This is a genomic window from Longispora urticae (assembly GCF_053902585.1).
Window position 1 is genome coordinate 169,836 of sequence record NZ_JAQZSH010000002.1, and the last position, 57,671, is coordinate 227,506.

Sequence of the window (57,671 nt, forward strand, 5' to 3'; positions counted from 1 at the left end):
CTTCAGCCTGGTCATGCTCGCGCTGTCCGTCTTCGGCAGCCATCTGCATCTCGGGCACGGCGACATCGACAGTTCCATCACCCTGCCCGGCCTCGCCGGCTTCGTCGGGGCGTTCGGCTTCGCCGGGGCCATCGCGGCCGAACTGACCCCCGGGCGCTCGCTCGACGGCCTGGTCGGCGCGGGCGTCGGCATCCTCGCGGCCGTGCCCGTCGGCTACGGTGCGACCCGACTCACCCGCGCGGCGCAGCGGATGGGCACCGACTCCACCCCGACCTCGGACGCCCTGGTCGGGTCCGTGGGCGTCATCCTCACCGCAACCCGTTCAGGGGGGTACGGAGAGGTCCGGCTGACCATGGCCGGTCAGTCGATGAAGTTCAACGCCCGGTCGGAGGAGCCGCTCGCCGCCGGCACGTCGGTGCTCGTCATCGGCACCGTCAGCCCGAGCTGCGTGCTCGTCCAGCCCACTCCCCAGTTCTTCCAGAAGGACGGTCAATGAGCTCCATCCTGATCGCCGTCATCGGCGGCGCCGCACTACTACTGCTGATCGTGTTGTTCATCCTGTCCCGGATCAAGGTGGCGGGCCCCAACGAGGCGTTCATCGTCACCGGCCGCAAGGGCAAGGCGACCACCGCCGCCGACGGTACGGTCGTGACGGACATGTCCGGCCAGAAGGTCGTGATGGGCGCCTCGGTGTTCGTCATGCCGGTCGTCCAGCAGCTGTACAAGCTCGACCTGTCCAGCCGCGAGATCCCGGTATCGATCACGGGCGCGGTCAGCAAGCAGGGCATCCGGTGTGACGCGGACGCCGTGGCCATCGTGAAGGTGGGCGGCACCGCCGAGGCCATCCGGCCGGCCGCCCAGCGGTTCCTGCACCAGCAGGAGAAGATCGCCGACTTCACGGCCCAGGTGCTGGCGGGCGCGCTGCGTTCCATCGTCGGCCGGCTCACGGTCGAGGAGATCATCCGGGACCGGGCGGCGTTCGCGGCCGAGGTCGCCGAGGAGGTCGAGAACACGCTGTCGCACCAGGGGCTGGTGCTCGACGCGTTCCAGTTGGAGGACATCCGCACCGCCGGGTCGTACCTGGAGGACCTGGGCCGACCCGAGGCTGCCCGGCTGCAGCAGACCGCCGCGATCGCCGAGGCGCAGGCCCGGCAGGCCTCCGAGCAGGCCCGGATGCGCGCCGAGGAACTGATCGCCGAGGCGAATCGGAACCTGGAGCTCAAGCAGGCCGAGGTGCAGGCCGAGATCGACGCGGCCCGGGCCAGGTCCGCCGCCGCCGGTCCGCTGGCCGAGGCGGAGCGCCAGCAGGCCATCCTCATGGAGCAGCAGAAGGTCGCCGAGCGCAACGCCGAACTCAAGGAGCGCGAGCTCAACACCGAGGTGCGCAAGCCGGCCGACGCGGCGCGGTACAAGCTGGAGCAGGAGGCCGAGGCCGCCCGCAACGCCGCGGTGTTCGAGGCCGACGCCCAGCGCCAGGCGGCCGTCGCGCGCGCCCAGGCCCAGGCGGAGACCGCCCGGCTGAGCGGTGAGGGCGAGAAGTCCCGGCGTACGGCGCTGGCGGAGGCCAACGCGATCGAGGGCGCCAAGGAGGGTGAGGCCGAGAAGCTCCGTCGGCAGGCCATCGCCGACGCCGTCGAGCGCGAGGGTGCCGCCGAGGCGTCCGCGATCCTCGCCAGGGGTCAGGCCGAGGCCGAGGCGATGCAGAAGAAGGCCGAGGCGTTCGCCCGGTACGGCGAGGCCGCGATCCTCGACCTCCTCGTCACGGTGCTGCCGCAGGTCGTCAAGGAGGCGTCCGCGCCGATGGCCTCGATCGACAAGCTGACCGTGATCTCCACGGACGGGGCGTCCTCGCTGACCAAGTCGGTCGCGTCGAACGTGGCGCAGGGCCTCCAGCTGGGTACGGACCTGACCGGGATCGACCTCGCCGGGCTGCTCGCGCGCCTGGGCGGGGCGGCGGCCGACACCAAGGTCGACGCGAAGGTGCTCGACGCCGAGTAGGCGAGAAACGCCAGTTCGCGCGCCGTGACCGGTGCGACACGCACGGAAAGGGCCCCGGGTTCACCGGGGCCCTTTTTGTTGGAACCGCATCTTCTGACGCAAGCCGTACACTCGGGCGGTGGTTGCCACTCGGGAGTTGCGCGCGGTGCTGTCCCGGCGAGGGTTCCGCCGGCTGCTCGGCGTCCGGTTGTCGAGCCAGTTCGCCGACGGGCTGTTCCAGGCGGGCATCGGCGGCAGCGTCCTGTTCAACCCGCAGAACGAGACGAGCCCCGTGGCGATCGCGATGGGCTTCGCGATCCTGCTCCTGCCGTACTCGATGATCGGCCCTTATGTCGGGGTCTTCCTGGACCGGTGGAGCCGGCGCAACATCCTGGCGATGGCCAACCTGAGCCGCGCCCTCCTGATCATCCCGGCGGCGGGGCTGCTGTGGTTCGGCCACTCGGACCTGCCGTTCGCGCTGGTCGCGCTCCTGATTCTCGCGGTCAACCGGTTCTTCCTCGCCTGTCTGTCCGCGTCGCTGCGGCACGTCGTGGAGGACGAGCGGCTGGCGACGGCCAACGCGGTGGCGAACACGATGGGCACGATGGCGTTCACGAGCGGGCTGGCCACGGCGGTCGGGCTGCTCACGCTGGTCGGGGCCAAGTTCCACGGGTACGCGATCATCGTGCTCACCGCCCTCCTCGGCTACGGCGCGTCCTCCCTGCTGGCGAAGCTGCTCTTCCACTGGGAGGCCCTGGGGCCCGACGCCGCCGACCGGCTGCGGCACAGCCACCTGTCCGTCCCGCAGGCCCTGGTCGTCGCCGCCCGGGGCATGGTCGACGGCGCGCGGCACCTGTCCTCCCGGAAGAACGCGTACTACGCCCTGCTCGCCCAGGGCGCCGCGCGCGGCCTGTACGGCCTGCTGACCATCGCGACGCTGCTGTTCGCGAAGACGATGGGCCACGGCAAGGAGTTCCTCGGGCTGGTCTTCGCGTGCGGGGCGATCGGCGCGCTGGTCGCGGCCCTGATCACCCCGGCGGCGACCCGGCGCTGGGGTGGCGCGCGCTGGCTGCTGGCGCTGCTGGTCGTCGACGCGGTGGCGATCGGCACGATGACCCCGAGCTTCGAGCCGTTGCTGCTGCTCGCCGGGGTGTTCGTCCTGAACATCGCCTCGATGGGCATGAAGATCGTGGTCGACACGTCGATCCAGCACGAGTGCGACGACGAGTACCAGGGCCGGGTGTTCAGCGTGAACGACACCGCCTTCAACTCGCTCAACGTGGTGGGGCTGTTCATCGGCGCGTACCTGCTGCCGGCCAACGGCAAGTCGGTGATCACGATGTTCTGCATCGCCGTGGGGTACGCGGCGCTCGCGACCTGGTACTTCTCGGTGCAGCGGCGGGGGACGCTGATCCGGGCCTGAGTCCGGTGCCGGTCCACGCCCGGGCCCGGGGAGGGCGCGTGGGACTGTCGGCGGTCCGCGGGTGCCACCGGTGGCGCCGGTCGGCGACAATCTGGCCATGACGATGCCGCCACCACCCCCGCCGCGTAGATCCGTCTCGACCCTGGTGATCGTGCTGGTGGTCGCGTGCTCCCTGCTGATCTGCGCCGGGCTGACCGCCGGCGGGTTCGCGCTCTACTTCGTGCTGGGGTCGAAGTCCTCGACGTCGACCGCCTCCGAGCCCGTGCCCTCCGCAGTGCCGACGGCGACGGGCGGCGGCTCCACCGACGGCTGCGTCTGGACCCCGGCCGACTCCGGCGGCGCGCCCCGCAAGGCCACCGCCCCCACGACCGTCGAGCGCCGGAAGATGACGGCCGCGATCGTCACGAACCTCGGCACGATCACCGTGGAGCTGTACGGGGACAAGGCGCCCTGCTCGGTGGCCTCCCTGCGGAGCCTCGCCGGCCAGGGCTTCTTCGACAACGTGGGCTGCCACCGGGTCACCACCGCCGCCGACGGCCTCGTGGTGCTCCAGTGCGGGGACCCGTCGGGGGCGGGCACGGGCGGGCCGGGGTACCAGTTCGCGGAGGAGAACCTGCCGACCGGCCAGGCGAAGCCGTACCCGCGGGGGACCGTGGCCATGGCGAGGACCGCGACGCCGGGTACCAACGGCAGCCAGTTCTTCATCGTGGGCGCCGACGCGGACCTGGCACCGGACTACTCGGTGATCGGCACCGTGACCGGCGGGATGGAGTTCGTCGACCAGGTGATCGCCGGCGGCCACGGCACCGAGGACCAGAAGCCCAAGGTGCCGGTGACCATGACCAGGGTGACCGTCAGCTAGTCAGGCCCTGCTCGCGCGCCCAGTCCTTCAGGGCCGCGACGGCGTCGTCGTGCTCCAGGGGGCCGCGTTCCAGGCGCAGCTCCTTGAGGAACCGCCACGCCTGCCCGACCAGCGGCCCCGGCGGCAGCCCGAGCAGCTCCATGATTGCGTTGCCGTCGAGGTCGGGCCGCACCCGGGCCAGGTCCTCGGCGGCGGCGATCCGGGCGATCCGCTCCTCCAGCATGTCGTACGTGCTGGACAGGGCGGCTGCCTTGCGCTTGTTCCGGGTCGTGCAGTCCGACCGGACGAGTTTGTGCAGCTGGGGGAGCAGTTCCCCGGCGTCGGTGACGTAGCGGCGCACCGCCGAGTCGGTCCACTCGCCCCGGCCGTAGCCGTAGAACCGCAGGTGCAGGAACACCAACTGGTTGACGGCGTTGATGACGTCCTTCGGGTACTTCATCGCCTTCAGCCGCGACCGCGTCATCCGCGCGCCCACGACCTCGTGGTGGTGGAACGACACCCGGCCGTCGCCCTCGATGGCCTTCGTGTCGGGCTTGCCGATGTCGTGCAGGAGGGCGGCGAGCCGGAGCACGAGGTCCGCGCCGTCGTCCTCCAGCGCCACGGCGTTGCTGACCACGGTCAGGGTGTGCTCGTAGACGTCCTTGTGCTGGGCGTGCTCGTCGATGGACATCCGCAGGTCCGGCAGCTCCGGCAGGAACCGCTCGGCCAGCCCGCTGTCCACCAGCAGCCGGAGCCCCGTGATCGGGTCCGCGCCGCAGAGCAGCTTGTTGAACTCGTCGCGGATCCGCTCGGCGGTGATCCGGTCCAGGTCGGCGGCCATGTCCGTCATCGCCTGGCGCACCTCGGGGGCCACCGTGAACTCCAGCTGCGCGGCGAACCGGGCGGCCCGCAGCATCCGGAGCGGGTCGTCGCCGAACGAGTCCTGGGGCGCGCCGGGGGTGCGGATCACCTTGCGGGCCAGGTCCCCGAGCCCGTCGAACAGGTCGGTGAAGGCGTGCCCGGGCAGCGAGACGGCCATCGCGTTGATCGTGAAGTCGCGGCGGACCAGGTCGTCGGCGAGCGAGGTGCCGTACTGCACGACCGGGTTGCGGGACAGCCCGTCGTACGCCTCGGCACGGTATGTGGTGATCTCGACGCGGAAGCCGTGTTTGGTGGCCCCGATCGTGCCGAACTCCCGGCCGGTCTCCCAGATCGCCTCGGCCCAGTTCTTCAACAGGTCGAGGGTCTGCTCGGGATGCGCGTCGGTGGCGAAGTCCAGGTCGTCCTGCAACCGGCCCAGCAGGGCGTCGCGGACGGAGCCTCCGACGAGGTGCAGCTCGTGACCGGCGGCCGCGAAACGCCTACCCAACTCGTCGGCGACGGGGGAGATGCGCAACAGCTCGGCGACGCCCCGCTGCTGGGCGGCCGTCAACGCTCGGTGATCGTTCTCAGACATGGTTGATCCAGGGTAGTCGGCGCGGTTCGCCGTGTTCCGGGCGGCTACTGTCAGCCGTATGAGGCAGCCGGACCCAGACGCGACCGTGATGCTCCCGATCGTGCCCGAGGCCGACCCGGACGCCACCCAGTTGTTGTCGGCGATACCGGCGGAAAACCCTCAGGGGGGTACTGGGCCGGGAACGGCCGCCGCGGGCGCGGCCGGGGCTTCCGGTGCCCCGGAGAAGAGCATCGGCCGCAGCAGCGCCGGCATGGCCCTGGGCAGCCTGGTCAGCCGCGCCACGGGCTTCCTGCGCACCCTCCTGATCACCGCCGCCCTCGGCTCCCTGGTCGGCGACGCCTACACGAACGCCACCCTCTTCCCCGGGATGGTCTACGAGCTGCTCCTCGGCGGGGTGCTGTCCAGCGTGCTGGTACCCCTGCTGGTCCGGGCCCGGGACTCCGACGACGACCGGGGCGAGAAGTACACCCAGAGGCTGTTGACCGCCGCGGTGATCTTCCTGGGGTTGGCAACCGTCGTGGCCGTGGCCGCCGCGCCGCTGCTCGCCCGGATCGTCGCCAACGAGTCGCAGCTGGGGCTGACCACCACCTGGGCGTACATGGTGCTGCCCACGATCTTCTTCTACGGCCTGGCCGCGCTGTTCGCCGCCGTGCTGAACACCCGGGGTCACTTCGCCGCCCCGATGTGGGCCCCGATCCTGAACAACCTGGTGCTGTGCGCCTCGGCCGGCATGGTCCTGTTGATCACGACCGGCAAGCCCACCCTCGCGGACACCCCGACCAGCACGGTGTGGATCATCGGCATCGGGACGGCCTCCGGGATCGTCCTCCAGGCCGTCTCGTTGATCCCGGCACTGCGCAGGGTCGGCTTCCGGTGGGGCTGGCGGTTCGACTTCCGCGCCCTGCGGCTCCGGGAGATCGCCCGGCTCGGCGGCTGGATGATCTGCTACGTGGCGGTCAGCCAGGTCGCGGTGTTCGCCATCGCCAAGCTGGCCAGCTACGCGGCGGACAAGAACGAGCCCGGCATCCTGATCTACAACAACGTGTACCTGCTGATGATGATGGCGCACGGCATCGTCGCGGTCTCGATCCTCACGGCCCTGATGCCCCGGCTGAGCGCGGCGGCTGCCGCTGGGCGCAACCACGAGGTGGTCGACTATCTCGCCAAGGGCACCCGCCTGGTGATCGTGCTGCTGGCCCCGATCTCGGTGATCTACATGGTGCTCAACGTGCCGATCGGCGTCACGCTGTTCAAGGCCGGCAACTTCGAGCAGGCCGACGCGTTGTCGACCGGCATCGTGACGGCGGCGGCGGCGTTCGCGCTGATCCCGTTCGCGGTGAGCCAGTTGCAGACCTTCGCGTTCTACTCGCTGCCCGACACCCGGACCCCGGCACTGATCAACATCCCGGTGGTCGCGGTCCGGATCGGCGTGGACGTCGCCTGGCTGGGGCTGTTCTCGCTGAGTTCGCTGGCGGCCGGCCTCATGTTCGGCAACGCCGTGTCGTTCCTGGCGGCGGTCGGGCTGTCCGGTTGGCTGCTCCGCCGCCGGCTCGGCCCGATGGGGCTGCGGCCGATCGCGGTGACCGTGGCGAAGGTGGCGGGCGCGGGGCTGGCGGCGGCAGTCGCCGGGTACGCGGTGATGCTGCCGTTCGACCCGGAGACCGGCGGCAAGCTGTACAACGCGCTGATCCTGGTGCTCGGGTCGGCCGTGATCGGGCTGGTCTACCTCGGCGTCGCGCACCTGTTGCGGATCACCGAGGTGACCGAGGCGATCGGCATGGTCCGGCGCAAGCTCGGCCGCTGACCGCCCGGGGCCGGGGGCCTCTGGGCCGGCCGGCTCCCCGGAGCGGTCACACCACTGGTCGGAGGGGCTACGCCCCCAGGCAGTCGTCGGAGCTCGTCGGGTCCCAGGTATCCCCGTCACCGGGTCCGTATGTGTTCATATCCCCTCCAACGAGTCAGCGCCGTTTGCGTGCCGTACCAAAAATGGATCGGGTGATTTCCCGACCGATCGAGGTCGCCGCCGAGCGCAGGAAGCTCTTCACGGCGCTGGACTCCATGACCTGCTGGACCATGCCGGGCTCCTCCTTCGGCGCGCGGGCCTGCTTCGGCGCGGGAGCGGCCGGCGCGGGGGCCTCGGGGGCGGGCGCGGCGGCCACCTTCGCCATCAGGATCTCGTACGCGGACTCCCGATCCACCATTTCCGCATATTTTGGGTACAGCGGGGATGCCTTCACGGCCGCCTCCAGCACCTCGGCCGGCGCGGGGGCCATCAGCGACTGGGGCGCCCGGAGCTTCGTCCACGCCACTGGGGTGGGCGCGCCCTTCTCGGACAGCACGGTCACGATGGCCTCGCCGATCCCGAGCGACGTGAGCACCTGGGCGAGGTCGTAGTCGGAGTGCGGGTACGTCGACACGGTCGCCTTGAGCGCCTTGGCGTCCTCCGGCGTGTACGCCCGCAGCGCGTGCTGCACCCGGTTGCCGAGCTGCGCCAGCACGTCCCCGGGCACGTCCTTCGGGGTCTGGGTGACGAAGAAGATGCCGACGCCCTTGGAGCGGATCAGCCGGACGGTCTGCGTGATCGACTCCTGGAACGCCTTGGACGCGTCCTTGAACAGCAGGTGCGCCTCGTCGAAGAAGAACACCAGCTTGGGCTTGTCCAGGTCGCCGACCTCGGGCAGGTCGTTGAACAGGTCCGCGAGCAGCCACATCAGGAACGTGGAGAACAGCGCGGGCTGGGCCACCACGCCGGGCAGTTCCATGATCGAGACGAGCCCGCGGCCGTCGGGCGCGGTCCGGAGCAGGTCGGTGGTCACGAACTCCGGCTCGCCGAAGAACTGGTCGGCCCCCTTGTCCGCGAAGCCGATCAGCTCTCGGAGCAGGACGCCGGCCGTCTGCTTGGACAGCCCGCCGAGGTCCTTGAGCGCGTCGGCGCCCTCGTCGCTGGTCAGGTGCTGGATGACGGCGCGCAGGTCCTTGAGGTCGAGCAGCGGCAGGCCGTTCTTGTCCGCGAAGTGGAAGATCAGGTTCAGCGAGGATTCCTGCACGTCGGTCAGCCCGAGCACCTTCGACAGCAGGGTCGGCCCGAACGAGGTGATCGTCGCCCGGACCGGGATCCCGGTGCCCTTGCCACCGAGCGCGTAGAACTCGCACGGGAACGCGGTCGGCTGCCAGCTCTGGCCGATCTCCGCGGCGCGCGCGACGAGTTTCTCGTTCGACTCGCCCGGCACCGCCATGCCGGAGACGTCGCCCTTGATGTCGGCGAGGAAGACCGGCACGCCGGCCGTGGACAGCTGTTCGGCCATGACCTGCAGGGTCTTCGTCTTTCCGGTACCGGTCGCGCCGGCCACCAGCCCGTGCCTGTTCAGGACGGCCAACGGGATCCGGACCTGCGCTGTCGGCACCCCGACTCCGTCCACCACGAGCGCGCCAAGGTCGAGGGTGGGCGAATTGAACGTGTATCCGGCCGTGACCTTGTCCACCAACTCCGAAGTCATGGCATAAATCGTAGTTCTTTGTCCGCAATGTCATGAGCGTTAGGCCACATAGACGGCGATCTCCAGGAACAGGGCACCACACGGGTAAGGTCTCTTGGGGGCGTACGCCTAGGCTGTCCCTACGGCCAAAAGCGGAAGGAGCACGGGGTGACCAAGGTCGACGAGGGTCACGAGAGCTCGTCCAGCGACAGCACGGGTGCGCTCACGGTGGATCCAGAGACGACCGAGTCTCAGCCCGTTCCGAAAGAGCACAGCGAGGTCGGCGAGGTGCTGGCCGACCGCTACCGCCTCGAGGAGCACATCAACGACGACCCCGCCGGCCGTCAGGTCTGGCGCGGCACCGACGTCATCCTCCGCCGCCCCGTCGCGATGGTGCTCCGGCACCCGGGTGGCGACGCCGCCCTGGAGATGCTCCAGGCCGCCGTGACGGCGAGCCGGGTCGTGCACCCCAACCTGGCCGGCGTCTACGACGCGGTCGACGAGGGCGACCGGGCGTATGTGGTCCGCGAGTGGGTCGAGGGCCAGTCCCTCCGCCAGATCCTGCTGGAGTCTCCGCTGGAGCCCCGCCGGGCGGCCCTGGTCACGCACGCCATCGCCGACGCCTGCGCCGCCGTGCACGAGACCGGCGTGGCGCACGGCAACGTGCACCCGGGCACCGTGCTGATCGGCGACGAGGGCCGCGTGGTGCTCGCCGACGCCCGGGTCACCGACGCCACCTCCCAGGAGGCCGACGTCCGCGCGATCGGCGCCGTGCTCTACTCGGCGCTGACCGGCCACTGGCCGCACGAGATCGAGGGCTCAAAGGCCCTCCCGAACGCGCTGCGGGTCGACGGCGGCAAGATCGCCTCCCCGCGGCAGATCCGGGCCGGCGTGCCGGCCGACCTCGACGAGCTCTGCATGCTGCTCCTCGACCCCGAGGGCGATGCGCCGACCGCCGCCGAGGTGGCCACCGACCTGAGCCGGTTCGGCCCGGCCCCGCTCGACTCGCTGCTCGGCCCCGACACCCCCGTCCGGCTGCCCCGGGCCACGCCCGCCGCGATGCACACGCGCCGGATGCGGATCCGGTGGGCGCTGGCCGTCGCCGGGTTCGTGATCGTGGCCCTCACCGCCAGCCTGGTCGCCATCACGTGGCCGGCGGGCGACAAGACCACGGACCAGACCGCCCCGGGGACGACCTCACCCCGCCCCGGGCCGAGTACGGCGCCGAGCCCGTTGGTGCTCACCGGCAGCCAGGTGCGGATCGTCGCGCCGGCCGGTGACCGCGACGACGAGCTGACCGGCGCGGACAAGGCGCTCGACGGGAAGCTGGACACGGGCTGGCAGACCCAGCAGTACTGGGACCACCCGGAGTTCGGCAGGATCAAGCCCGGGATGGGGCTGCTGATCAACCTGGGGAAGTCGTACAACGTGAGCTCGGTCGAGGTGCAGTTCGACCGGCCCGGCGCGACCGTCGAGCTCAAGGCGGGCACCGAGGATCCGGGGAACAACAGCCAGGGCGACGGCAAGATCCTCTCGTCGTACACGACGGTGGAGGGCCCGGTCGACAACATCAGCAACCGGAAGCTGTTCAACGGCAAGGACGGCGTGCAGTACCTCCTGGTGTGGATCACCAAGCTCCCGCCCGTCAGCGAGGGCAGGTATCAGGTCGGAATTCAGGAGGTCACGGTCCGGGTCCAGTGACCCCGGGAAGCCGTGTGGATCGGTAGTGTGACGCCGTGCGGGACGATGCGGAGCTTCTGAGCGCCCACGCCGCCGGTGACCGGGGCGCCTTCGAGGAGCTGATCCGCCGGCACCAGAGCCGGCTGTGGGCTGTCGCGCTGCGCACCCTCGGCGACCGCGAGGAGGCGGCCGACGCCCTCCAGGACGCCCTGCTGTCGGCGCACCGGAGCGCGGCCCGGTTCCGGGGCGAGTCCGCCGTCACCACCTGGCTGCACCGGATCGTCGTCAACGCCTGCCTGGACCGGGTGCGCCGCCGCCAGGCCCGCCCCACGGTCCCGCTGCCCGAGTCTGGTCCCGACGAACCGGCCACGGACACCGACCGCGACACGCCGATGCTGGTCCGCGACGCGCTGGCCGAACTGCCCCCCGACCAGCGGGCCGCCCTGGTCCTGGTCGAGGTCCAGGGGTACCCCGTGGCCGAAGCCGCCCGGATCCTGGGCGTCGCCGAGGGCACGATCAAGAGCCGGTGTGCCCGGGGTCGCGCCCGGCTGGCTGTGCTTCTCGGCCACCTGCGGAACCCATCGCTCCTGGATGACGTCTCATGAACATGTACGACGCACTGGCCGACTACCTCGGTGGCGCCCTGGAGGGCACCCCGGAGGAGCAGGTCGTCGCGGCCCGGATCGCCTCGGACCCCGTCTGGCGCGCCGCGTACGAGGAGCTTCTCGTCGCCGATGTGGTCGTTCGTTCTGATCTGTCCGCCTTCGCCGCCGAACCGGTGGCCCTGCCCGCGGACGTGGCCGCCCGGATCTCCACGGCACTGGCCCGCGAGCTGGGCCCGTCCTGGGCCGGCACCGCGTGGGCCGACGAGGGCACGCCCGCCCCCGTCATCCCTCCGGCGGCCCGCAAGCGCTCCCGGTGGGCCCTGGCCGGCGGCGCGTTCGCCGTGACCGCGCTCGCGCTCGGCGGGGTCGGCATGCTTCTCAACGCCACGGGCCCCAGCTCCCTCACCGCGACCACCGACAAGGCGGACGCGCCGAAGTCCGAGCAGCGCGCGGCGGGCTCCGGCCAGCCGTCGGGCCCCGCCGCGGTGGCCGCCTCCCCGGAGGGCGCGCAGTCCGACTACGGCCCGCCCGACACCGGCGTGGAGACCCTCGCCAGCGGCCGCAACTACAGCGCCGCCCAGGTCAAGGGCTTCCTGGTCCCCGGGGCCGACGCCCAGGCCACCGCGCAGCACCCGCCGAGGAAGCTCGACCCGCTGCGCCAGCGGCCCCTGTTCGACGCGTGCATGAAGGCCGTGAAGGACCTGCACGGCGGCAAGCCGACCCGCGCCGACTACGCCCGGTACGAGGGCTCCCCCGCCCTGGTGATCACCCTGGACGGCGGAAACGCGGTGACAGTGATCGTCGGCCCGAACTGCGGGACCAGCGGCGCGGACGAGATCTACCCGACACCGTCCCGTTAGCGGGAATCCCCCTCCGTACGATGGCGTTGCGCCGACTGGACGCCGATCGAGGAGACTTTCCGTGGACGTACGCAAGCTGATCATCGTCGGTTCCGGACCGGCCGGCTACACCGCCGCCGTGTACGCGAGCCGCGCCAGCCTGAGCCCGCTGGTCATCGAGGGCGCGCAGTCCGGCGGCGCGCTGATGACGACGACCGAGGTGGAGAACTTCCCGGGCTTCCCCGAGGGCATCATGGGCCCGGAGCTCATGGAGGACATGCGCAAGCAGGCCGAGCGGTTCGGCGCGGAGTTCGTCACGGACGACGCGACCCGGGTCGACCTGTCGGGCGACATCAAGAAGGTCTGGATCGGCGACACCGAGTACCAGGCGCACGCCGTGATCCTGGCGACCGGCTCGGCGTGGCGGCACCTGGGTGTCGAGGGCGAGGACCGGCTCCTCGGCCACGGCGTGTCGAGCTGTGCCACCTGTGACGGCTTCTTCTTCCGGGGCCAGCACATCGTGGTCGTGGGTGGCGGCGACACCGCGATGGAGGAGGCGACCTTCCTGACGAAGTTCGCCGACACCGTGACGATCGTGCACCGGCGCAACGAGTTCCGCGCCAGCAAGGTCATGGTCGAGCGGGCGTTGTCGAACCCGAAGATCAAGGTCGAGTGGAACAGCGTCGTCACCGAGATCCTCGGCGAGGACAAGGTCAGCGGCGTCGTGCTGAGCGACACGGTCACCGGCGAGGAGCGCAAGCTCGACGTCACGGGCCTGTTCGTCGCGATCGGCCACGACCCGCGCAACGAGTTGTTCGTCGGACAGGTCGACCTGGACGACGAGGGGTACGTGAAGGTCGACGCCCCGAGTACCCGTACCAATCTCACCGGGGTCTTCGCGGCCGGTGACCTGGTGGACCACACGTACCGCCAGGCCATCACCGCCGCGGGCACCGGTTGCGCCGCCGCGCTCGACGCCGAGCGGTTCCTCGCACACGTGACAGGAGAGTAGATACACATGAAGGCTGTGACCGACGCGAGTTTCGTCGCCGATGTCCTCCAGTCCGACAAGCCGGTGCTGGTGGACTTCTGGGCGGAGTGGTGCGCGCCCTGCAAGAAGGTCAGCCCCGTGCTGGCCGAGCTCTCCGAGGAGTTCGGGGACCAGCTCACGATCGTCAAGGTCGACGGCGACGCGAACCCGGGCGTGATGCGCGACTACAAGGTCATGTCGCTGCCGACGCTGACCATCTTCAAGGGTGGCCAGCCGGTGCAGTCGATGATCGGCGCACACCCGAAGAGCAAGATCAAGACCTTCATCGAGAGCTCGATCTAGTTTTCACACTTTCTGGCGGGGAACCTCGAAGTCGTGGGTTCCCCGCCAGAATTGTGTGTATAGGACCACAGCAGGCGGGTACAGACAGAGGAACGTGGGTGGGCTGCGTATTTTGTCTGGATCAACAGCCGCTAGCCTCGTGACAGCGGTCGAACTAGGCTGCGGACACCGCGACAGGAGGAGAACGCGTGCGCTCATTCCGGCGAGGAGCCACCGGCCCGGCCGTCGTGGAGATCCGTGCGACGCTGCACAAGCTCGGGGTGCTCGACGCCCCCGACGGTGAGGAGTTCGACGCCGCCACCGAGCTGGCCGTCCGGACCTTCCAGCAGTCCCGGGGCCTGAGTGCCGACGGCGCGGTGGGCGACGAGACGTGGCGCGCGCTGGTCGCGGCCCGCTGGCAGCTCGGCGACCGCCTGCTCTACCAGACCCTGCCCGACCCGCTGGTCGGCGACGACGTGCGCCAGTTGCAGGAGCGGCTGCTGGAGATGGGCTACGACCCGTCCCGCCCCGACGGCATCTTCGGCCCGGCCACGGCCCGCGCGTTGGCCCAGTTCCAGCGCGAGGTCGGCCTCGTGCCGGACGGCTCGTTCGGGCCCTCGACGATGGCCGCACTGCGCCGGCTGGGCCGCAAGGTCGTCGGCGGCCGGCCGCAGTTCCTCCGCGAGTCGGCGAACCTCTTCCACTCCGGCCCGGTGCTCGCCGGCAAGCGGATCATCATCGACCCCGGGCACGGCGGCGCGGACCCGGGCGTGACCGGCGGCGGGTACACCGAGTCGGAGCTGATGTTCGACCTGGCCAGCCGCCTGGAGGGCCGGCTCGCGGCCGCCGGGGTGGCAGTGCACCTGACCCGGGGCCCCGACAACGGCTTCAGCGACGCCGAGCGGGCCGCCCTGGCCAACGACCTCGGCGGCGACCTGCTGATCTCCCTGCACTCCGACGGGCACCACAACCCGCTGGCCGGCGGCGTGGCGACGTACCACTACGGCGGCGACAACGCCGTGACCTCGACGGCGGGGGAGCGGTTCGCCGGCCTCGTGCAGCGCGAGATCGTGGTGCGGACCGGGATGATCGACTGCCGGGTGCACGCGAAGACCTGGGAGCTGCTGCGCCGCAGCCGGATGCCCGCCGTGCGGGTCGAGGTGGGCTACCTGACCTCGCCGAACGACCGGTCCCGGCTCGCGGACCCAGGGTTCCGGGACACCGTCGTCGACGCGCTGCTCGCCGCGATCCAGCGGATGTTCTTCTCCGTCGAGACCGACGTGCCGACCGGGACGTTCGACGTGTCCAGCCTGCGGGCGATGCTGGCCGGTCGATGATCGTCCTGCTGCCGCCGAGCGAAACCAAGAATCCGACGGGTACGGGGGAGCCGCTCGCCCTCACCGCCCTGTCGTTCCCCGAGCTGAACGCCGTCCGCCAGCGCCTCGTGACCGTCCTGACCGGACTGTCCCCGGAGGAGGGCCGCGCCGCCCTGGGCCTGAGCGAGAAGCAGGACCAGGAACTCAAGCACAACGGGGTACTGCGCGAGGCCGCCACCCTGCCCGCCCTCGACCGCTACACGGGCGTGCTGTTCGACGCCCTCGACGCGGGCACGCTCGCCCCGGCGGCGCGGGCCCGGCTGCGGATCGGTTCGGCGCTGTTCGGGCTGCTGGGCCCGGAGGACGCCATCCCGGCGTACCGGCTGTCGGGCGGCTCCCGGCTCCCGGGCGTCGGCGGCCTGCCGGCCCTGTGGAAGCCCGTGCTCGGCCCGGTGCTCCGGGGGCTGGACGGACTCGTGATCGACCTGCGTTCGGGCGCGTACGGGGCCCTGGCGCCCCTGCCCGGGGCCGTGGCGGTCCGGGTGGTCACCGCCGAGGGCAAGGTCGTCTCGCACTTCAACAAGGCCACCAAGGGGCTACTGGCCCGGGCGCTGGCCGTTCAGCCCGCCGAGACCGTGGACGAACTGGTCGACGTGGCCCTGGCCGCGGGGCTGTCCGCGACGGCCACCGGGCGTTCCACTGTGGAGATCGTGCACGCGTGACCTACCGCACCGGGTGGCGGGCGGGCTCTGGCCGTACCCGTCAAGGGATCTAGGGTTTTGCCCATGCCCCTGAGACTCTTCCGGTTCGCCGCACTCGCCGAGGCCTGCTCGTGGATCGGGCTGCTGGTCGGGATGTTCTTCAAGTACGTCGTCGTGCACAACGAGATCGGCGTGAAGGTGTTCGGGCCGATCCACGGCGCGCTGTTCGTGCTGTACGGGGTGTCCGTGCTGCTGTGCGCCCGGAACTACCGGTGGGACGCGAAGACGGTGCTGCTGGGGCTGTTCGCGGCGATTCCGCCGTTGGCGACGTTGTGGTTCGAGCGCAGGGTGGGTCGGCGGGACCTCGTCAGCGACTGAGGTGGCGCCCCGGGCCTGACGCGGCCTGCCCGGGCTTCCCTGTCCGCACCGGGTCTGTCGCGGGCGCGGAGCCGGGCCGACGCCGCCGGCCCGGTTGTGGCGGCCTCAGCGGCGCGGTGCCGCCTCCGACCGGAACTGGGACGGCCGCAGCGCCTGCTCCGGGCTCATCGTGCCCAGCAGCTTCTCCAGCGCGTACTCCACGTCGCTCTTCCAGCCCAGCGCCGTGCGCAGCTCCAGCCGCAGCCTCGGGTACCTCGGATGCGGACGAACCGTCTTGAAACCGACGGACAGGAAGAAGTCCACCGGGGCCACGCACTCCGGCTGCTCCCACTTCGCGTCCCCGAACGCCTCGATCGCCTTCACGCCCCGCTTCGTCAGCTCCCGGGCCACGCCCTGCACCAGCATCCGCCCCAGGCCGGCCCCCGCGAACGACGGCACCACGTGCGCGGTCGTCAGCAGCACGGCGTCGGGGGAGACCGGACTCGTCGGGAAGGCCATCGAGCGCGGGACGTAGGCCGGGGGCGCGTACATCACGTAGCCGGCGGGCAGGCCGTCCACGTACGCGAGCTTGCCGCACGAGCCCCACTCCAGCAGGGTCTGCGAGACCCAGGACTCCTTCGCCAGGTCGGCGGTGCCGTTCGCGCACGAGCGTTCACCCGCGATCGGGTCCAGCTCCCAATGCACGCAGGAACGACACTTCCTCGGCAGCTCCTCGAGCGTGTCCAAGGTCAAACTGACCAGACGGCGCGACACGTGCACCCCCAAAAACCTCAACGGGCCCACATCTGCACAGGTCAGCGAACCTAGCGTAATGCCCAGGGGTACAAGTCTAAGGTGCCTCTCCTCCGAACAGCCGAGAGTTGACACGTTTCGGCCCGGTAGAATCAGACGATCCGTGCGCCCCGCGCTGGGTCACCGTCGCCCCAGCCTTGGTGCCCTCCTGCGCGAACGGTTCGGAGGACCCTCAGTGACCGGCACGACGCTTGACGACTACACCGATAGGTACGCCCAGCGGGTCAAAGGCATGACCGCCTCCGAGATCCGGGCTCTCTTCGCAGTCGCAAGTCGGCCGGAGGTGGTCAGCCTCGCCGGCGGATCGCCATTCGTCTCCGCACTCCCGCTCGACGCCGTGGGGGAGATGCTCGGCGAGCTGATCGCCAAGAGCGGCGCCTCCGCCCTCCAGTACTGCATCGGCCAAGGTGACCCCGCGCTGCGCGAGGTCATCTGCGAGATCATGGCGCTCGAGGGCATCGACGCGCGGTGTGGAGCGTCGCCCGACGACGTCGTGGTCACCACGGGAGCCCAGCAGGCCCTCGACCTCGTCGCCCGGGTGTTCCTCGACCCGGGCGACGTCGTGCTCGCCGAGGGCCCGTCGTACGTCGGCGCGCTCGGGGTGTTCCAGGCGGCCCAGGCGGACGTGGTGCACGTACCCATGGATGATCTCGGTCTGATCCCTGAGGCTCTGTCAGCGGCCCTGGAGGACATGGCCAAGGCCGGCCGGCGGGTCAAGTTCCTCTACACCGTGCCGACCTACCACAACCCCGGCGGCGTCACCCTGCCCAACGAGCGCCGCGACGAGATCATCGAGATCTGCGCCCGCGCCGGGCTGCTCATCCTGGAGGACAACCCCTACGGCCTCCTCGGCTTCGACACCGAGCCGCTGCCCGCGCTGCGGTCCCGGGTCCGCGAGGGCATCATATACCTCGGCACCTTCTCCAAGACCTTCGCCTCCGGGGTCCGGGTCGGCTGGATCCTCGCCCCGCACGCCGTCCGCGACAAGCTCGTCATGGCCTCCGAGGCGCAGATCCTCTGCCCCAGCATGCTGTCCCAGTCGGCCGTCACGACCTACTTCACGACCATGCCGTGGCAGGAGCAACTCAAGAAATTCCAAGGGGTGTACGCGGAACGCCGCGACGCCGTCCTGTCCGCCCTCGACGACTTCATGCCCGCCGGCACCCAGTGGACCAAGCCGGCCGGCGGTTTCTACGTCTGGCTGACCCTGCCCGAAGGGCTCGACTCCAAGGCCATGGTCCCGCGCGCCATCAACAACCGCGTCGCGTACGTGCCCGGCACCGGGTTCTACGCCGACGGTACGGGCCGCCAGAACCTCCGCCTGTCGTACTGCTTCCCGCCCCCCGAGCGGATCCGCGAAGGAGTCCGCCGACTGGCCACCACCATCGAGGAAGAGCAGGCCCTGCGCGCTACCTTCGGAGTAGCGTCATGACCATGAGCTTCGCCCACGTTCTCGTCCTCGCCGGAGGACTGTCCTACGAGCGCGACGTCTCGCTGCGCTCCGGTCGCCGGGTCCTCGACGCTCTCCGTCTCGCCGGCCTCGACGCCGAACAGCGCGACGCCGACGTCACCCTGCTGCCGCTCCTCACCAGCACCCCGCCCGACGCGGTGCTCATCTCGCTGCACGGCGCGACCGGGGAGGACGGCGCACTCCGCGGCGTCCTCGAACTGACGGGCGTGCCCTACGTCGGCCCCGACGCCCGCGCCGCCCGGCTCGCCTGGGACAAGCCCACGGCCAAGGCGGTCCTCCGGGACAACCACCTGCCCACCCCGGACTGGATCACCCTCCCGCAGGAGACCTTCTCCGAACTCGGGGCCGGGGCGCTCATGACCGAGATCATCGAACGGCTCGGGCTGCCCCTGATGGTCAAGCCCACCCAGGGCGGGTCGGGCCTCGGCGCGCACGTCGTCCGGGAGGCGTCCGAACTGCCCGCCGCGATGGTCGGCTGCTTCGCGTACGGCGGGACCGCCCTCATCGAACGCTTCGTCACCGGCACCGACATCGCGGTCACCGTCCTCGACCTCGGGGACGGCCCCGTCGCCCTCCCCGCCGTCGAGATCGTCCCCGCCAACGGGGTGTACGACTACACGGCCCGCTACACCGCCGGCGTCACCACCTGGCACGCGCCGGCGCGGCTGTCCGAGGAGGTCACCGCGAAGGTGGCCGAGATCGCCGTCGCGACGTACAAGGCGCTCGGGTTGCGGGACCTGTCCCGGGTGGACCTGATCGTCGACGCGGGCGGGGACGCGCACATCCTGGAGGCGAACGTGTCGCCGGGGCTGACGGAGACCTCGCTGGTGCCGATGGCCATCGAGGCCGCCGGGCTGGACTTCGGCGAGGTGCTGGGGAAGCTCGTCCAGGTGGCGATCGACCGTAAGTCCTGAGCTGTTCGGCTCTCGTAGCTGAGCCCGGTTCCTCTGGGGAGGGACCGGGCTCCTTCGTGCCTGGGCTCGGGGCTCGGCGCTCGGGGCTCGGGGCTCGGGGCTCGGGGCTCGGGGCTGGGAGCTGGGCTCGGGGCTCCGGCGGGTGGCCGCAAGATCTGGTCTCCCGGACCCGGCAACCCTTTGATCCGAGGGCGACGTCTAGCCCAGTGTCCGACGCTGAACCCCTCTCCCCGGAGCGACCACGTGCCATCCATCGCCGACGAGTTCGACAGTTTCGTGCGAACTCGAACCCCGGCACTCCTCCGCTCGGCGTACCTTCTCACCGGCGATCAGCACCTCGCCGAGGACCTCGTCCAGAGCGCCCTGGCCCGTACCCACCGGTCCTGGAAGCGGCTGCACGAGGTGGGCAACGCCGAGGCGTACACCCGCAAGGTGATGTACCACCTCCAGGTCAGCTGGTGGCGCAAGCGCCGGGTCGCCGAGTCCATGCCCGGCGACCTGCCCGACCGGGGCGGCGCCGACACCACGACGGCCGCGACGCTCAAGATCACGCTCCAGCAGGCGCTGCTCAAGCTCACGGACAAGCAGCGTGCCGTCCTCGTCCTGCGGTTCTTCGAGGACCACACCGAGGCCGAGACCGCCGAACTCCTCGGCGTCGCCCTCGGCACCGTCAAGTCACAGACCGCCAAGGCCCTCGCCCGGCTCCGGACGGTCGCACCCGAGCTCGCCCTCGCCAACGGAGACGTCCGATGAACGACGACCTGCCCGCCCGACTCACCGCCCTCGCCGAAGACGTCACCCCGGTCGACCTGCACAGCCGGGTACTCGCCACCTCCCGCAAGCTCGCCTGGCAGCGAAGCGCCCTCGCCGGCAGCGTCGCCCTGACCGTCGTCGGCGTGATCGCCGGCTCCGCGCTGGCCCTGACCCCGACCTCCCAGACCGTCACCCCCGCCGACAGCCCGAGCCCGGCGGCACCGCAGACCACGGACACCCCCACGCCGGCCGCATCCCTGTCGGCGCGCCCCAGCCCGACCGGCACCGCGATCGACCTCGCGAACTCCACCCTGGACATCCCGGCCTGGCCCGGCGACACGTCCCCACACTGCCAGGGCACGAAGACCCTGACCGACGGCGTGGCCCCCGGCGCGGCCAGCGGCCCGACCCGGCACATCGTCCTGGGCAAGGTCGTCACCGGCGACGTCAACCACGACGGCACACTGGACACCGTCGCGGTGATCCGGTGCCGCACCGGGCAGAACCCCATGTCACAACTCGTCGCGTTCGAGGCCGGCCCGTCCGGTGGGGTGCGCACCATCGGGCGGATCGTCGGCCCGGCGCGGCTCCAGACGACAACCGAACTCTCCACGATCTTCGACCTGAAAGTCAGCGACGAGGGCGACATCCAGGCCGAGGTCGGAGACTTCACCGGCCTCACGGACCAGGACTCGGCGCAGTACTCCCAGCACCAGTTCCGCACCTACCGCTGGGACGGCCAGAAGTTCGCCCAGCACGCCGGCCCGACCAGCTTCGCCAAGAACCCGAACTTCTCCCGGCTGACCGTCACGACGACCGACCTCCAGTTCGGACCCCTGACCGGCGGGCAGCGGACCGGCACCCTGAAGGTCACCGTGCACAACGACGGGGCAGGGCCGGCCTGGGGGACCACGCTGTCCATCTGGGCCCCGGGATTCGTCCTCCGGTCCGGAAGCGGCTGGGACGGGTGCACCCCCTACCCGAGCGGGCCGGACCGGGTCGGCGCGAAGTGCGTCATCGGCAAGCTCCAGCCGGGGGAGACCCGGACGTTCACCTACGGGTTCAGCACCGGCAGCGGGAGCGTGGATCCGGCGGGGGCCGAGACGTATGTCCACGGGGTGGCGGAGGACGGGGAGGATCCGGAGGGGCCGCGGCCGGGGAGTACCTCGGAAGCGAAGTTCAAAGTCACGGCCAGCTAGGGGTACCCCTTGGGTGGCTGGGCGGCTGGGCGGCCGACTCGTCCGGGCGTGGCTGGCCCGGCCAGTCGGTCGCCCGGGCGGGCCTGGTTCGGCCAGCCGGTCGCCCTGGGCCGGCGGGTCTGGCTCGGACAACCAGCCGCCCAAGCGGGTCTGACTTGACCAGCCGGTGGCCCCGAGCGAGCGGGCCTGACTCGGACAGCCCCTCCCATGCGAACCGCCGGTCCGCCCTTCCGGGTGGGCCGGCGGTTCCGATCGGCGGCTGTTCCGCAAGGGCGGGTCCAGCGGGTCGGGCGATCTCGGCCTGGGCGGCGAGCCTTCACGGGCCGCAGTCCAGGGGTGACGCTCCCAGGGGATTCTCGCGAGTCGACAGACCCGCACGGGCCGACATTCCCGCAGGGACCGGCGGACCTGTTGGGCCGACGCCCCTACGACCGACCGTCACTCTGGTTCCCCGCAGAGTCCAGGGGCTAGCGCTGCCGCACCAGCCAGCGCAGGCGGGGGATCGCGAACGCCATGTGCAGAACGTTCAGCCCGACGAGTACCCAGCCGACCAGCGGCGCGCCCGCGAGCACGAAGGCCACCGCCCCGCCGAACAGGACGAGCAGTTCAATCAAGAGCCGCACGATTCCGGGTACCGGCACCGGCGCCTTCCCACTCCGACTCGGATCCCCGGGTACCGCGAAGACGCCCCACAACGTCGCCCCTGCCAGTGGCCCGACGATCGCGAGGACCAGGGCGAGGGCGCCGTCCGCGAGATGCCAGCCCGCCCAACCGAACCCGACGAGGGCGGCGAGTTCCAGGCACAGGCGGAGCGCCAGGTTCCACGCGGGAGTCGACGCCCCGGCAACCGAAGAGTTGATCATCAGCCGGACTGTAGCCGACGTACACCCCCAACGGGACCGCCTGGAATGGCTGACCAATCGTCCGCCCCCCACAGCCGCCCGCCCTCCTGCAATCGAGGTCGGTGTTTCACGTGAAACATCAAGTCAGCATCTGCAGATGGCTCACCTCAGATGCTCGACTCGGACTGCCTGCCCGGCCCGACCTGCTCGACCCGGCCCTGCCCTACCCGGCCTTCTCACCTCAGCTCGGCTTGGTCCGACTCTCGGCTTGGTCCGGCCCGGCTTGGTCCGGCTCGGCTTGGCCCGGCTCGGCCTGCTCACTCGGCTCGGCTCGGCTGAACTCGAATGGCCCGGCGCGGATATTGGGCCGAAGGGGGAGGGGGTAACGGAACCAACGTCTTGGTGGAGTGTTCGGCCCCAGGCGTCGACGCCGGCTCGGACCTCGGGGATTCATCTGAAGGTCGCGGTGCGGGTCCGTATCGCGGCGACCAGCTGACGCGGGTGCGTTCGAGCATCTCCTGGAAGCCGGGCTGGTCCCCAGTTCGGTGGCGATGTTCGGACGAGGCCGCCGATGATCGTGCCGACGGCCTAACGGGGATTCGACGAGGAACAGATCCACACCCGGCGCCCGACACGATGTTTCACGTGAAACACGCCTCGTCCTCGCCCGTCGCACGGGGGAGTCCGATCGACAGGGGCGGGCTACCCAGTGCGCACCACCCCAGGGCGCACCCCGCCAGTGCCGTGCGCCGCCAGGTCATCCCGCCGCACCATCGCACCCAGCGCAAGGCATGTACTTCACCACAGAACTCACCGCCGACATCACCGCGGCCTTTCGCGGTGGAATTGAGGCTGCGCCCCATGGCAGCCGACCTGTCCGCATGGCTCCTCCCAGCATCCCGCCGCCGTGCCACCACAACCGCGAAGACCAGACCGTAAGCGCGCCGCTGAGGACGGGCCGCGCACCGGACGACCTCCATCAAGCAACCCACCCAGACGACCTCGTCGGCTGAACCACTGCCGCTGGTGCACTGCACGACACCGGCAATCGCGTTGGCGTTGGCGTTGGCGTTGGCGTTGGCGTTGGCGTTGGCGTTGGCGTTGGCGCCGAGGATGCCACTGGCGCGGGCGGCTTCCCAGCGGGCAGGTAGTGGAAGCGGGGAGTCTCCGGTCTCCGGTCTCCGGTCTCCGGTCTCCGGTCTCCGGTCTCCGGTCTCCGGTCTCCGGTCTCCGGTCTCCGGTCTCCGGTCTCCGGTCTCCGGGGAACAAACCACGTGTGGGGTGGGAACGCCAATGTTTCACGTGAAACACGAGCCACCGCCGTGCCCACGGCCGTTGTTTCACGTGAAACAACGACAGCCCACCAGACCGGCGCCACCCCACCTTCCGCCGATTGCCAGCCGACTCCCGACTCCCGACTCCCGACTCCCGACTCCCGACTCCCGACTCCCGAGTGAGCATGCCCGCCGTGGGTCGCGCGGGGAAGTCTGAGGCCACACATTGCCCAGCCGCGACAGAGCTCCGTGCCTGTTGGCAAAGGACCGAGTGGTGGCGCGGGCGCACAACTCTTGGCGCACACGGCCGCCTCACCCGGGGCCGCGTGGGTCGAGAGATGGCGGGCAACTGCCGATCGCACCTTCCGCCCGTACAACGAAAGGAGCCATGTTTCACGTGAAACATGGCTCCTTCAAACAGGACACTCAACAGCGGACCTCTACTCCGAGGCACCCCAGTCAATCGGCGGCGGCGCCATCACGGCCCGCCCGCCATGCTCGGCAAGGTACGCCGCGACGAACGCCAGGTTCTCCAACCACGGCCGTTCCGCGACCGGAGGAAGTACGTCATCCCAGAGCGAGAGGAACGTCCCCCGCAGTTGGAGTTGCCCGTACGGGCGGGCCAGGAACCAGAGGTGCAGGTGCGCGGAGCCGTCGCCCCAGCGGTTCACGTGAACGCGGGCGACCCCGTCGAGGCAGCGGATGGCCCGTTCGAGGCGGACGGTGAGGACGCCCATCTCGGTGGCCAGGAGGTTGGGCAGATCGCCGAGGTCGAGGTGCGACCGGGTTTCGAGCATCAGCACCATGGGCAGGCCGGTCGGCCCGAGCGCCCGGAGTCGCCAGCGCTCGTCGACCCAGATGTAGTCCTCGTCGGTACGTTTGCATGCGGTGCAGGTGCTGGGATCCTCGCCTTCCCGATCGGGCTCAAGCTCGACCGGTGGATCAAGGGCGCGAATCTTGAACTCGCCCTCGAAGGGAAACGTCGGCCAGGAAACGAAGTCCGGAAGTTCTCTGTCGTGGGGCACAGCTGGGGTGTCGTCGGCCACAATCGGACCTTATCCGAGTCGCGCCAGGATGGACACACCGCAGGTGCGACGAACAGTATCGTCACCGTGACGTCAGTCCCGAGGGTTAGGGGATAGGGCAAAAATAGGCCCTAGTTTGATAGTAATTGTCATATCTCAGTGGAGGCTCGACGATTCAGCGATATCTGTCGATTCCACAGGGGATTCTCGCGAATTTCGGAGTGCGCTCGTCCCGCGAATCCACCGGACCCGAACCAGCGAAGCCCCGGGGCAAGTCCGGCGACGATCCGAAGTCGACCCGAGGCGACGCGAGCACGATCCGCGGACGCCCTCGAGGCCACGCGAGCACGACGCACAGAGGCCCCGAGCCGGACTGGCAACGACCCTCGGCCACGCCGACGCGACCCGGAGGAGGAACCGGCGCCGGCCGACGGGTGACTGTCTCGCCGTTCCGCAAAGACGAACCGACGACGCCTCAATCCGAGACCGACACCGCCCCACAGCCGACCCGAACCAGACGCCGCCGGCGTCGGCGTCGGCGCCGCACCGCACCGCACCGCACCGCACCGCACCGCACCGCACCGCACCGCACCGCACCGCACCGCACCGCACCGCACCAAGAGCGTCCCGGAGCCCGATCGGCAACGACCCACGCCCAACCCAGATCCACACCGGCAACACCTCGGCGGCAACCGGCGGCAACCCGGCGCCTTCCCAACCAACTCAAGGACGCCCAGCGCCCGCCCGAACCGGTCCGCACCCAAAGGCCGCCCCCGGCGCCAGCGCGATCCGGGTTACCCGTGCCCACGTCCTGGCGACAGTCATGTCGACTCCTTTGACATACCCCTTCAGCCCCCCGTAGCCCCGCCGCGCCCACCGCTGACGGCCCCACGTCCGCAGCCAATGCAGCAAAACCCCGGCCGCCGCCGACGGCCCCACCTGCCGACGCACGGCCTCCACCGCTGCCAGCCCCACCTCCCAACACACGGCCTCCACCGCCCACACCACCGGAGCGCGCCCCGGCAACCGATCCCGCCAGCCCACCCCGGCACGGAAGAGCCCCGGACACCAGAAGGCGCCCGGGGCTCAGTACCCAACAAATTTGATCTATTCTTCCGGGCGGTCCAACCCGATCACGCCGACGATCCGCTCCAGATCATCCACGGTCGCGAACTCGATCGTGATCTTGCCTTTGCGCTTGCCCAGATCGACCCGCACCTTGGTGTCGAACCGGTCGCACAGCTTCTCCGCCAACTCGCCCAACGCCGGCGCGTGTGCCTTGGGCCGCCGCGCCGCCGGGGCCTTCCGGGTCTCCGGCGCGCCGAGCGACACCAGTTCCTCGGTCACCCGCACCGACAGCCCCTCGGCCACGATCCGCAGCGCGAGCGCCTCCTGGGCCTCGGCACTGTCCAGGCCCAGGAGCGCCCGGGCGTGCCCGGCCGAGAGCACCCCGGCCGCGACCCGGCGCTGCACCCCGGCCGGCAGGTTCAGGAGCCGGATGGTGTTGGTGATCTGGGGCCGGCTGCGGCCGATCCGCCGGGACAGCTCCTCGTGCGTGGCCCCGAACTCCTCCAGCAGCTGCTGGTAGGCCGCGCCCTCTTCCAGGGGGTTCAGGTTCGCCCGGTGGATGTTCTCCAGGAGCGCGTCGCGGAGCATCGCGTCGTCGGCGGTCTCCCGGATGATGGCCGGGATCGCGGTGAGCCCGATCGCCTGGGCGGACCGCCACCGGCGCTCACCCATGATCAGCTCGTACTTACCCGGGGCCGTCTCCCGCACCACGATCGGCTGGAGGAACCCGACCTCGCGGATGGACGCCTTCAACTCCTCGAGCGCGTCCTCGTCGAAGATCTGCCGGGGCTGCTTGGTGTTGGGCACGATCGAGTCGATCGGCAGCTCGCGGAACCGGGCACCGGGCACGGGCGCGAGCTCGTCCCCGGCCGACTCCTCGACCCCCGAAGCCGGAACCGGAGCCGATTCCGAGCCAGCGACCGAGGCCGGAGCTGGGGCCGGAGCCGAGGCCGGGGCCGGGGCCGGAGCCACAACAGCCGGAGAAGCCGCCTCAGCCACCGGAACCGACGCCGGCACAGCCTGAGTCGGCACAGACGCCACCGGGGCCACGGGGGCCGCTGGGGCCTCCGGAGCAACCTCCGGGGCAGCGGGCCCCGACGGGATCAGCGCGCCGAGTCCACGGCCGAGACCGCCCCGTCGGTTGGTCTTCATGCGCCGCCTCCGAGTTTCGCGCCGCGCTGCGCGATCTCCTGCGCCGCTTCGAAGTAGCTGGTGGCTCCGCGGGAGCCCGGGTCGTACGTCATCACCGATTGACCATAGCTGGGAGCCTCCGAAACCCGGACATTCCGGGGGATGACAGCCTGGAGGACCTTGTCGGTGAAGTAGCTGCGGACCTCCTGCTCGACCTGGTCGGCCAGCCGGGTGCGGCGGTCGTACATGGTCAGCAGGATGGTGGAGACCTCGATCTTCGGGTTCAGGTGCGCCTGGACCAGGTCGATGTTGCGGATGAGCTGGCCGAGGCCCTCCAGCGCGTAGTACTCACACTGGATCGGGATCATGACCTCTTCCGCGGCCACGAGCGCGTTGACCGTGAGCAGGCCGAGCGACGGCGGGCAGTCGATCAGGACATAGTCCAACTCTTCCGGGTACGCCTCGATGGCGCGCTTCAGTCGCGACTCGCGGGCCACGACGCTGACCAGCTCGATCTCCGCACCGGCCAGGTCGATCGTCGCGGGGGCGCAGACCAGGTTCGGGATGCCCTCGACCCGCGCGACCACCTCGTGCAACGGCACGTTGTCGATCAGCGACTCGTAGATGCTCGGTACACCGGCGTGGTGGTCGACGCCGAGCCCGGTGGACGCGTTGCCCTGCGGGTCCAGGTCGATGACCAGCACCCGGTTGCCGTGCAGAGCGAGTGACACGGCGATGTTAACCGTGGTGGTGGTCTTACCCACCCCGCCCTTCTGGTTCGCGACAGCCATGATGCGCCGCCGGGTCGGGCGGGGGAGTTGGGCCCCGCCACCAGGGTTGAGCACCTGGACGGCCCGCTTCGCCTCTTGTGCGAGCGGAAGATCTTCATCTATGTCGGCGGCACGTGTTTCACGTGAAACATCGCCGAGCCGGGGGTGGGGGATGTCGCTCGTTTCACGTGAAACATCGCCGTAGCTGTCGTCCTGCACCGTGTCCACTCCGCTGGATTCGGCACCCTGAGCCGCCGTCGACTCCGAATCTCCGGCGTGTCCGGGGGAGTCCGCGCCGACCGGTGCCGGCACTGCGTCTCCGCCCGATCGGGGGGCGCCCGGCAAGCCTACGGGGGCGGAGCCCCTGTCGTCATCAGCGCCCTCGGCGGAATCCGTCTCAACCGAAGAAACGAGCTCCAATATGGGTACTTTGTCGGGGTCGGGGCGCGGCCCGAACACCCCGGGCACCTGGGGTCGTGGAACCGACACCTCAGGCCTCGCCACGCCTCGCGTCATCCGCCCCGTACGCACCTGAACGTCATCAGTCGTCGCGTTCTCGATCGACTGGCTCAGCCTGCCCGTGACCGCACTGCGCAGCCACCCCAACGCACTGACTCGCTTCCGGCCCCCCGCCATCAGCCCCCCTATGCGTAGCTACCGGCCTCGGCTGCGCCGGCTTCCTCCCTGCGAGATCACGCGCTCCCGGACCACCTCGACCACTGTCGTCTCGGGGTCGATCAGTCCGGCGCCGCAACTCAGTACCCGTGCCTGTCCACCGCCAAGCCTGAGCATCACATTGCGGTGCTCAGCGATCTCCTCGGCAGCCGTCGAACCCTTCATCGCCAGCATCCGACCACCGACCGCCGCCAGCGGCAGGCACCAACCGGCGAGCCGGTCGAGCGGCGCGACCGCGCGGGCGGTGACGATGTCGGCGGGTGCCAGGCGACCCACCAGCTCCTCGGCGCGGCCCCGGACCACCGTGACCCCGGTCAGGTCCAGCTGGTCGACGACCTCGTCCAGGAACGCGGTACGACGCGCGAGCGGCTCCACCAGGGTCACCTGCAGATCCGGTCGGGCCACAGCTAGGACGATACCGGGCAATCCAGCCCCAGAACCGACATCCACGACAGACGCGCCTAACGGGATCAGTTCGGCCACGACGGCGCAGTTGAGCAGGTGCCGGTCCCAGATCCTCGGGGCCTCCCGGGGCCCGATGAGCCCCCGGACGACGCCCTCGGTCGCGAGCAGCTCCGCGTACGCGATCGCGGCGTCGAGCTGGTCGCCGAAGACCTTGCGCGCGGCGGTCGGCGGCGGGCCGGGCACGGGGTCAGCCGCCGGGTCGGACGCATCCGGTCGCGGCGAGGTGGTCGCCGACCCCGGGTCGCCCGCTGATGGAGCGCCGGTGGCCGGCACGGAGCCCGCCGTAGTCTCTCGGTCCGAAGACGAACCCGGAACGGCCCCGGCACCGGAAGACTGCCCGGAGCCGGGCTCAGTGCCGGACAGCGACCCGGAACCCGGAGCGGCCCCGGTGCCGGGGTTCGGCCCCGGACCCGACGGGTCCGCGGAGTCGGACAACGCCCCGGAACCCGGGAAGTTCTCGGAACCCGACGAGGAAGCGGTCACTCCGGCAGCACGACGACGCGACGGGCCGGCTCGGCGCCCTCGGACTCGCTGCGGACCCCGTCCATGGCCGTGATCACGTCGTGCACGCACTTGCGTTCGAACGCGCTCATCGGCTCCAGCGTCACCGCCTCGCCGTCCTTCAGGACCCGCTCGCCGGCGGTCTTGGCGAGCGCGCCGAGCTCCTTGCGCCGGCCGTCGCGGAAACCGCCGACGTCGACGAGGAGGCGGCTGGGGTGGCCGGTCTGCGCGTACACCGCGAGGCGGGCCAGTTCCTGGAGCGCCTCCAGGGTGGCGCCGCGCGGGCCGACCAGCCCGTCGAGGTCCTCGCCGACGATCTCGACCAGCGGACGGCCGTTCTGGACGACCTCGTCGATGTCGCCGTCGTAGTCGAGGATGTCGAGCAGACCCTCCAGGTAGTCGGCGGCGATCTCGCTCTCCCGGAACAGGGTCTCCGCGTCAGCCTGAGCCCGAACCGGCTTCTCGGCCACCACGACGTCGTCGGTCTCGGCCTGCGGGGTGCTCGTGTCGGTCACTGTTGTTCTCTCCTAGCTCCGGCGTCGAGGCGCCAATGGTCTTGGGGCGCCTAGCGCCGGGCGCCGCGCTTCTTCTGGTTGGCGGGCTTCACACCGGGCTTCGGAGCCTCGACGGTCAGCTTGGCGGCGGCGTCCACGTCCTTGGACTTCTCGCCGATCTTGACCGCGGCGGGCGGCGGCGGGTACTTCTTCAGCACCCAGAACTGCTGGCCCAGCGAGAACAGGTTCGTGGTGACCCAGTAGATGATGACGCCGATGGGGAAGAGGTAACCCGAGATCAACAGCGTGAACGGGATGCCGTACAGCATCAGGCGCTGGATCATCTTCTGCTGCGGGTCCTCGGACCAACCGGTCTTGAGGATCATCTGACGGCTCGTCAGGAACGTGGTCGCCATCATCATCAGGATCAGGATCCCGGCGACGATCTTGATGTTCAGCGGGCTGGTGCCCATGTCGGTGAGGAAGCCGCCCTGGTCGGGGAACTTCGCCGCGATGGGAGCGCCGAACAGCTTGGCGTGCGAGGCCTTGTCGAACTGCTCAGCCGTCCAGGTGTACAGCGTCGGCTTGTGCGTGCCGTCCGGCACCAGGCGGCGCAGGACGTGCAGCAGGCCCAGGAAGACCGGCATCTGGAGCACGAGGGGGAGGCAGCCCATGAGCGGGTTGGCCTTCTCCTTGCGGTAGAGCTCCATCATCTCGCGCTGGAGCGTCTCCTTGTCGCCCTTGTGCTTGAGCTGAAGCTCCTTCACCTTGGGCTGGATGGCCTGCATCGCCCGCTGTGACCGGATCTGCTTCACGAACAGCGGGAACAGGATGATCCGGACCGTGATCACGAGGAAGACGATCGCGAGGACCCAGGACCAGTTCGTGCCGAGGACGACCTTGTCAGGGACGATCATGTCCCAGAGTTCGTGCCAGCGCAGAAGTAGCCACGAAATGGCAATGTAGATCCAGTCGAGACTCACGTCGCGGCTCCAGTCACGTCGCCTGGGTGGCGGTTCGCCGGGGGTACCGGGTCATAACCGCCGGGGTGGAATGGTTGGCAGCGCAGCAGCCGCCGGAGCGTCAGCCAGGCCCCTCGAAGAGCACCGTGCGTGGCCAACGCCTCTAGAGCGTAGGCGCTACAGGACGGGTGGAACCGACAGCGCGCCGGCAGCGCCGGACTCACCCATCGACGGTACGCGACGATAGGAAACGAGAGCACACGGGCCACGGGTGTCACCGCTCACCGCCGCGGTGCCGCCGGGCCCGTGCCGCGGCGAGAGCCTCGTCGAGGTCGGAACCCAGTTGGGCGTACGTACGGTCGGCCGCCGCCGGCAACGCGCGCACCACGACCGCGTCGTCCGGGCCGAGGAGCCCGAGCCGGTCGCGCATCAGGTGCCGAAGACGGCGTTTGACCCGGTTTCGTACCACCGCGTTGCCGACCGCCTTGGACACGACAAAGCCCGCCCGGGGAGTGTGTCCCTCCGGGCGGGTTGTCGACTGCTCGGTGGCGGTGCCGGCCAGGTGCACCACGAGGGCGCCCCGGCTCGCACGTCGGCCGCCGCGGACGGTCATGCTGAAGTCGATGCGGCGGCGCAGCCTCGATGCGGCAGGCAGCACTTTCAACGGCTCCGTATGACCGGGCCTGTGCGGCTTAGGCCGACAGAGTGACGCGACCCTTGGCGCGACGCGCCGAGAGGATGGCGCGGCCGGCGCGGGTCCGCATGCGAAGCCGGAACCCGTGGGTCTTCGCGCGCCGGCGGTTGTTCGGCTGGAAGGTGCGCTTGCTCACGTCACGGTCTCCGTACTCTCAGGTGGTACTCATAAGTCTTCGTGGTGGTCCACGTACGCGGACACGCCGCGTCGTCCACCCTAGCAAAGGGTCTCGCCGGCGACCCTTCAGGGTAGACCTACGCCGCCGTGCCGTCCGACACACGAAGCCCGGACACGCCGCGAGGGGCGTGACTATCATGCCTGAGTCCTGCGGGGTTGAGGACCTGTGGAAAACTCGCCACAGCACGCAATCAACCAGGGGGAGGCGCGGCGGTGACCGACAATCCGGTCGACCTCGCGAAGGTTTGGACGTCGGCGACCGAAGAGCTCTCCGACGGACTGATCTCGCCCCAGCAGCGTGCCTATCTCCGGATGACCCGGTTGCGGGCGCTCGTGGAGGACACGGCGCTGATCTCGGTGCCGGACACGTTCACCCGCGACGCGATCGAGACGAAGCTGCGTCCGGCGATCACCGACGCGCTGTCCCGCAGGCTGGGCCGGCCGATCCAGGTCGCCGTGACCGTCCGCCCTCCGGACCCGGTCGTCACCGACGCGCCGGCGCCGCAGCTCGCCCAGCCCCAGCCCCAGCCGACCCCGCCTCCGGTCGAGCGCGAGCGGACCCCCGCGTCCGCCCCGCCCGGGGTGCTGCCGTTCGAGGCCCAGCCCGAGCAGCCCCCGGCCCGGCCGCGCCGGTCCCGCCGGACGGCCGAGCACCCGCCGGCCGAGCCGCCCCAGCAGTCGACCCAGACGTTCACGCTGCCCGGCCTGTCGAACCCGACCGAGTACGACCAGGTGATCGCCAACCACGCGACCGCCGACGCGCTGGAGGCCGAACGCAAGGGCGGCACCGCCGCGTTCGCCGAGGTCGCCCCGCCGCTGCCCTCCCAGGCCCAGGGCCTGTCGCACGGCAGCGGGGGCAGCGCCCAGGCGGCCGTGGCCCGGGCGACCGACCCGGCGCGCGGCGAGCAGCCGCACCCGGCCGACTACGTCCGGCGCGGCTCGGCCGGCCGGGACGCCAAGGCGGACAGCGGGCTGGCCCGGCTGAACCCGAAGTACATGTTCGAGACGTTCGTGATCGGCTCGTCCAACCGGTTCGCGCACGCCGCGTCGGTGGCGGTGTCGGAGTCACCGGCGAAGGCGTACAACCCGCTGTTCATCTACGGGCACTCCGGGCTGGGCAAGACCCACCTCCTGCACGCCATCGGGCACTACGCGACGACGCTGGGCAACGCCCGCAGCGTCCGGTACGTGTCGACGGAGGAGTTCACCAACGACTTCATCAACTCGCTGCGGGACGACAAGACGAGCGCGTTCCAGCGCCGGTACCGCGACGTGGACATCCTCCTGATCGACGACATCCAGTTCCTGGAGAACCGGGAGCGGACCCAGGAGGAGTTCTTCCACACCTTCAACACGCTGCACAACGCGAACAAGCAGATCGTGATCAGCTCCGACCGGTCCCCCCGGCAGCTGGCGACCCTGGAGGACCGGCTGCGGACCCGCTTCGAGTGGGGCCTGCTCGCCGACATCCAGCCGCCGGACCTGGAGACCCGGATCGCGATCCTGCAGAAGAAGGCCGCGCAGGAGCGGCTGTTCGCGCCGCCGGAGGTGCTGGAGTTCATCGCCTCCCAGATCTCCTCGTCGATCCGCGAGCTGGAGGGCGCCCTGATCCGGGTCACCGCGTTCGCGAGCCTGAACCGCACGTCGGTGGAGCTGTCGCTGGCCCAGGAGGTCCTGCGGGACCTGATCCCGGTCGGCGAGGCGGCGGAGCTCACGGCGGACCAGATCATGCAGGAGACCGCCGAGTACTTCGGGGTCACGATGGAGGACCTGCGGGGCCACTCGCGCTCCCGGCTGCTGGTCGGCGCCCGCCAGGTCGCCATGTACCTGTGCCGCGAGCTGACGGACCTCTCCCTGCCCCGGATCGGGGCCGCGTTCGGCGGACGGGACCACACGACGGTCATGCACGCGGACCGCAAGATCCGTCAGCAGATGGCCGAGCGGCGTTCGCTGTACAACCAGATCGCCGAGCTGACCAACCGGATCAAGCTCCAGGCTCCCTGATGCCCCCGGCACTCCGCGGGGCACCGAACTCCGCGACTCCATCCATGATCACCTATCTAGGCGGATTCGCGCCTCCACAGCCTGTGGATAACTCTGTGGATATACCTGTGGACGACCTGTGGATAACGTCCTGTTCCTGTGGACAACGGCCCAAGATCTGTGGATATCCCTGTGGACGGGGTTATCCACAGTTTGTGCAAAACCCTGTGGATATCCTGTGGATAACTAGGCTCTGCCTGTGGACAGGATGTGGACAACTTTGGGCCTGTGGAAAACTAGGGCAGTTACCCACAGCTGCGTCCACAGGTTGTCCACAGGGTATCGACGGTGCTCACCTGCGGAAACGACGGTTATCCACAGTATCCACAGGACCGATTACTACGACTGTTAGTTCTTAGAAAGAAAGAAAAGATCAATAACAGGCTGGGGAAACCTGTGGAGAAGCGTTCTCCTCGACACCGCAGCCAAGCAATCTACAAAGCTCGATGAAGGGGGCAGCATGAAGTTCCGGGTGGAGCGAGACGCGTTCGCCGACGCGGTGGCGTGGACGGCCAAGAGCCTGCCGAACCGACCGCCGGTGCCGGTGCTCGCCGGAGTGCTGCTGCGGGTCGCGGACGGACACCTGACGGTCTCGGGCTTCGACTACGAGGTGTCGAGCCAGGTGCGGGTCCTGGTGAACGCCGAGTCCGACGGCGTGACGCTGGTGTCCGGTCGACTGCTCGCCGAGATCACCAAGTCGCTGCCGAACAAGCCGGTCGACCTCGCCGCCGTGGGTTCGCACCTGGAGCTCACGTGCGGCAGTGCGCGGTTCACCCTGCCGACGATGCCCGTCGAGGACTACCCCACGCTCCCTGAGATGCCCCCTACGGCCGGTCAGATCGACGCTGCGGCCTTCGCAGCCGCTGTTGCACAGGTGGCCATAGCCGCGGGCCGTGACGACACCCTGCCGATGATGACGGGCGTCCGGCTCGAGTTCGAGGGCGAGACGCTCACGATGCTCACCACCGACCGGTTCCGGCTGGCGCTGCGCGAGCTCACCTGGAACCCGGGCGAGCCCGGCGCGAGCTTCCAGGCGCTCGTCCCGGCCCGCACGCTCGCGGACACCGCCAAGACCCTCGGCCCGCTCGGCGGCAACGTCACGATCGCGCTGGCGGCCGACGGCGTGGGCGAGGGCATGATCGGCTTCGCGGGCGAGGGACGTCGGGCCACCAGCCGGCTGCTCGACGGGGACTACCCGAAGCTGCGGTCGCTGTTCCCGGACTCGTACAACGCGCAGGCCCGGGTCAAGGCCTCCTCGCTCGTCGAGGTCGTCAAGCGCGTCGCCCTGGTCGCCGAGCGGTCCACCCCGGTGCGGCTCAGCTTCAGCGAGGACGGCCTGGTCGTCGAGGCCGGCGGCACGGAGGACGCGCGGGCCAGCGAGGCTCTGGACTGCGAGTACACCGGCGAGCCGATGACGATCGCGTTCAACCACCAGTTCCTGCTCGACGGCCTGTCGGTGCTCGACGCGCCGATGGCGGTGCTGTCGTTCACCAACGCGATGAAGCCCGCGGTCCTGTCGGCGGGGGTCGAGGACGCGAGCGGGGACGCGGACGCGAAGGCGGCGTACCGGTACCTGCTGATGCCCATCAGGTTGAACAGCTAGGGTCATCGGGTAGGCCACGCGGAAGGGGCGGACATGCAGCTCGGGCTCGTCGGACTCGGGAAAATGGGCGGCAACATGCGCGAGCGGTTGCGCCGCGCTGGGCACGAGGTGGTCGGTTACGACCGCAACCCGGAGGTCTCCGACGTCGCGAGCCTGGCCGAGCTGGTCGAGAAGCTGGCCGCCCCGCGCGCCGTCTGGGTGATGGTCCCGGCCGGCGCCCCGACCCACGACACGGTCGTCGAGCTGGGCGAACTGCTGGGCGAGGGCGACATCGTCATCGACGGCGGCAACTCCCGCTTCACCGACGACGAGGCGAACGCGGCGTACCTGGCGCCCAAGGGCGTCGGGTACGTGGACGCTGGCGTCTCCGGCGGCGTCTGGGGCCTGCAGAACGGCTACGCGCTGATGGTCGGCGGGGCGGACGCGGACGTGGCCCGGCTGATGCCGATCTTCTCCTCGCTCAAGCCCGAGGGCGAGTACGGGTTCGTGCACGCCGGCAAGGTGGGCGCGGGCCACTACGCGAAGATGGTGCACAACGGCATCGAGTACGGGCTGATGCACGCCTACGCCGAGGGCTACGAGCTGCTGGAGGCCTCCGAGCACGTCACGAACGTGCCGGAGGTCTTCAAGTCCTGGAAAGAGGGCACGGTCGTCCGGTCCTGGCTGCTGGACCTGCTGGTCAACGCGCTGGAGGAGGACCCGCAGCTGGCCGGGATCAAGGGCTACGCGGCGGACTCGGGCGAGGGCCGCTGGACGGTCGAGGAGGCCATCCGGCTCGGCGTCCCGCTGCACGTGATCACCGCCTCGCTGTTCGCCCGGTTCGCCTCCCGCCAGGACGACTCGCCGGCGATGAAGGCCGTCGCCGCGCTGCGCAACCAGTTCGGCGGCCACGCCGTCAAGACGAACTAACCGTGTACGCCCGTCACCTCGAGCTCGTCGACTTCCGCAGCTACGAGAAGCTGTCGATCGAGCTCGAGGCCGGGCCGAGCGTCTTCGTCGGCCCCAACGGCCAGGGCAAGACCAACCTGCTCGAGGCGCTCGGCTACGTCGCGACCCTCGGCAGCCACCGGGTCGCCACGGACGCGCCGCTGGTCCGCTCCGGGTCCGACCGGGCCGTGGTGCGCACCGCGATCGTGCACGACGGCCGGGAGCTGCTGGTCGAGCTGGAGATCGTCCCGGGCAAGGCCAACCGGGCCAGGCTGAACCGCGCGCCGGCCAGCAGACCGCGCGACATCCTCGGCGCCCTGCGGATGGTGCTCTTCGCCCCGGAGGACCTTTCGCTGGTACGGGGGGACCCGGGTGAGCGCCGGGGCTTCCTGGACGAGCTCCTGGTGGCCCGCCAGCCCCGGTACGCGGGGGTGCGCGCCGACTACGACCGGGTCGTCAAGCAGCGCAACGCGTTGCTCCGCACGGCGTACCTGTCGCGGAAGACCGGGGCCGGCTCGCGGGACCTGTCCACTCTGGACGTGTGGGACAACCATCTCGCCCAGCACGGGGCGGAGCTGCTCGCCGGCCGGTTGGAGCTGGTCACGGCGTTGCGCCAGCCGGTGGAGGACGCCTACAACGCGGTGAGCCAGGGCAAGGGCACCGCGCTCATCGAGTACCAGTCGAGTCTGGGTGAGGATCTTCCGGGTTCCGACCGGGGGCTCCTGACGGCCCGGCTGCTCGACGCGCTCGCCCAGGCCCGCAGCCAGGAGATCGAGCGCGGCGTGACCCTGGTCGGCCCGCACCGCGACGAACTGAGACTCCAACTCGGCGACCTGCCCGTGAAGGGCTATGCGAGCCACGGCGAGTGCTGGTCCTACGCGCTCGGCATGCGCCTGGCGAGCTTCGAACTGCTCCGCTCGGAGGGCATCGAGCCGGTGCTGGCCCTCGACGACGTGTTCGCCGAGCTGGACACCTCCCGGCGGGACCGGCTGGCCGAGCTGGTCGCCAGCGCCGGCCAGACCCTGGTGACCTGCGCGGTCGCCGGGGACGTCCCGCCGGCCCTGCAGGGGGCGCGCTACGACGTGGCCGGCGGGGAGGTGCGCCGTGTGCTGTGACCAGTCCTCGCCGCGCGCGTGGCGCGACATCGCGGACGTCGAGGTGCGTCGTGCCCTCTGACGAGACGGCCCGGCCCGAACGCCGGCATCCGGTGACCCCGGGCCAGCCCGCCGCCACGCCGCCACCGACCGCCAAGCCGGCCGGCGAGCCGCTCCGGGGCCCCGACCTGGCCCGGGCGGCCCTGGAGGCGGCCCAGAAGCGCACGGCGGAACGGCGCGCGACCCGCAAGCCGCCGGGCGCGCTGGAACGCCGCAAGCGCGGCTACAGCGGTCCTGGCCCCGACCCCCGCGACCCGCAACTGATCGGGGCGCTCCTCGGCAAACTGATCAAGGATCGGGGCTGGCAGAAGCCGAACGCCGAGGCCAAGGTCTTCGGCTCCTGGGAGAAGGTCGTCGGCCCGGACATCGCCGCGCACTGCCGGCCGGTCAAGCTGGACGACGGCGAGCTGACGGTCGAGGCGGAGTCCACCGCGTGGGCCACCCAGCTCCGGCTGATGACGGCCCGGCTGCTCGCCCAGATCGCCAAGGAGATCGGGCACAACGTCGTCAAGCGGCTGAACATCCACGGGCCGAGCACCGGCCGCGGCTACCAGGGCCCGCGCTGGGTACGGGACCGGCCGGGGCCGCGCGACCAGTACGAGTAGCGCCGGCTTGACACCGGCCACATCCTGGACGCTATGAGCGTCATCGGCATCCTCGTGCTGTTCGTGATCCTGTTCGCCGTCGTCGCGGCGCTCGGGGCGGTGGTCGCGGCCCTCGTCGCGGCCTCGAAGAAGTCCTCCGGCGGCCAGCCGGGCGGGTACCGGCAGTCCCCGGGCTACCTGAACACCCTCTACCCGCAGCACGGCTCCACGCCGCACGGTGACCCGAACCAGAACCAGGCCGCCGTGCCGTACTACGACCCGGCCGTGGGGTACAACCCCGGAAGCCCCCAGGTGGACTACACCTCCCAGCCGGCGGATGTCGGCTCGTGGCAGGACCGCCCGGCGCAGGATGTCGGCTCGTGGTCGGACTCGGGTTCGTCGTCCAGCTCGTCGTCGGACTCGGGTTCGTCCTCGTCGTCCTCGGACTCCGGATCGTCCTCCTCGTCGGATTCCTCGTCCTCGTCGTCGAGCTCGTCGAGCGAATGACCCCAGCTCGTCGAGTGACTGACGGCGCGCTCTGGGTTACGCGTACAAAATCGGATTTAGGGTTCTTAAATAACTAAAAACCCTCAGTGGCAGGGTCGCGGGTGTCATTATCGGCCCCTGGGCAGACTCCGACCCGAGCAACCTGGCCCGCGTGGGGGGATGCCAACCTGGGTCAGTTCCGGGCCCTACGGCGACTTGAGGGCGTCTGGTGCATGTTCTGTCGGTGGGGCGCAGTAGGATTACTGCGAAGCAGCCGATCAGATCCGCGCGTACGGGCGTCGGGGGTGCCCAGCGCCCTGACTTGACGCCGTGCCCGTGCCGACCTGCCGCCCCCGACCGGGGCGGAGAAAGCGACCAAGGGTGGCAGCGCCGAAGCAACAGCAGGACGACTACAGCGCCAGTTCACTGACCGCGCTGGAGGGCCTCGAAGCCGTCCGCAAGCGGCCCGGTATGTACATCGGTTCCACCGGTGAGCGGGGCCTGCACCACCTCGTGTGGGAGGTCGTCGACAACTCGGTCGACGAGGCCCTCGCCGGGTTCTGCGACACGATCCTCGTGACCCTGCTGCCCACCGGCGGCGTCCGGGTCGTGGACAACGGCCGAGGCATCCCGGTCGACATGCACCCGAAGCTGAAGAAGCCGGGTGTCGAGGTCGCGCTGACCATGCTGCACGCGGGTGGCAAGTTCGAGGGCAAGGCCTACGCCGTCTCCGGTGGTCTGCACGGCGTCGGTATCTCGGTGGTGAACGCCCTGTCCACCGAGGTCGAGGTCGAGATCAAGAAGTCCGGCCACGTGTGGCGGCAGTCCTACCGCAACTCCAAGCCGTCGACCGAGCTGGTCAAGGGCGAGGCGACCACCGCGACCGGTACGACGATCACGTTCCAGCCGGACCCGAAGATCTTCGAGGTCACGGTCTACAACTTCGAGACGATCTACCGCCGGATCCAGGAGTACGCGTTCCTGAACCGCGGCCTCACCATCGTCCTGCGCGACGAGCGGGTCGAGGGCGACGAGGAGCCGCGCGAGGTCGTCTTCTGCTACAAGAACGGCATCTCCGACTTCGTCCGGCACCTCAACGCCAGCAAGAGCCCGATCCACAAGACGCTGGTCGAGTTCGACGCCGACGGCGAGAACATGTCGCTCGAAGTGGCGATGCAGTGGAACGAGTCGTACGGCGAGAGCGTGTACACGTTCGCCAACACGATCAACACCCACGAGGGTGGTACGCACGAGGAGGGCTTCCGGGCCGCGCTGACGACGATCGTCAACAAGTACGGCGCGGAGAAGAAGTTCCTCAAGAGCGACGAGAAGCTCACCGGTGAGGACATCCGCGAGGGCCTCGCCGCGATCATCTCGGTGAAGCTGGCCAACCCGCAGTTCGAGGGCCAGACGAAGACGAAGCTCGGCAACACCGAGGTGAAGAGCTTCGTGCAGAAGGCCTGCAACGAGTGGATGGTCGACTGGTTCGAGCGGAACCCGACCGAGGCCAAGACCATCATCGTGAAGGCCTCGCAGGCCGCCCGGGCCCGGGTCGCCGCCCAGCAGGCCCGCAAGCTCGCCCGGCGCAAGAGCCTGCTCGAGTCCGGCTCGATGCCCGGCAAGCTCGCCGACTGCCAGTCGACCGACCCCCGGCTGTCGGAGATCTTCATCGTCGAGGGTGACTCGGCCGGTGGCTCCGCCAAGCAGGGCCGCGACCCGAAGATCCAGGCGATCCTGCCGATCCGGGGCAAGATCCTCAACGTCGAGAAGGCGCGGATCGACCGGGCGCTGAAGAACAACGAGGTCCAGGCGCTGGTCACCGCCCTGGGCACCGGGATCCACGACGAGTTCGACGCCGAGAAGCTGCGGTACCACAAGATCGTGCTCATGGCCGACGCCGACGTCGACGGCCAGCACATCAACACGCTGCTGCTGACCCTGCTGTTCCGCTTCATGCGGCCGCTGGTCGAGCTGGGCCACGTCTACCTCGCGCAGCCGCCGCTGTACAAGATCCGGTGGAACAAGAAGGGCGACGACATCCAGTACGCGTTCTCGGACCGTCAGCGTGACTCGCTGATCCGGGAGCGCCAGGAGTCCAAGCCCAACGCCAAGCCGGACGAGATCCAGCGCAACAAGGGTCTGGGCGAGATGAACCACCACGAGTTGTGGGAGACCACGATGAACCCGGCGACGCGCACGTTCCTGAAGGTCACTCTGGACGACGCCGCAACCGCCGACGAGCTGTTCAGCGTCTTGATGGGTGAGGACGTGGAGTCGCGCCGGAACTTCATCCAGCGCAACGCCAAGGATGTCCGGTTCCTCGACATCTGATCGCTCTGTCGACTAAGCACATACGAGTGAAGGGTTACCTGTGACGGAGACGACCATCCCGCCGGCCGGCGGTGCCATGCCGGAGGAAGGCGATCGGGTCGAGCTGGTCGGCATCGAGGTCGAGATGCAGCGCTCGTTCCTCGACTACGCGATGAGCGTGATCGTGGCCCGTGCGCTGCCGGACGTGCGCGACGGACTCAAGCCGGTCCACCGCAAGATCCTGTACGCGATGTACGACAGCGGCTACCGGCCCGACCGGGGCTTCGTGAAGTGCTCGCGCGTCGTCGGCGACGTGATGGGCCAGTACCACCCGCACGGCGACTCGTCGATCTACGACGCCCTGGTCCGGATGGCCCAGCCCTGGTCCCTGCGGTACCCGCTGATCGACAGCCACGGCAACTTCGGCTCGCCGGGTAACGACCCGCCGGCCGCCATGCGGTACACCGAGGCGAAGCTCGACCCGCTGGCCATGGAGATGCTCCGGGACATCGACGAGGACACGGTCAACTTCGGCCCGAACTACGACGGCCGCGCGACCGAGCCCGAGGTCCTGCCCGCCCGGATCCCGAACCTGCTGGTCAACGGTTCCGAGGGCATCGCCGTCGGTATGGCCACGAAGATCCCGCCGCACAACCTGCGCGAGGTCGCCAAGGCCGTGCACTGGTGCCTGGACAACCCGGACGCCGACGAGGCCGAGACGCTCGACGAGCTGGTCAAGATCGTCCAGGGGCCGGACTTCCCGACCCACGGGCTGATCGTGGGCCGCCAGGCGATCGAGGACGCGTACCGCACGGGCCGCGGCTCGATCCGGATGCGCGCCGTCGTGGAGGTCGAGGAGGACGCCCGCGGCCGCGCCGTGCTCGTCGTCACCGAGCTGCCCTACCAGGTGAACCCGGACAACCTCGCCGAGCGGATCGCCGACCTGATCAAGGACGGCAAGCTCACCGGCATCGCGGACATCCGCGACGAGTCCAGCGGCCGGACCGGCATGCGGATCGTCATCGTCCTCAAGCGGGACGCGGTCGCGAAGGTCGTGCTGAACAACCTGTACAAGCACACCCAGCTGCAGGAGACGTTCGGCGCGAACATGCTGGCCCTGGTCGACGGCGTGCCGCGCACGCTGAACCTGGCCCAGTTCCTCCGGCACTACGTGGCCCACCAGCTCGAGGTCATCGTCCGCCGCACCCAGTACCGGTTGCGGAAGGCCGAGGAGCGGGCCCACATCCTGCGCGGTCTCGTCAAGGCGCTCGACGCCCTCGACGAGGTCATCGCGTTGATCCGCCGCTCGATGAGCACCGAGGAGGCCCGCAACGGCCTCATGGAGCTGCTCACCGTCGACGAGATCCAGGCGACGGCGATCCTCGACATGCAGCTCCGCCGCCTCGCGGCCCTGGAGCGGCAGAAGATCATCGACGAGCTCGGCAAGATCGAGCTGGAGATCGCCGACTACCTGGACATCCTCGCCAAGCCGGAGCGCCAGCGGAAGATCGTGCGCGACGAGCTCAACGAGATCGTCGAGAAGTGGGGCGACGACCGGCGCACCCGGATCATCCCGTTCGACGGCGAGGTCTCGATGGAGGACCTCATCGCCCGCGAGGACGTCGTCGTGACGATCACCCGGACCGGGTACGCCAAGCGGACCAAGGTCGACCTCTACCGCTCGCAGAAGCGCGGCGGCAAGGGCGTCTCCGGGGCCACCCTGCGCCAGGACGACATCATCAACCACTTCTTCGTGTGCTCCACCCACGACTGGGTGCTGTTCTTCACGAACAAGGGCCGGGTGTACCGGGCGAAGGCGTACGAGCTCCCCGAGGCGTCGCGGACGGCCAAGGGCCAGCACGTGGCCAACCTGCTGGCGTTCCAGCCGGACGAGCAGATCGCCCAGATCATCGAGATCCCGAACTACCAGGTCTCCCCGTACCTGGTGCTGGCGACGAAGGCCGGCCTGGTCAAGAAGACCAAGCTGGAGGACTTCGACTCCAACCGTTCGGGCGGCGTCATCGGGATCAACCTGAAGGACGACGACGAGCTCGTCGCGGCCCAGCTGATCTCCCCGACCGACGACCTGCTGCTGGTGAGCAAGAAGGCGCAGGCCATCCGGTTCGAGGCCACCGACGAGGCGCTCCGGCCGATGGGACGCGCCACGTCGGGCGTCATCGGTATGCGCTTCGGCGAGGGTGACGAGCTACTGTCGATGGAAGTAACTCGGGAGGGAATGGACATTCTCGTAGTTACCGACGGTGGATTCGCGAAGCGGACCCCCATCGAGGAGTACCCGGTGCAGGGCCGGGGCGGCAAGGGCGTGCTCACCGCCAAGATCACCTCACGCCGGGGTGGCCTCGTCGGAGCCGTCGCCGTCCAGCCGGAGGACGAGCTGTTCGCGATCACGTCGAATGGCGGAGTTATTCGGACTCCGGTGAAGCCCGTGCGCAGGACCCGTGATCGGAACACAATGGGTGTCAAGTTGATGGAACTTCCCGACGGTGTGACGATCGTGGCTGTTGCCCGTAATGCCGACGAGCCGGACGAACAGGAATAGCCGATGACGGAGACACAGGCGAAGAGCTCGGCGTCGACCGGGTCTACGGGGGACCCCGGGGAGGCCGGCGCTGCCGGCCGCGCGGCGGTAGGGCGCGCCACAGTCCCCGGAGAAGCGGCACCCTCGACGGCCAAGTTCACCCGCCCGCCGGGCATGAACCCGCCGCCGGACAGCCTGCCGGCCAACGCCCCCGTGGCGGTGGCCCGGCCGGTCGGGACGGCGCAGGCCGCCCAGCCCATGCCCGCCGGCGGTGTCGGCGCCAAGGGGCCGGTCGCCGAGGCCGTCCGGGCGGCGCGGGCCACCGTGTCCGCCGCGGCCTCGCGTGGGCCCAGGCGGGCCCGGCTGCACCTCAAGCGGATCGACCCGTGGTCGGTCATGAAGTTCTCGTTCGCCGTGTCGGTGGTGCTGTTCATCGTCATGGTCGTGGCCACGTCGGTGCTGTACCTGGCGCTGGACGCGATGGGCGTCTTCGACACCCTGAACAAGACCCTCGCCTCGCTGATCGGTTCGACCGGCGGTGAGGCCAAGGGTGGCGCGAGCTTCAAGATCACGGCACTGGGTGTGATCGGTACGTCGGCGGTGCTCGGCGTGGTGAACATGGTGCTGTTCACGGCCCTGTCCACGCTGGGGTCGTTCATCTACAACGTGTGTGCCGACCTGGTCGGTGGAGTGGAGCTGACTCTCTCCGAGAAGGAGTGAGTCGGGGGTACGTTTCGGGAAGGGTCCTCGCCGGTGGCGGGGGCCCTTTTCGTGTGCCTGGGAGCGGGTGGGGCCGGTGGGGGCTGGGAGCGTCAGGTGGGACGTGGGGCGGGCTGGCAACGTCAGATGGGGCAGGGGGAGCCCGGCAACGTCAGATGGGGCAGGGCGGGGCCCGGGTGGGGAGGGCCGGCCGGTAGGCCTTGGGGGCGGGTGCGCGGGCCGGTCGTCGGTCAGCGGGTCGGTCGGCACACGTAACCGTCCAAGGGTTCGGCTCGTGACATCGCTCGGAAACGGGTGCGTAACAGGGGCTGCCTAGCGTCGGGGGCATGGAGATCCAGCCGCGCCCGGCCGACAGCCCCGACGTCGCCGCCCTGGTGGCCGCACAGCAGGCGGAGATCGCCGGGCGGTACGCACCCGAGGAGGAGTCCGGCGGCTTCCCTATGGACGCCACAGCCCGGTTTCTGGTCGCCTTCCTCGACGGTGCCCCGGTCGGCTGCGGTGCGATCCAGACCCTGGAGCCCGGGGTGGCGGAGCTGAAGCGGATGTACGTCCGGCCCGACCACCGCGGACGAGGGCTGTCGCGAAGGCTCCTGACCACATTGGAGGATGCGGCCCGGGCGGAGGGGCACGCGGAGATCCGGCTGGAGACGGGAACCCGGCAGGGCGAGGCGATCGGGCTGTACTCGTCGGCGGGGTACGCGGAGATCCCGTTGTTCGGGCACTACGTCGGGTCGGAGTTCAGCCGGTGCTTCGCCAAGCGGCTCTGAGCGCCAGGTCCCGAACGGCCCGCGACCAGCGCGGGAACCCGGGGCGACCAGGGGCCGTCAACGGGGGTGGGGTCCCGATTTGAGGGCCGGGAGGACGTGGGGTAAAGTTTGCTCTCGCGTGTCACGGGGCTATAGCTCAGTCGGTTAGAGCGCAGAGCTGATAACTCTGAGGTCGCTGGTTCGATTCCAGCTAGCCCCACCCAGGATTGAACAACGCTCGATCGCTTAGGGAGCTACCCCGATGCTGAAGAAGATCATCATCATCGCCGGCATCCTCGGGGTCGCCGCGTTCGTCGTCAAGAAGGTCAAGGACGCGAACGACGAGCGCGCCCTGTGGCACGAGGCCACCACCTCGCCCGACCTGCGATAATCAACCCCGGCGCCCGGGGCACCACACGGCCGCCGCGGGGACGTAGCTCAATTGGCAGAGCACTGCCTTTGCAAGGCAGGGGTTAGGGGTTCGATTCCCCTCGTCTCCACCAGTACGACGCACCGGCACCACGCCGCACCGCACCAAGTCGCAGTACGAACCACGCTTACGATCCGTCATCCCGTTATCCACACAGGCTGTGGATAACTCTGTGGATAACCATCAGCACCCTGTGGACAACCCACGGGGTGCGATCTTCTGCACACATGTTTATCCACAGGCTGTGGACAACTTCTGGGGACAATGCCCCCTTCGTTACGCCCCACTTTAGGGGGATCTGAGCGCTCCGCGTGGGGGTTTCACGTGAAACAAGCAGCCTCCTGGGGCCAACGGTCCGAAATCAGCCTTCTGTGAAGTACAGCCCCCGGTGTCGGGAGACACCGAGGGCTGTGGACAACGCGAGGCTGTGGATAACTAGAGAAGCCTCACAGTCAGTGACTCCAACGACACGTCCTCGCGGGTACCCGACCGGCGGTTGCGGAGCTCGACGAAGCCCTCGGCGTACCGGCGGCCGAGTACGACGCACGTCGGCGCGCCCAGGAGTTCCGCGTCGGTGAACTTCACCCCGGCGGACACCCCCTGGCGGTCGTCGACGAGCACGCGCAGGCCCACAGACTCCAACGAGGCAGCCAGTTCGAGGGACGCGGCCGTCTGCTCCTTGCCGAGTGCCACGATGTGCACCTGGAACGGGGCCACCTCGCGCCCCCAGCACAGCCCGCGCTCGTCGTGCTGCTGCTCGGCGATGGCGGCCACCACCCGGGACACCCCGATGCCGTACGAGCCCATCTGGATCCGGATCCGCTCGGAGTCCGGGCCCAGGGCGTCGAGCCCGAAGTCGTCGGAGAACCGGGTACCCAGCGCGAAGATGTGCCCGATCTCGATCCCGCGCTCCATGGCCAGCCCCTCGCCGCAGGTGGGACAGGGATCCCCGGCCAGGACCGCGGCGGCCTCGATCGTGCCGTCCGGGGTGAAGTCGCGCCCGCAGACCACGTCCACGGCGTGCCGGCCGGCCGCGTTGGCCCCGGTGACCCAGGCGCTGCCGGGCACCACCCGGGGATCCACCAGGTAGCGGACCCCGGTCAGGTCCTGCGGCCCGATGTAGCCGGGCACGAGCTGGGGGTACGCGGCGAAGTCCTCGAACATGGTGACCGTGGCGGGGAAGAGCGCCGCCTCGACCCGCTTCATGTCCACGTCGCGGTCGCCGGGGACGCCGATGATCAGGGGCGTGGTCGTGCCGTCGGTCGCCCGTACCGCCAGGACGACGTTCTTCAGGGTCTGAGCCGCCGTGATGTCGAAGCCGAGGGCCCGCACGACCGTGACCAGGGACTCGATCGTGGGGGTGTCGGGGGTGTCGATCACCGTGAGCGGGCCGGCCGCCGTGACGGGCGCGGCGGGCACCCGGGTCACCACCGCCTCGACGTTGGCCGCGTAGCCGCACTTCGAGCAGCCCACGAACGTGTCCTCGCCCACCTCGGCGCGCGCCAGGAACTCCTCCGACCCCGAACCGCCCATCGGACCGGACATCGCGTCGACCACGGCGTAGTCGAGCCCGAACCGGTCGAAGACGCGCTGGTAGGCGGCCCGCTGGGCGGCGTAGGAATCCAGGAGCCCCGCTTCGGAGATGTCGAACGAGTACGCGTCCTTCATCAGGAACTCCCGGCCGCGCAACAGCCCGCCCCGGGGCCGCCGCTCGTCGCGGAACTTGGTGCCGATCTGGAACAGGGTCAGGGGGTAGTCGCGGTAGGAGGAGTAGAGATCCTTCACGAGCAGCGTGAACATCTCCTCGTGGGTGGGGCCGAGCACGTAGTCGGAGCCCCGGCGGTCCCGGAGCGTGAACATGTCCTCGCCGTACTCGGTGAACCGGCCCGACGTGTCGTAGACGTCGCGGGGCAGCATCGCGGGGAAGGACACCTCCTGGGCGCCGGCCGCGGCCATCTCCTCGCGGATCACCCGGGACACCTGGTCGAGCAGCAGCCGACCCAGCGGCAGCCACGTGTAGGAACCCGGGGCGACGCGGCGGACGTACCCCGCGCGCAGCAGCAGTCGGTGGCTCGGCACCTCTGCCTCGGCGGGGTTCTCACGGAGCGTGCGCAGGAACAAGGTCGACATTCTGTTCACCATGCCCGCTGAGTATTCGCTGTAAGGAGGGTCATTACCAGCGAGTTAGGCGTTGGGGCCGACCGAGTTGTAAAACTGTCTTCATGCGCTGGTCCAGCTTTGTCGCGGTGGGAGACAGCTTCACCGAGGGGATGGATGACGCCCTGCCCAGCGGGGCGTACCGGGGCTGGGCCGACCTCGTCGCCGCCCGCCTCGCCCAGGAGGGCCCCCTGCGCTACGCCAACCTGGCCGTGCGCGGCAAGAAGTTCGACGCCGTGGTCGACGAGCAGGTCCCAGCGACGCTGCGGATGCGCCCCGACCTGGTCAGCTTCGCCGCCGGCGGCAACGACGTGCTCCGCCGCAAGGTCGACCTGCCCAAGTTGATCGAGCGGTTCGACGAAATCGTCCGGATGCTGCGGGCCAGCGGGGCGGACGTGCTGCTGTTCCAGTTCGCCGACTTCGGGGCCCGGCTGCCCGGCAAGGCGCTGATGCGGGCCCGGACCCAGACCATGAACGAGGCCGTCCGGGCGGCGGCGAAACGGCACGGGGCGCACATCGTCGACATGCACGGCGACCGGAGCCTGGACGATCCGCGCCTGTGGAGCATCGACCGGCTGCACCTCAACGCCGCCGGGCACCGCCGGGTCGCCGCCCACGCCCTGGAGGCCCTGGGGGTCCCGCCGGAGCCGGCCTGGCGCGCGGAGCTGCCCCCGGCGGCGCCGGCCCCGTGGCTGACCCGGCGGAAGGCCGACGCGCTGTGGGTGCGCGAGCATCTCGCGCCGTGGATCCAGCGCCGTCTGACCGGGCGGTCGTCGGGGGACGGGCGGGACGCCAAGCGGCCGGAACTGCTGCCGTTCGACTAGGCGAGCCTCAGGGCGTGACCACCAGCGCCTGCACCACCCGCAACCCCAGTTCGACATTCCCCAGGTACGTCACCGGCGCCCGGTTCGGCGGCAGCCGCCCGCTGCACAGCCGGGCGAACGTCTCCCAGCTCGTGTTCAGCACCACCGACGCGTGCCCGGTCGACGCCCGCGCCACCCCGAGCCCGTCGGGATCCACCGCGATGTCCGTGTCGAACGACAGCTGCCCGGTCACCTCCAGCCGGACCACCTGCCCCGGTTCGGCCCGGGCCTCCCTGGCCACCAGCCTCGGCAGGGCGTGCAGCAGCTGAGACCGGACCACCCGGGCCGCCGAGGAGTCCAGGTTGCCGGGCCGGCCGACCGCCCGGCGCAGGTCCTGCTCGTGGGTCCAGCAGTCGTACACCCGGGTGGCGACCGCGTGGTCCACCGGAGCGTCGAAGCCCCACGGGGTCGGGACCTCGTCCGCGCCGTCCTGGGCGGCGAGCTGGGCCGAGCGGCGCTCGTACACCTCCTGGAACTCGGCCAGCAGGGTCGCCGTCGGCACGTCGCGGCGTTGCAGGACGTGCACCTCGGTCCACCGGTCGAAGTCCGTGCGCACGTGGTCCAGGTCCGGCAGGTCGTACTCCGGGCGGTCGCCCAGGACCCACTGTTCCGCGCCGATCAGGTGGGACACGATGTCGCGCACCGACCAGGCCGGGCACTCGGTGCTCCGGTCCCAGTCGGCCGGACTGAACTGGTGGGCGAGTTGCAGGGACGCGCCGTAGGTGTGGCGCCAGGCGTCGGCGTGCTTGGGGGAGGCCATGACATCAGCCTCCCTCTGTCCGCTTGTTCCGACAAGGGTTCCGGGCACACTTGCCAGATGCACCGCACATGGGACACCTGGGGCGAGGTGATCGTGCCCGCGCTGGCCGCGCTGCCGCTCGCCGCGCTCGCCGCCTGGGCGCTGGCCGCGTGGCGGGGCTCCTGGCGCACCGCCCTGTGCGACGTGGCGATGGTCGTCGGTACCGTGCCGTGGGTCTGGATGATCCTCAGCCCCAACGGGACCGGGCGGTCGCTGTCACCGGTGCCGTTCACCGACCTGCCCGGTCAGATCTTCGGGGGTACGAGCCTGCTGGTCGAGCAACTCGGCGGCAACCTCCTCGTCTTCGCCGCGCTCGGGTTCTGCCTGCCGGTGCGCTGGGCCTGGTTCGGCCGGTGGTGGCGGCTCCTGCTGGTCGGCGCCGCGGCGTCGGTGACCGTGGAGGCGTTGCAGTACGCGCTGTCGATCGGACGGCACTCCTCCGTAGACGACGTGCTCGTCAACGGGGTCGGCGCGCTGCTCGCCGGGCTGTGTTCGCGGAACTGGTGGCGGAGCAGGCGGGCGAACTTCGCGCGGGGTGGGTACCGTGGTCGCCCGTGGAGCGAACATTCCAGGTAGACCTACGCGGTATCGTCGATTTGCTCAGTCATCACCTCTATTCGAGTCCCCGGGTGTACGTCCGGGAGCTGCTCCAGAACGCCGTCGACGCGGTGACCGCGACCGGGGCGGAGTCGGCTGACATCGAGATCGGCACGGACGGGGCGCGGCTCACGATCGCCGACCCCGGCATCGGCCTGACCGAGGCCCAGGTGCACGAGCTGCTGGCCACCATCGGCCGCAGTTCCAAGCGGGACGAGCTGGGCTTCGCCCGGCACGAGTTCCTCGGCCAGTTCGGGATCGGGCTGCTGTCCGCGTTCCTGGTCGCCGACGAGGTGCGGGTGCTGACCCGGTGCGGGGACGCGCCCACTGTGGAGTGGCTCGGGCGCTCCGACGGCACGTACCAGGTGCGGGTCGTCGCCGAGTCCCGCCCGGAGCCCGGCACCACGGTGACCCTGGCCGCCCGCGCGGGCAGCGAGCAGTGGTTCGAGGCGCCCACGGTCCTGGAGCTCGCGAAGCTCTACGGCTCGATGCTGCCGTTCCGGGTGCTGGTCAACGGCGCGCCCGTGACCGGGGACGGCCTGCCGTGGGCGGCGGAGGAGCCGGCGATGCGCCGCGCCGACCTGGTCGGGTACGCGCAGGACGTCCTCGGCTTCACGCCCTTCGACGCGATCGAGTTGAAGGTGCCCGGCTCGGGGCTGACCGGGGTGGCCTACGTGTTGCCGTTCCCGGCGAACCTGGCAGACAAGGCCGGGCACCGGGTCTACCTGAAGCGGATGCTGCTCAGCGAGGCCGTCAAGGACCTGCTGCCCGCCTGGGGCTTCTTCGCCCGGTGCGTGATCGACGCCGGGGAACTGCGGCCGACGGCCAGCAGGGAGGCGCTCTACCAGGACGGGCACCTGGAGGAGACCCGCGAGGCGCTCGGCGACCAGCTGCGCGGCTGGCTGGTCGGCCTCGCCCAGCGGGACCCCGACCGGCTCGGCGAGTTCCTCAACATCCACCACCTCGGCGTCAAGGCGCTCGCCCTGCACGACGACGAGATGCTCCGGCTGGTCGAACAGTGGTGGCCGGTGGAGACGAACGTGGGCCGGATGACCCTCGCGGACTTCCGCGGCCGGTACGGGCTGGTCCGGTACACCGCGACCGCCGACGAGTTCCGCCAGCTCGCCGGCGTGGCCGCAGCGCAGGACATCGCCCTCGTCAACGGGGGGTACGTCTACGACGCCCAGCTCATCGAGCGCCTGCCCGCCCTCGAACCGGGCCTGCGGGTCGAACGCCTCGACCCGACGGACCTGGCCACCCGGTTCGAGTCGGTGGAGCCCGGGGTCGAGCTGTCGTTGCGTGCGTTCCTCGGTGCCGCCCAGCGCAGCATGGACAAGCTGGGCTGCGAGGTGGTGATCCGGACGTTCGAGCCGGCGACCCTGCCCGCGCTGTACCTCCTGGACCGGTCTGCCGCCTTCGCGGCGGAGCTGCGTCACACCCGGGACAAGGCCGACGAGCTGTGGGCGGGGGTGCTCGCCGCGTTCGACAAGCCCGCCGACCAGCGGCCACAGCTCGTGCTCAACCACCGCAACCCGCTGGTCCGCCGGATCGCGGGCCTCGGCGACTCCGAGCTGGTCGGCCTCTCGGTCGAGTCCCTGTACGGGCAGGCGCTGCTGCTCGGCTACCACCCGATCCGGCCGGCCGACGCCGCGCTGCTGAACCGTTCCTTCCTGGGGCTGCTGAACCAGGCCGTACCGACCGCCGAGGAGACCCCGTGAGCGAGCGTCAGCGAGCGAACCAGAAACACTGTGCGTCCGGCTCGCCGGCCGCCGAGCGCAGCGAGGTGGTCGCGTGAGCCCCACTGAGGCGCAGCTGCGCGACATGATCGGCGACGCGTGGTCGTTGCCGTACGGCACCGGTCAGATCGCGGCCGTCGAGGAGATCATCCGGCACGCGGACGCCCAGGGGCTCAAGGAGATCCAGTACGCGGCGCGGATCCTGGCCACCGGCGCGTACGTCTACGGCGGCGAGCGGGTCAAGTCGTTCGTGCCGTTCGCGTGGTGTCTGGCGGCGCACGACCGGGGCGAGGGCGACGACGGCCTGACCCACCAGCTGCTGTGGCACATGAAGGACATGGTGTCGGGGCTGACCCAGTTCCCGGAGGTGGAGCTGGAGCGCACCCGGGCCGTGCTCGCCGACATGGAACGCCGCTACCGCGAGGCCAACACGAGCCTGCACCCGGTGCACCACTACCGCTGGGTCCTCGCCCACCACCTCGGGGACGACGCGGCCGCCGCCGAGCACTTCCGGCAGTGGCAGGCCACCCCGCGCGGGGAGTTCTCCGACTGCGCCGGGTGCGACCCGACCGCGACCATGACCCATTTCAACCACATCGGCAGGTACGAGGAGTCCGTGGCGCTCGCCACCCCCGTACTCGCCGGCACCCTGAGCTGTCGGGAACAGCCCCAGCAGATCCTCACCGGCCTCCTGGAGCCGTACGTGCGCACCGGCAGGCTGGAGGAGGCCCGCGACGCGCACCGCCGCGCGTACCGGGCGATCCAGTTCAACCGGTCCGACCTCGACTCGGTCGGCGACCACCTGGTGTTCTGCGCGCGCACCGGCAACGAGGCCCGCGGCCTGGAGATCCTCGAACGGCACCTGGGCTGGCTGGACGCCCCGGACACCCCGGCCGCCGACATGTGGTTCTGCGCGTCGGCGGGCCTGCTGCTCCGCCGGCTGGACGAGGCCGGGCACGGCGCGACCCCCGTCGGCCGGGCGGAGAAGACGGTCGCGGAGCTGCGCGTCGAACTGACCGACCGGGCGCTGGCCCTGGCGGCCCGGTTCGACGCCCGCAACGGCACCCCGGCCCAGGGCGACCGGGTCCGGGCCCGGCTGGCCGCGGAGCCGCTGGTGGAGCACCTGCCGCTGTCCGCGGTGACCCCGGCGCCGGCAGTGGTCCGGCCCGCCGCCCCGGTGGAGGTGGACCCGGGGTTGAGCCCCGAGGAACTGGTCGAGCGGGCCGAGGACACGTACGACCTGGCCCGGGCGGCGCAGCTGTGGGCCCGGTTCGACGAGGTGTGCCCCGAGCCGGAGGGCGCGCTGCGGGCCCGCCGGGTCAACGCGCGCGGCGCCGAGCTGATCGACGCCGACCCCGAGGCGGGTACCGCCGCCTGGCAGGAGGCCGCCGAGCTGTTCGCGGCGGCCGGCGACGAGGTCCGGCACCGGTCCGTACTGGGCCGGCTCGCGCTGCACCGGGCCCGGTCCGGGGACGCGGCGGGGCAGATCCTGGAGTTGTCGGGCGGGGCGGAGTACATCACCCGGCACGGGACGGGCGAGCAGGCCGCGAACGCGCAGAGCCGGCTCGGGCTGGCCCTGCTGTTCGCCGGCCAGCCCGGGGAGGCGTCCGCCGCGTTCGCCCTCGCGCACGAACTGGCCGCCCCCCTGGGCAAGGACGAGCTGACGGCCGTCATCGCGCTGTACTGGTCGCAGACCGAGGCCAACCTGGGCACCGAGGAGGGCCTGCGGTCCGGGATCGAGCACGCCGGCCGGGCCATCGCCCTGACCACCAGCCCCGAGCCGCTCGCCGGGGCCCGCCTGATGCGCGGCAACATGCTGCTGCACCTCGGGGACCCCGAGGGGGCCGTCGCCGACTTCCGGGCCGTCATGGCCGGCCTGCCGGGCACCACGATGGCCGGGGCGGCCGGCATGGAACTGGCCAGCTGCTACCTGAACGCCGGGCGCCCCGACGAGGCCGCGCTGGCCGCCGAGGACGCGGAGCCGCTGCTGGCCCGGGCCGGGGACGTCGACGGGGCGGAACGGGCCCGGTACATCCTGTCCAAGGCGTACGCGCTGATCGGGCAGGTCGACCAGGCGCTCGCCATCCTGGAGGAGCTGATCGACAGCTGCCTGGCGAGCGGGAACCTGGCCGGGGAGGCGCAGCTACGGGAGGAGTCCGGGGAGCACCTGGACACCGTGGACCGGGACGCGGCGGCGGCGGAGAGCTTCGCGGGGGCCGCGGCGGCGTACCAGAAGATGGGTGCTGATCTGGACGAACTTCGGGCCCGGCGCCGGGCCGCGCTGTCCTGGCAGTGGGCCGGCGAACCGGACAAGGCGATCGAGGGGCTGACCGAGGCCGACGCGGTGGCCGCGAAGGTGCCGGCCGACGAGCCGCCGCAGATCTTCGAGCGGGCGATGCTCGGCTTCGACGCGGCCCGGATCCTGGCGAACAACGACCGGCCCGCCGACGCCCTGGACCGGGTCACCCCGGTGGCCGAGGCCCTGGCCGGGATCGGGGCGGTCTACGAGGCCGTCACCGCCGACACGATGCGCGGTCGGCTGCTGATCCGGGTGGGGCGGCCGGCGGAGGCCGTGCCGGTGCTGGAGCAGGTGCTCGGCGTGCTGCCCGAGGAGGCGCCGCAGCGGGAGCACGTCCGGGAGCTGCTGGCGGAGGCCCGGGGGTAGGCGCCGGGCCCGGCCCGCGACGCCCGCCGTGGCGCGCCGGTCCGGCGGCGCGGCCCGGTTGCGCGCGACCCGGGCTAGCTGAGGACCTCGACCTGGTCCCCGACGCGGATGACACCCACCGTGTCGGGGATCAGGTGCACCCCGAACCAGGTCTTCCCGTCCCACCGCCGGCGCCGCGCGAGGGTGCGGACCGGTTCCTTGCCCGTGGCCAGGGTGTCCGGGTCGACCGTGGTCATCACGCACCGGTCGACCAGCTTCGCCACCCGGAACTCCACGGCCCCGATCCGGATCCGCTTCCAGTGGTCCTCGGCGAACGGCTCCTCGCTGTCCACCACCACATTCGGCCGGTACCGGACCATCGGCAGCGCCGTACCGCCGTCGGCGACGATCCAGTCGTTGAGTTGGCGGAGCGAGCCGGTGGTCGCCAGGACGACCGGGTAGCCGTCCGCGTAGCCGGTGCTGTCGCCCGTCCGGCTGAAGTCGGGGTTCAGCGCCCGCCGGGTCGGGTCGTCGCACCAGACCAGCCGGACATCGACGCGGCCCAGCAGCTGGCCGAACCACGCGTCGGCCTCTGGACCTGCGGGAATGCCGAGCAGGTCGTGCCGGGAGTGCCGCGCCGGAACGTGCGGACCGGTCGGCCGGGCGATGGTCGGCCCGCCCTCGATCGCGATCCCGTCGGCCGTCGGGCGGACACGCACGGTGAGCATCCGGTGTTCCTCGCGGGCCGTGACCGACCGCCCGTCGCCGTCCACGAGCATCCACCGCCGGTCGCCCGCCAGGCCCCAGGGCTCGACCTCCGCGCTGTCCAGGGAGAGCGGCCGCGTCGACTTCACCGGGTGGATGTTGATCTCCAGTGCGCGCATACGGGCAAGTCTGGCACGGGAGCCAGGAGTTCCCGGGCTGGTTACCCGCGAGTTACCCTGTGCGGGTGACTGAACGCCTGGCGCTGCCCCGTCGCCGTACCCGCCGCGAAGAGATCCTGGAGATCGCGGTGGAGCTGTTCGCGACCCGGGGGTACCACGGCGTGTCGATGGACGACATCGGCGGCGCGGCCGGGGTGACCGGTCCGGCGCTGTACCACCACTTCGCCGGCAAGGAGGCCATGCTGGCCGCCGCGTTGACTCCGGTGAGTGAGCAACTCCTGGCCGGCGGCCGGGACCGGGTCGCCGAGGGGGGTACGCCGGAGGAGGCGCTCGCCGCGCTGATCGGTTTCCACGTGGAGTTCGCGCTGGAGCACCCGGCGGTGATCGCCGTGCACCTGCACGAGCTGGACCGGCTGCCCCCGGAGCCGCGCCGGGAGATCCGCCGGCTCCAGCGGCTGTACGTCGAGGAGTGGGTCGCCGTGCTGATCAAGCTGCGGCCGGAGCTGGACCCGGCGGAGGCCCGGGTGCTCGCGCACGCGGCGTTCGGGTTGATGAACTCGACGCCGTTCCTGGGCGGGGAGGTCGACCGTGAGCGGCGGTCGGTGCTGTTGCGGGCTTCGGCGTTGGCGGCGCTGCGCGGCTGAGGCCGGGAGCCGGTCCCGCCACGCCGGGCCGAGCCGCGCCGGGCCGAGCCGCGCCGGGCCGAGCCGCGCCGGGCCGAGCCGCGCCGGGCCGAGCCGCGTCGAGGTGCGTGGCGCCGGGCTGAGCCGCGCCGCCGGGCTCTGCGGCCTAGCTCCGCCTGTCCGGATCCCAGGCCTGGACGGTCCGCTGCTCGGACGTGTCCGCGTCGTACCTCCGGTGTTGCTGCGGGATCTTGGGCTCTTCTTCCTCCGTGCGCAGTTGCTTCGGGTGCTTCCGGGCGGCCTTCCTCAGCCGGTCGAGATCCTTGGCATAGAGTGCTGTGTATCCGCATTCGAGACAGGCGAGACAGCGCAGGTCAACGACGTGCCGGACGGGCCAGCTGCCGCGGCCGATGGCGACGTCGCCGTAGAGTGGCGCGGATACCCGGGGGCCGCCGCACTCGGGGCAGGGCGAGATCATGTCTCCGGGTATAGCAGGTCTGTAGACCGCTGAGATAACCTAACGATCGTTCAGTCTGTGGTTTTCGGAGGATAAACGTGATCGAGTCGCTGCTGGTCGCCAACCGGGGCGAGATCGCCCGCCGGATCATCCGTACCGCGAAACGGCTCGGTATCCGCGCCATCGCGGTGTACTCGGAGGCCGACGCCGACATGCCGTTCGTGCTCGAGGCCGACGAGGCGGTGCTGATCGGCCCGGCGAGCCCGGCGGAGTCGTACCGCAACGGTGAGGCGGTTCTCACAGCGGCCAGGAAGACCGGCGCGCAGGCGATCCACCCCGGTTACGGCTTCCTGTCCGAGAACGCCGAGTTCGCGAAGAAGGTCGCCGAAGAGGGCCTGATCTGGGTCGGCCCGTCCGGCGAGGCGATCACCGCCATGGGCGACAAGATCAACGCGCGGAACCTGATGCAGGCGGCCGGCGTGCCCGTCGCGCCCGGTACGCCGGACCCGGTCGACACCGTGGAGCTCGCGCTCGCGGCCGCCGAGGAGATCGGCTACCCGGTCATGATCAAGGCTTCGGCCGGCGGTGGCGGGATGGGCATGGCCCCGGCGTACGACGCGGCCCAGCTCAGCGTGGAGTACGACAAGGTGCGCGGGTTCGCCGAGCGGATGTTCGGTGACGGCAGCGTCCTCGTGGAGAAGTACTTCCCCCGGATCCGGCACGTCGAGGTGCAGATCCTCGGCCTGGCCGACGGCACGGTCGTCGCGCTCGGCGAGCGGGAGTGCTCCGTGCAGCGCCGCAACCAGAAGCTGGTCGAGGAGTCCCCGTCGCCGGGCATCTCCGCCGAGACCCGTACCCGGATGCTCGCCGCCGCCGTGAAGGCCGGCGAGGCTGTGGACTACCGCAACGCCGGTACCGTGGAATGCCTGCTCGACCCCGCCACCGGTGACTTCTACTTCCTGGAGATGAACACCCGCCTCCAGGTCGAGCACCCGGTCACCGAGGCCGTGTTCGGCATCGACCTGGTCGAGGCGCAGCTCCGGGTGGCCTCGGGCCTGCCGGTGGAGGTGCCGACCACCCCGCACGGGCACGCCATCGAGCTGCGGGTCAACGCCGAGGACCCGAAGCGGTTCCTGCCCGGCCCCGGCGTGGTCAAGGAGTGGATCGAGCCGACCGGTGACGTGCGGGTCGACGCCGGCTACGGGCCGAACACCACGGTGACCCCGTTCTACGACTCGCTGATGGCCAAGGTCATCGTGCACGCCGACACCCGTGAGGGCGCGATCGAGAAGGCCAAGGCCGCCGTCGCCGGGTTCACGATCGTCGGGCCGAAGAACAACCTGCCCTTCTTCGCGGAGCTGCTGGAGAACCCCGAGTTCCTCAGCGGCGACTACGACACGGGCATCGTGGGGCGGATGCGCTAGATCACAGGCCGGCCCGGGGCGCACCCGGGCCGGCCGTCCCGCTGCGAGAGACCATGGAGAGCGGGGCTCCGGCCCCGGGCATCAGGGAGGCACAGTGAACCTGCCGAGTCAGGTCTCCATCCGCGAGGTGGGCCCGCGTGACGGCCTGCAGAACGAGGAAGTGGTCTCCACCGAGGCCAAGGTGCGGCTGCTCGACTCGCTCTCCCTGACGGGGGTGCGCAGGATCGAGGCCGTCAGCTTCGTGCACCCGAAGGCGATCCCGCAGATGGCGGACGCCTCCGAGGTGTGGTCGGCGGCCCGGAAGGCCGACGGCGTGCGCTACTCCGCGCTCGTGCCCAACTCGAAGGGCGCCGAGCGGGCGCTGGCCGCCGGCTTCGCCGAGATCGAGGTCGTGGTCTCGGCGTCCAACACCCACAACCTTCGCAATGTGAACCGGAGCACCGAGGAGTCGCTCGACGACATCGCCGGCCTGATCGACCTGCTGCACGGGGCGGGCGCGACGGCAGAGGTGATCATCTCGACGTCGTTCGGCTGCCCGTACGAGGGGGACGTGGACCCCAAGCGGGTGCACGCGATCGTGGACCGGGTGCTCGCCGACGGCGCGGACCGGATCTCCTTCGGGGACACCACGGGCATGGCCACGCCCCGCCGGGTGCTCGAGGTGGTGGACCCGGTGCTCCAGCGGCACGCGGACACTCCTCTCCTCCTGCACTTCCACAACACCCGGGGCACGG

General features: G+C 70.5%; 52 protein-coding genes and 2 tRNA genes (2 of these 54 cut by a window edge). 37 read left to right on the forward strand and 17 right to left on the reverse strand.

All coding sequences use genetic code 11. The annotated features are described in order from the left end of the window. From PT931_RS00925 to PT931_RS00940, 4 genes are all read left to right on the forward strand, one after another. Positions 1 to 496 carry the 3' portion of a hypothetical protein gene (locus PT931_RS00925; RefSeq protein WP_456243801.1) on the forward strand. 38 nt of this gene lie to the left of the window's left edge, so only the last 496 of its 534 coding nucleotides appear in the window; its start codon lies off the left edge, out of view; the stop codon is at positions 494 to 496. After that, positions 493 to 1,998: a flotillin family protein gene (locus tag PT931_RS00930; RefSeq protein ID WP_456243802.1), complete on the forward strand. Its 1,506-nt coding sequence runs from the start codon at positions 493 to 495 to the stop codon at positions 1,996 to 1,998. Before PT931_RS00925 ends, PT931_RS00930 begins: the two co-directional genes overlap by 4 nt. A 118-nt stretch (positions 1,999 to 2,116) precedes the next feature. Then, positions 2,117 to 3,400 carry an MFS transporter gene (locus tag PT931_RS00935; protein WP_456243803.1) on the forward strand — a complete coding sequence of 428 codons (1,284 nt, stop codon included), beginning with the start codon at positions 2,117 to 2,119 and terminating at the stop codon, positions 3,398 to 3,400. Between the two features lie 97 nt (positions 3,401 to 3,497). After that, positions 3,498 to 4,262: a peptidylprolyl isomerase gene (locus PT931_RS00940; protein WP_456243804.1), complete on the forward strand. Its 765-nt coding sequence runs from the start codon at positions 3,498 to 3,500 to the stop codon at positions 4,260 to 4,262. On the opposite strand, the gene PT931_RS00945 is transcribed toward PT931_RS00940, so the two are convergent. After that, positions 4,255 to 5,697 (reverse strand): CCA tRNA nucleotidyltransferase, encoded by a 1,443-nt coding sequence (locus PT931_RS00945; RefSeq protein ID WP_456243805.1) that lies wholly within the window; start codon positions 5,695 to 5,697, stop codon positions 4,255 to 4,257. The genes PT931_RS00940 and PT931_RS00945 overlap by 8 nt on opposite strands. Before the next feature lie 58 nt (positions 5,698 to 5,755). Here PT931_RS00945 and murJ point away from each other — a divergent pair, with 58 nt between their 5' ends. Further along, entirely contained in the window at positions 5,756 to 7,501 is a 1,746-nt protein-coding gene (gene murJ, locus PT931_RS00950) for a murein biosynthesis integral membrane protein MurJ (protein WP_456243806.1), read from the forward strand. Positions 7,502 to 7,655: 154 nt separating this feature from the next. Here murJ and PT931_RS00955 read toward each other — a convergent pair whose 3' ends face one another. Then, a complete protein-coding gene (locus PT931_RS00955; protein ID WP_456243807.1) occupies positions 7,656 to 9,194 on the reverse strand; it encodes a helicase HerA-like domain-containing protein in 1,539 nt (512 codons plus the stop codon). 147 nt (positions 9,195 to 9,341) lie between these two features. On the opposite strand from PT931_RS00955, the gene PT931_RS00960 reads away from it, so the two are divergent. The 8 genes from PT931_RS00960 to PT931_RS00995 all read left to right on the forward strand — a co-directional run bounded on the left by PT931_RS00960 (position 9,342) and on the right by PT931_RS00995 (position 16,004). Then, on the forward strand, positions 9,342 to 10,874 hold the full coding sequence (locus PT931_RS00960) for a protein kinase family protein (protein WP_456243808.1): 1,533 nt from the start codon (positions 9,342 to 9,344) through the stop codon (positions 10,872 to 10,874). A gap of 35 nt (positions 10,875 to 10,909) precedes the next feature. Next, on the forward strand, positions 10,910 to 11,458 hold the full coding sequence (gene sigM, locus PT931_RS00965; protein WP_363729115.1) for an RNA polymerase sigma factor SigM: 549 nt from the start codon (positions 10,910 to 10,912) through the stop codon (positions 11,456 to 11,458). Further along, complete coding sequence (locus tag PT931_RS00970) at positions 11,455 to 12,318, forward strand: hypothetical protein (RefSeq protein WP_456243809.1); 864 nt, start codon at positions 11,455 to 11,457, stop codon at positions 12,316 to 12,318. Before sigM ends, PT931_RS00970 begins: the two co-directional genes overlap by 4 nt. Before the next feature lie 61 nt (positions 12,319 to 12,379). Further along, positions 12,380 to 13,309, forward strand: coding sequence for a thioredoxin-disulfide reductase (gene trxB / locus PT931_RS00975; RefSeq protein WP_363729117.1), 930 nt, complete (start codon positions 12,380 to 12,382; stop codon positions 13,307 to 13,309). Between the two features lie 6 nt (positions 13,310 to 13,315). After that, on the forward strand, positions 13,316 to 13,630 hold the full coding sequence (trxA, locus tag PT931_RS00980) for a thioredoxin (protein ID WP_456243810.1): 315 nt from the start codon (positions 13,316 to 13,318) through the stop codon (positions 13,628 to 13,630). Between the two features lie 188 nt (positions 13,631 to 13,818). Continuing rightward, positions 13,819 to 14,946: an N-acetylmuramoyl-L-alanine amidase gene (locus PT931_RS00985; RefSeq protein ID WP_456243811.1), complete on the forward strand. Its 1,128-nt coding sequence runs from the start codon at positions 13,819 to 13,821 to the stop codon at positions 14,944 to 14,946. Next, entirely contained in the window at positions 14,943 to 15,647 is a 705-nt protein-coding gene (locus PT931_RS00990) for a YaaA family protein (RefSeq protein ID WP_456243812.1), read from the forward strand. Before PT931_RS00985 ends, PT931_RS00990 begins: the two co-directional genes overlap by 4 nt. A 63-nt stretch (positions 15,648 to 15,710) precedes the next feature. Next, positions 15,711 to 16,004 carry a DUF3817 domain-containing protein gene (locus PT931_RS00995; protein WP_456243813.1) on the forward strand — a complete coding sequence of 98 codons (294 nt, stop codon included), beginning with the start codon at positions 15,711 to 15,713 and terminating at the stop codon, positions 16,002 to 16,004. Between the two features lie 105 nt (positions 16,005 to 16,109). Here PT931_RS00995 and PT931_RS01000 read toward each other — a convergent pair whose 3' ends face one another. After that, on the reverse strand, positions 16,110 to 16,757 hold the full coding sequence (locus PT931_RS01000) for a GNAT family N-acetyltransferase (protein WP_456243814.1): 648 nt from the start codon (positions 16,755 to 16,757) through the stop codon (positions 16,110 to 16,112). Positions 16,758 to 16,971: 214 nt separating this feature from the next. Here PT931_RS01000 and PT931_RS01005 point away from each other — a divergent pair, with 214 nt between their 5' ends. The 4 genes from PT931_RS01005 (at position 16,972) to PT931_RS01020 (ending at position 21,133) form a co-directional block, all read left to right on the forward strand. Continuing rightward, positions 16,972 to 18,228: an aminotransferase-like domain-containing protein gene (locus PT931_RS01005; protein ID WP_456243815.1), complete on the forward strand. Its 1,257-nt coding sequence runs from the start codon at positions 16,972 to 16,974 to the stop codon at positions 18,226 to 18,228. A gap of 2 nt (positions 18,229 to 18,230) precedes the next feature. Then, positions 18,231 to 19,181, forward strand: coding sequence for a D-alanine--D-alanine ligase family protein (locus tag PT931_RS01010; RefSeq protein WP_363729123.1), 951 nt, complete (start codon positions 18,231 to 18,233; stop codon positions 19,179 to 19,181). Between the two features lie 243 nt (positions 19,182 to 19,424). Next, entirely contained in the window at positions 19,425 to 19,934 is a 510-nt protein-coding gene (locus tag PT931_RS01015; RefSeq protein WP_456243816.1) for a SigE family RNA polymerase sigma factor, read from the forward strand. Beyond that, on the forward strand, positions 19,931 to 21,133 hold the full coding sequence (locus PT931_RS01020; protein ID WP_456243817.1) for a hypothetical protein: 1,203 nt from the start codon (positions 19,931 to 19,933) through the stop codon (positions 21,131 to 21,133). Before PT931_RS01015 ends, PT931_RS01020 begins: the two co-directional genes overlap by 4 nt. Positions 21,134 to 21,600: 467 nt before the next feature. Here the strand turns inward: PT931_RS01020 and PT931_RS01025 are convergent, their stop codons facing one another. From PT931_RS01025 to rpmH, 10 genes are all read right to left on the reverse strand, one after another. Then, entirely contained in the window at positions 21,601 to 21,996 is a 396-nt protein-coding gene (locus tag PT931_RS01025) for a YrdB family protein (RefSeq protein ID WP_456243818.1), read from the reverse strand. Positions 21,997 to 23,689: 1,693 nt separating this feature from the next. Then, positions 23,690 to 24,295, reverse strand: coding sequence for a hypothetical protein (locus PT931_RS01030; RefSeq protein ID WP_363729127.1), 606 nt, complete (start codon positions 24,293 to 24,295; stop codon positions 23,690 to 23,692). A 1,086-nt stretch (positions 24,296 to 25,381) separates the two neighbouring features. Beyond that, positions 25,382 to 26,494, reverse strand: coding sequence for a ParB/RepB/Spo0J family partition protein (locus PT931_RS01035; protein ID WP_456243819.1), 1,113 nt, complete (start codon positions 26,492 to 26,494; stop codon positions 25,382 to 25,384). After that, positions 26,491 to 27,666, reverse strand: a complete 1,176-nt coding sequence (locus PT931_RS01040) for a ParA family protein (protein ID WP_456243907.1) — start codon at positions 27,664 to 27,666, stop codon at positions 26,491 to 26,493. The genes PT931_RS01035 and PT931_RS01040 overlap by 4 nt, the downstream gene beginning before the upstream one ends. Before the next feature lie 231 nt (positions 27,667 to 27,897). After that, positions 27,898 to 28,566, reverse strand: a complete 669-nt coding sequence (gene rsmG / locus PT931_RS01045) for a 16S rRNA (guanine(527)-N(7))-methyltransferase RsmG (protein ID WP_456243820.1) — start codon at positions 28,564 to 28,566, stop codon at positions 27,898 to 27,900. 296 nt (positions 28,567 to 28,862) lie between these two features. After that, on the reverse strand, positions 28,863 to 29,357 hold the full coding sequence (locus tag PT931_RS01050) for a Jag family protein (protein WP_456243908.1): 495 nt from the start codon (positions 29,355 to 29,357) through the stop codon (positions 28,863 to 28,865). 92 nt (positions 29,358 to 29,449) lie between these two features. Next, a complete protein-coding gene (gene yidC, locus PT931_RS01055) occupies positions 29,450 to 30,361 on the reverse strand; it encodes a membrane protein insertase YidC (RefSeq protein ID WP_456243821.1) in 912 nt (303 codons plus the stop codon). Then, entirely contained in the window at positions 30,358 to 30,600 is a 243-nt protein-coding gene (gene yidD, locus PT931_RS01060) for a membrane protein insertion efficiency factor YidD (protein WP_363729132.1), read from the reverse strand. Before yidD ends, yidC begins: the two co-directional genes overlap by 4 nt. A gap of 14 nt (positions 30,601 to 30,614) precedes the next feature. After that, complete coding sequence (rnpA, locus tag PT931_RS01065) at positions 30,615 to 30,998, reverse strand: ribonuclease P protein component (RefSeq protein WP_456243909.1); 384 nt, start codon at positions 30,996 to 30,998, stop codon at positions 30,615 to 30,617. A gap of 34 nt (positions 30,999 to 31,032) precedes the next feature. Next, positions 31,033 to 31,170, reverse strand: a complete 138-nt coding sequence (gene rpmH, locus PT931_RS01070) for a 50S ribosomal protein L34 (RefSeq protein WP_363729134.1) — start codon at positions 31,168 to 31,170, stop codon at positions 31,033 to 31,035. 254 nt (positions 31,171 to 31,424) lie between these two features. Here rpmH and dnaA point away from each other — a divergent pair, with 254 nt between their 5' ends. The 13 genes from dnaA to PT931_RS01135 all read left to right on the forward strand — a co-directional run bounded on the left by dnaA (position 31,425) and on the right by PT931_RS01135 (position 44,826). Then, positions 31,425 to 33,215: a chromosomal replication initiator protein DnaA gene (gene dnaA, locus PT931_RS01075; protein WP_456243822.1), complete on the forward strand. Its 1,791-nt coding sequence runs from the start codon at positions 31,425 to 31,427 to the stop codon at positions 33,213 to 33,215. A 499-nt stretch (positions 33,216 to 33,714) separates the two neighbouring features. Beyond that, entirely contained in the window at positions 33,715 to 34,857 is a 1,143-nt protein-coding gene (dnaN, locus tag PT931_RS01080) for a DNA polymerase III subunit beta (RefSeq protein WP_456243823.1), read from the forward strand. A 33-nt stretch (positions 34,858 to 34,890) separates the two neighbouring features. After that, a complete protein-coding gene (gnd, locus tag PT931_RS01085; protein WP_456243824.1) occupies positions 34,891 to 35,766 on the forward strand; it encodes a phosphogluconate dehydrogenase (NAD(+)-dependent, decarboxylating) in 876 nt (291 codons plus the stop codon). A 2-nt stretch (positions 35,767 to 35,768) separates the two neighbouring features. Further along, positions 35,769 to 36,899 carry a DNA replication/repair protein RecF gene (recF, locus tag PT931_RS01090; RefSeq protein ID WP_456243825.1) on the forward strand — a complete coding sequence of 377 codons (1,131 nt, stop codon included), beginning with the start codon at positions 35,769 to 35,771 and terminating at the stop codon, positions 36,897 to 36,899. A 50-nt stretch (positions 36,900 to 36,949) separates the two neighbouring features. Further along, positions 36,950 to 37,543: a DciA family protein gene (locus PT931_RS01095; RefSeq protein ID WP_456243826.1), complete on the forward strand. Its 594-nt coding sequence runs from the start codon at positions 36,950 to 36,952 to the stop codon at positions 37,541 to 37,543. 33 nt (positions 37,544 to 37,576) lie between these two features. Continuing rightward, positions 37,577 to 38,029 (forward strand): hypothetical protein, encoded by a 453-nt coding sequence (locus tag PT931_RS01100; protein ID WP_456243827.1) that lies wholly within the window; start codon positions 37,577 to 37,579, stop codon positions 38,027 to 38,029. A gap of 309 nt (positions 38,030 to 38,338) precedes the next feature. Continuing rightward, entirely contained in the window at positions 38,339 to 40,339 is a 2,001-nt protein-coding gene (gene gyrB, locus PT931_RS01105) for a DNA topoisomerase (ATP-hydrolyzing) subunit B (protein WP_456243828.1), read from the forward strand. Positions 40,340 to 40,415: 76 nt separating this feature from the next. Beyond that, the gene (gene gyrA / locus PT931_RS01110; protein WP_456243910.1) at positions 40,416 to 42,878 is read left to right on the forward strand and encodes a DNA gyrase subunit A; all 2,463 of its coding nucleotides are present in this window, start codon (positions 40,416 to 40,418) and stop codon (positions 42,876 to 42,878) included. Between the two features lie 3 nt (positions 42,879 to 42,881). After that, the gene (locus PT931_RS01115) at positions 42,882 to 43,577 is read left to right on the forward strand and encodes a DUF3566 domain-containing protein (protein WP_456243829.1); all 696 of its coding nucleotides are present in this window, start codon (positions 42,882 to 42,884) and stop codon (positions 43,575 to 43,577) included. Between the two features lie 326 nt (positions 43,578 to 43,903). Next, positions 43,904 to 44,344: a GNAT family N-acetyltransferase gene (locus PT931_RS01120; RefSeq protein WP_456243830.1), complete on the forward strand. Its 441-nt coding sequence runs from the start codon at positions 43,904 to 43,906 to the stop codon at positions 44,342 to 44,344. Positions 44,345 to 44,469: 125 nt separating this feature from the next. Continuing rightward, a tRNA-Ile gene (locus PT931_RS01125) sits at positions 44,470 to 44,543 on the forward strand. 42 nt (positions 44,544 to 44,585) lie between these two features. Then, positions 44,586 to 44,714 carry a DLW-39 family protein gene (locus PT931_RS01130; protein ID WP_231398964.1) on the forward strand — a complete coding sequence of 43 codons (129 nt, stop codon included), beginning with the start codon at positions 44,586 to 44,588 and terminating at the stop codon, positions 44,712 to 44,714. Positions 44,715 to 44,750: 36 nt separating this feature from the next. Then, positions 44,751 to 44,826: transfer RNA gene (locus tag PT931_RS01135), tRNA-Ala, on the forward strand. Between the two features lie 362 nt (positions 44,827 to 45,188). Here PT931_RS01135 and PT931_RS01140 read toward each other — a convergent pair. After that, on the reverse strand, positions 45,189 to 46,895 hold the full coding sequence (locus PT931_RS01140) for a proline--tRNA ligase (RefSeq protein ID WP_456243831.1): 1,707 nt from the start codon (positions 46,893 to 46,895) through the stop codon (positions 45,189 to 45,191). 80 nt (positions 46,896 to 46,975) lie between these two features. Here PT931_RS01140 and PT931_RS01145 point away from each other — a divergent pair, with 80 nt between their 5' ends. Then, positions 46,976 to 47,734, forward strand: a complete 759-nt coding sequence (locus PT931_RS01145; RefSeq protein WP_456243832.1) for an SGNH/GDSL hydrolase family protein — start codon at positions 46,976 to 46,978, stop codon at positions 47,732 to 47,734. Positions 47,735 to 47,741: 7 nt separating this feature from the next. On the opposite strand, the gene PT931_RS01150 is transcribed toward PT931_RS01145, so the two are convergent. Then, complete coding sequence (locus PT931_RS01150; protein WP_456243833.1) at positions 47,742 to 48,533, reverse strand: maleylpyruvate isomerase family mycothiol-dependent enzyme; 792 nt, start codon at positions 48,531 to 48,533, stop codon at positions 47,742 to 47,744. A gap of 57 nt (positions 48,534 to 48,590) precedes the next feature. Between PT931_RS01150 and PT931_RS01155 the strand changes: the two genes are divergently transcribed. From PT931_RS01155 to PT931_RS01165, 3 genes are all read left to right on the forward strand, one after another. After that, entirely contained in the window at positions 48,591 to 49,148 is a 558-nt protein-coding gene (locus PT931_RS01155) for a VanZ family protein (protein ID WP_456243834.1), read from the forward strand. After that, positions 49,127 to 50,887 (forward strand): HSP90 family protein, encoded by a 1,761-nt coding sequence (locus PT931_RS01160; RefSeq protein WP_456243835.1) that lies wholly within the window; start codon positions 49,127 to 49,129, stop codon positions 50,885 to 50,887. Before PT931_RS01155 ends, PT931_RS01160 begins: the two co-directional genes overlap by 22 nt. A 73-nt stretch (positions 50,888 to 50,960) precedes the next feature. Then, on the forward strand, positions 50,961 to 53,570 hold the full coding sequence (locus tag PT931_RS01165; RefSeq protein WP_456243836.1) for a tetratricopeptide repeat protein: 2,610 nt from the start codon (positions 50,961 to 50,963) through the stop codon (positions 53,568 to 53,570). 74 nt (positions 53,571 to 53,644) lie between these two features. On the opposite strand, the gene PT931_RS01170 is transcribed toward PT931_RS01165, so the two are convergent. Further along, a complete protein-coding gene (locus PT931_RS01170) occupies positions 53,645 to 54,433 on the reverse strand; it encodes an MOSC domain-containing protein (protein ID WP_456243837.1) in 789 nt (262 codons plus the stop codon). A 65-nt stretch (positions 54,434 to 54,498) separates the two neighbouring features. Between PT931_RS01170 and PT931_RS01175 the strand changes: the two genes are divergently transcribed. Next, entirely contained in the window at positions 54,499 to 55,077 is a 579-nt protein-coding gene (locus PT931_RS01175) for a TetR/AcrR family transcriptional regulator (protein WP_363729149.1), read from the forward strand. Positions 55,078 to 55,222: 145 nt separating this feature from the next. Here the strand turns inward: PT931_RS01175 and PT931_RS01180 are convergent, their stop codons facing one another. After that, a complete protein-coding gene (locus tag PT931_RS01180) occupies positions 55,223 to 55,534 on the reverse strand; it encodes a hypothetical protein (protein ID WP_456243838.1) in 312 nt (103 codons plus the stop codon). A 77-nt stretch (positions 55,535 to 55,611) separates the two neighbouring features. On the opposite strand from PT931_RS01180, the gene PT931_RS01185 reads away from it, so the two are divergent. Together PT931_RS01185 and PT931_RS01190 are read left to right on the forward strand one after the other, a co-directional pair. Beyond that, complete coding sequence (locus PT931_RS01185) at positions 55,612 to 56,937, forward strand: acetyl-CoA carboxylase biotin carboxylase subunit (protein WP_456243839.1); 1,326 nt, start codon at positions 55,612 to 55,614, stop codon at positions 56,935 to 56,937. 100 nt (positions 56,938 to 57,037) lie between these two features. Further along, a protein-coding gene (locus PT931_RS01190; RefSeq protein WP_456243911.1) for a hydroxymethylglutaryl-CoA lyase crosses the window boundary here: on the forward strand, positions 57,038 to 57,671 show its 5' portion. 257 nt of this gene lie beyond the right edge of the window; only the first 634 of its 891 coding nucleotides appear in the window; its start codon is at positions 57,038 to 57,040; the stop codon falls past the right edge of the window.

What these genes read in the sequence shown, in the direction of transcription:
- trxA (WP_456243810.1), top strand. Translation starts at nt 13,316, where the DNA reads ATGAAGGCTGTGACCGACGCGAGTTTCGTCGCCGATGTCCTCCAGTCC.
- PT931_RS01025 (WP_456243818.1), bottom strand. Translation starts at nt 21,996, where the DNA reads ATGATCAACTCTTCGGTTGCCGGGGCGTCGACTCCCGCGTGGAACCTG.
- gyrA (WP_456243910.1), top strand. Translation starts at nt 40,416, where the DNA reads ATGCCGGAGGAAGGCGATCGGGTCGAGCTGGTCGGCATCGAGGTCGAG.
- PT931_RS00940 (WP_456243804.1), top strand. Translation starts at nt 3,498, where the DNA reads ATGACGATGCCGCCACCACCCCCGCCGCGTAGATCCGTCTCGACCCTG.
- PT931_RS00930 (WP_456243802.1), top strand. Translation starts at nt 493, where the DNA reads ATGAGCTCCATCCTGATCGCCGTCATCGGCGGCGCCGCACTACTACTG.
- PT931_RS01155 (WP_456243834.1), top strand. Translation starts at nt 48,591, where the DNA reads ATGCACCGCACATGGGACACCTGGGGCGAGGTGATCGTGCCCGCGCTG.
- PT931_RS01150 (WP_456243833.1), bottom strand. Translation starts at nt 48,533, where the DNA reads ATGGCCTCCCCCAAGCACGCCGACGCCTGGCGCCACACCTACGGCGCG.
- PT931_RS01010 (WP_363729123.1), top strand. Translation starts at nt 18,231, where the DNA reads ATGAGCTTCGCCCACGTTCTCGTCCTCGCCGGAGGACTGTCCTACGAG.
- PT931_RS01100 (WP_456243827.1), top strand. Translation starts at nt 37,577, where the DNA reads ATGAGCGTCATCGGCATCCTCGTGCTGTTCGTGATCCTGTTCGCCGTC.
- PT931_RS01115 (WP_456243829.1), top strand. Translation starts at nt 42,882, where the DNA reads ATGACGGAGACACAGGCGAAGAGCTCGGCGTCGACCGGGTCTACGGGG.
- PT931_RS00970 (WP_456243809.1), top strand. Translation starts at nt 11,455, where the DNA reads ATGAACATGTACGACGCACTGGCCGACTACCTCGGTGGCGCCCTGGAG.
- murJ (WP_456243806.1), top strand. Translation starts at nt 5,756, where the DNA reads ATGAGGCAGCCGGACCCAGACGCGACCGTGATGCTCCCGATCGTGCCC.
- PT931_RS01140 (WP_456243831.1), bottom strand. Translation starts at nt 46,895, where the DNA reads ATGGTGAACAGAATGTCGACCTTGTTCCTGCGCACGCTCCGTGAGAAC.
- PT931_RS00995 (WP_456243813.1), top strand. Translation starts at nt 15,711, where the DNA reads ATGCCCCTGAGACTCTTCCGGTTCGCCGCACTCGCCGAGGCCTGCTCG.
- gnd (WP_456243824.1), top strand. Translation starts at nt 34,891, where the DNA reads ATGCAGCTCGGGCTCGTCGGACTCGGGAAAATGGGCGGCAACATGCGC.
- PT931_RS01145 (WP_456243832.1), top strand. Translation starts at nt 46,976, where the DNA reads ATGCGCTGGTCCAGCTTTGTCGCGGTGGGAGACAGCTTCACCGAGGGG.
- PT931_RS01035 (WP_456243819.1), bottom strand. Translation starts at nt 26,494, where the DNA reads ATGAAGACCAACCGACGGGGCGGTCTCGGCCGTGGACTCGGCGCGCTG.
- PT931_RS01120 (WP_456243830.1), top strand. Translation starts at nt 43,904, where the DNA reads ATGGAGATCCAGCCGCGCCCGGCCGACAGCCCCGACGTCGCCGCCCTG.
- PT931_RS01020 (WP_456243817.1), top strand. Translation starts at nt 19,931, where the DNA reads ATGAACGACGACCTGCCCGCCCGACTCACCGCCCTCGCCGAAGACGTC.
- PT931_RS00955 (WP_456243807.1), bottom strand. Translation starts at nt 9,194, where the DNA reads ATGACTTCGGAGTTGGTGGACAAGGTCACGGCCGGATACACGTTCAAT.
- PT931_RS01130 (WP_231398964.1), top strand. Translation starts at nt 44,586, where the DNA reads ATGCTGAAGAAGATCATCATCATCGCCGGCATCCTCGGGGTCGCCGCG.
- PT931_RS00945 (WP_456243805.1), bottom strand. Translation starts at nt 5,697, where the DNA reads ATGTCTGAGAACGATCACCGAGCGTTGACGGCCGCCCAGCAGCGGGGC.
- PT931_RS00990 (WP_456243812.1), top strand. Translation starts at nt 14,943, where the DNA reads ATGATCGTCCTGCTGCCGCCGAGCGAAACCAAGAATCCGACGGGTACG.
- dnaN (WP_456243823.1), top strand. Translation starts at nt 33,715, where the DNA reads ATGAAGTTCCGGGTGGAGCGAGACGCGTTCGCCGACGCGGTGGCGTGG.
- PT931_RS01170 (WP_456243837.1), bottom strand. Translation starts at nt 54,433, where the DNA reads ATGCGCGCACTGGAGATCAACATCCACCCGGTGAAGTCGACGCGGCCG.
- PT931_RS01180 (WP_456243838.1), bottom strand. Translation starts at nt 55,534, where the DNA reads ATGATCTCGCCCTGCCCCGAGTGCGGCGGCCCCCGGGTATCCGCGCCA.